The sequence below is a fragment of the Flavobacterium sp. RSB2_4_14 genome (assembly GCF_051547085.1).
GTDB lineage: Bacteria > Bacteroidota > Bacteroidia > Flavobacteriales > Flavobacteriaceae > Flavobacterium.
This window is the reverse complement of sequence record NZ_JBPTTL010000007.1, coordinates 115,344-157,659: the sequence shown is the minus strand read 5'-3', so window position 1 is coordinate 157,659 and position 42,316 is coordinate 115,344. Positions and strand designations below refer to the sequence as shown.

Genomic DNA, 42,316 nt, shown 5'->3' with positions numbered 1-42,316 from the left:
TACTTTAAATCTATACCCTAAGGTACCTACAACACCACTTGGAACGGAACAACCAATACCACTATTGATAAATGGTAACGTTTGTCCACAATAGTTGGTGATGCTAGTTAAAAAGGCACCCGTTACCGTATTGGTAATCGTGTTACTAGTAGCAGTGCTAGTAGTCAAACACGTACCACCAGTTACCGTAATAACTACGCTTACTTGATTGCCATTGGCTAAGTTGCTAACTGCATACGTATTGGAAACACCGTTTTGTATGGAAGTACCATTCACTCTGAAATCATAACTAACCGTACCACCTGCTATATTCGCTTCAGTAGCAGTAAACGTTACTGGAGTACCATAGGCAAAGGTGTTATCACCGTCGCTACTGGTTAAAGTGACTGTTGGGGTGGAGTTTGGATTAACCGTAACGGATAAATTTACTGCCGTACCAACACAAGTTGCTACATTAGTTTCTACAACACTAACACTTCCTGAACCTGCTGCACCCCAAGTAACAGTGATGCTACTCGTTGTACCTCCAGAAGCTTGTGTGCCACCTGTAATAGTCCATGCATAAGAACTACCCGCTGTGTCAGTAACACTATATGCACTAGTAGAACCAGAGCAAACACTGCCTGATCCTGTAATAGAAGAAGTCGTTGGATTAGCTTTAAAGGCATTCACCACTCTTGAACCATCTGTCGTACAACCATTCAAAGAAGCACGAATATAATAAGTTTGTGCCACCGTTACCGCTGTAGGCGTTGGAACAGAGGTTAAATAACCAGCATCACCAAAATAACTTACAGAACCATTAGAAGTGACACCTGCGGTTATATCAGCAGTCGTAACACCACAAGCTGGAGTGATGGCACTACCACTAGTTAAAGTAGGTTTTGCTTTTATCTCAAAATTAACCGGTGTTCTACAAGTTGAACTTAAAGAACAAGCTACATAGTAGGTAGTTGTTCCTGGAGTAGTAGTATCTACTAATCCAGAACCAGCAACGCCAACTGGATTGAATGGTGAACCACTTCCGATTGATGAACCACCAGAAGCTGAAGTATACCATTCAAGAGTACCTGAAACTGGCAACATAATCTGCCCACCACTTGGAGGGGTTATAGTCCATGTATAAGAAGCACCGACATTGGCAAAGACGCCAGAATATAAAGTATAGGTAACTCCAGCAGTAAGGGTCATTGACCCAGATCCACTGGAAGATCCAAGGATAGGTTCATCGTTAATACCGCCATCATCATCACCTCTTACCCATGTTCCAGTCGCACAACTCCCTGGTGTAAAAGCTCCAGTAGTAATATAGCCCATTCCGTCATAAGCGGAATTATCATTCATTTCAAAAACATAGGCACCTGTTACAGATACTTGGAATTGAGTAGCAGTATATCTTCTCACAGTAGTACTAAAACCACATGTAGTACTGTTATCCATGGAAGTAGTAATTCTATTGGCAGTTGGACTTGAACCAGACCACGAACCTGTTATTGAAGTTCCAGAGTTTACAAAACCAGAACAAGTGGCAGATGCAGTAAGGGTTCCTGTCCCACCAGCACAAATACTAGCTGCCGTAGTTGTAATTGTAACTGGTGCTTGTATAGTTACTACTACACTTCCTTCTGTTCCCCAACAACCGGCAGCCGATTGAGCTCTAAAATAATACGTTCCTGAAGCAGAAACTACTTGAGAAGCAGAAGCCGTTGCTGTTGAAGTACCACCCGAAGTTGTACCTTGAAAATACATAGTACCATCGCTACCGTTGGTAGCCGAAATTGTTGCACTTGTACAGAAAGTTCCAGCACCAGAAGCAGTGGTAACAGCTGGTAAAGCATTAACTGTTAAAACAGCTCCAGCACTAGTTACTGGGCTTCCACAGGTTGAAGAAACTCTAACGGCATAAGTGTCAGCATCTGCCAAAGTAACGTTAGTTAATGACAAGCTATTGGTCCCAGCACTTGCATTTCCTCCTATTGGAATATCAACACCATTTTTAGTCCATTGATAAGTTAAACCTACTCCTGTTGCAGTAACAGTAAAGGTAGCGGTTTGTCCAACACATCTAGCTATAGATGAAGGGTCAGCGGTAATGGCAGCCCCTGAAGAAACGGTAAACAATGCTGAAGTCCTCGCAGATGGACAAGAACCATTATTGGAAGCTTCTGCAAAGTAAGTAAAAGTTCCAGCAGTATTGGTATCGGCTAAACCTGAATTAGCCACACCTACTGGATTAAATGGTGTTCCTGAACCAATTGATGTACCTCCTGTTGAGGCAGTATACCAATTTATTGTAGCCGGATAGCTGAAATTAATGGTTAAAGTAGCCACATTAGTTCCTGTTGGGAATGTAGCTTCTGGTAAACCAAAGTTATCATCTAAACTATCCCAATACAATAAATTCACGGCACCACCTATATTTGTTGATGTTATACCAGTTGTTGTGGTGCGGGTATAATTAAATGAACCCGAAAAAGAAGGTGCCCCAGTTCCTGCTGCTGCTGTATTAACTATCGCGCCACTTAGCCCTAAGTTAATATCAGATCTGTATGAAGAGGAAAGCGCTGTAAGATTAGGATAACTCAATGTGATACTAGTTACCGTTGCTCCTGCTGGTAAAGCTGCCATAGTGGCGCTAGCGACAATATTTCCAGGCGCTGCGTTAGTCTCAATTGGTTGTGCCGAAACAGTAAAATTAACCGTTTGGCTTCCCGTTAGCGTAGACGCTGAACTAACAAGTCCTTGACCTCCAGGTACTGTTCCAGCAACACAAACCGAGTATGGAGTTGTTGTAGGAGCAGAAGGAGTTGCAGAAGGAGTAACTACAGCTGTTGCGGTATTAGTACAACCATTCCCATCAGTTCCGGTTACAGTAATTGTAGTAGCAGTTGTTGGACTTGCTGTAACTGAAGTTCCTACTGCAGCAGATAATACTGGCGTACCAGTACCTACCCATGTGTAGGTAGAAGCACCACTTGCCGTTAATGTAACTGGTGTACCACCTGTACAAAAAGTTGCTGTAGTTGGGCTGACACCTACGCTAGGGTTTGCAACAACTGTATAAGCAGCACTATTGGCACTACCTGCAGGGTTAGTAACCGTGATGATACCGGCACCCAAGGTTGCAGGAGTTACTGCCGTAATAGTAGTACTGTTAACCACCGAAAATGAAGCAGCATTTACACCATTAAAGGTAACAGCAGTTGTGCCTGTAAAATTAGCACCTGTGATAGTTACGGTTTGACCACCATTAATACATAAGTTTGCATTTGGTGTAAAACTTGAAACAATAGGCTGAATTGGTGGTGGATCAATATTTATGTTAAAACTGTTAATACATGCAGGTGCAGTAAAATTATCAACTACAAGATAATAGGTCACACCACTTGTAAGATTTTGTGAAAGTGTTCTTGTCAAACCCGCTGTACCTTGTGCATTGGCAACACAGGTTCCTCCACTAAGTGGACAGCCTTGGTATAACATAATTCCAGCATCATCATCAGTAGAAGTAGTAATAAGTATAGTATGTACTCCTGTTGAAGTCGGAGTAAAAACATAAGTTTTGTCTTCTGCTAAATAATAACTAGAAGAACCACAAACAACAGAAGCATTAAGAGAAGTAACATTGTTTCCGTTACCACAAGTAGTTTGAGCTGTTGCTGAGTAAGGTAAGCTACTAACAACTACTGTACCTGCACCAAGATTATTTATAATAGTATTGTTAGCGCCCGAAGTAGAAGTCCATGACATGTCCTCTATATATCGTTCTGCTGTACCGCTCGCACGTGTATCTCTTACACGTACAAAAACATTGGTAAGACCAAGTGCACCAATATCAAGGGTGAATTTTTGGTAGGTAGTAGTAAATGTACTTACAGTACCCCTACCTGTCCAAGCAATATTATCAGGAGAAGTTTCAATCGTAAATTGGGGTGTACCTGTAGATGTTGATGATCTTGAATACCAAAATGAAAAAACTCCAGGGTTTACAATTGATGGAGTTCTAATAACATCCCCAACTGCATTAAAAATTGCATAATGTGAACCCGTTCTTATCGTCGTAGCTGTAGTACCAAAGGTCAGTGAAGTAGAAGCCCATGTACCACCCTGGGTAGGCAATGAAGCACTAAAACTTTCAAAAACTTGATATGGACCTCCAGTTTGTGTACATTGTGCACCTCCCCTAAATCCTGTAAAAAGCATTCCAAATAAAAGAAAAATTCCAAAAAACCATTGGGCTGACGGCAAGCCAACACCACTAGTCTTTTCATTTCCAAGTTGAGCATCCCTACCCAACACCGAAGAATTGTAATTTTTAAACATAAGATTATTTTGTTAAAAAGTTAATCTTCAAATTTAAAAGATTTAATACTATATATCTACTGTTTTTTTAACATATTTTTTAACATTTTCACTTAAAAACCATTATTTAACTAAAAAATCGACAAACGTTAAAAAATTATAGATTAAATACACGTTTATCTAAAGTGAAAAAATACGCATAAAAAAGAAAATCTTACAACAAAAGAAAAACAACTAAATAAGTATAGCATTTTTTGGAAAACACATACAGCTACAATTCATCAAAGGGTATTTAAACAGAAAATTAAAACTAAAAAAAGGCACACAGTCTAACACAATTCCCTTTTACATAGTATGGAATAAATAAAAGACAGCCTACAAAAACTTCACTCTCCCTGCCTGCTGGTAGGTATGAAAAGCCACAATATAAAGTTGTGTAACCCTAAAAAAACTTGCGAACTTAAAATTAAAAAATCAGTCACATCAGCGTTAAAACCCAAAATCAATAGCCATACATCGCTCTACTCTCAATTAAAACTGTAAAAATTTCTCCAATTTCTCCAATCTGTGTTCCAAAAAGCAGAATAAAGAAAATACTATTAGAAAGACAACTTCTTAATTTATCTTACTCTCTTAATGGTTTAAAAAACTTCATATAATTAATTTGCAGTAAAATGAGTCACATCAGCGCTTGTAAATCCGCAACATCAGCGTTCAAACCCATTATTATCAACTGAACACTTCTCTACCGTCAAATAGATCCGTGAAAATTTCTCCAATTTCTCTAATCTGTGTTCCAAAAAGCAGAATAAAGAAAATACTATTAGAAAGACAACTTCTTAATTTATCTTACTCTCTTAATGGTTTAAAAAACTTCATATAATTAATTTGCAGTAAAATGAGTCACATCAGCGCTTGTAAATCCGCAACATCAGCGTTCAAACCCAAAATCAATAGCCGTACATCAATCTACTCTCAAATAAAACTGTAAAAATTTCTCCAATTTCTCTAATCTGTGTTCCAAAAACTAAAAAAAAGAAAATACTATTAGAAAGACAACCTCTTAATTTATCTTAATCCCTTAATGGTTTAAAAAACTTCATATAATTAATTTGCAGTAAAATCAGTCACATCAGCGCTTGTAAATCCGCAACATCAGCGTTCAAACCCATTATTAATCAACTAAACATTTCTCTGCCGTCAAATAGATCCGTGAAAATTTCTCCAATTTCTCTAATCTGTGTTCCAAAAACTAAAAAAAAAAATACTATTAGAAAGGCATCTTCTTAATGAATCTTAATCCCTTAATGGTTTAAAAAACTTAGTGCCTTCGTAGAAAAAAAACTTCGCGGACTTTGAGAGAAACTTTGCGGTCTTTGCGTGAAACCTTTATAAAACTTAGTGAACCCATCACAAAAAACTTCGAAGTCTTTGCGTGAAACCTTTGAGAAACTTATTTAAATCTTACAAAAAATATTCGAACCCAATCAAGGTTGAAATAAAAAATTCATACATTTACATCTACCTAAATCCTACAAATATGGCAAAAGTAATCGCACCCTTCAAAATCGTCGGAACCCTAAACGGCCTCAACTTCTTTATGGACCAAACGGATATAAATCGCGTTCGTGAAAAAGGAAAAACAGGGGTGTCCAGTGAAGAATTTAAAAGAAACCCCGTCTTCACCAAAGTGAAAAACCACGGAAAAGAATTTGGACGAGCAGCTAAAAAAGGACAAAGTTTCAGAGGAATCGCACTCTATTTCAACAAAAGGGCAAAAGACGGAAGCTATTCCGGTAGAGGAAACAAACTCATGTTTGAAATCATTGAGGAAGATACCACCAACCCACATGGCGAACGTACCTTTGAAACAGGAATAGAAACTCCAGAAACAAGAAGCTTCTTCATCGGTTTTGAGGGAAACATTCTGCGCCCTTTAAAAAAGGTACTGAAAACAAATTGGACATGGGAAGAAAACAAAAACACTTTAACATTTCCAGATTTAAACCCTAGCACGCACATCGATTGGCCAAACAAAGCAGACAATGTCCATATAGCTATAGCTCATGCCAATTGGAATTACATCGATAATAAATTTGAAACCTGCTACAGTCAGGAAGTGATAATGCACAAAGAAGAAGAACCACAAACATTAGTATTCACAACTGAAAGCGCAATACAAAACACTGCAGGCACTATTCAACTGCTATACCTATTCATCGGTTTCTCAATCCAAGAAAGAAAAAAAATAAAAGAACTCAAAAGAAGCAACAACACGGTCTCTATCATCTGGTCAAAATAAAAATTCCCCAATTTCTCTAACCTGCATACCGGTCTGTGTTCCAAAAAAAAAACATAACAAAAAAATGCTTTAAGAAAACCAACTTCTTAATGAATCTTAATCCCTTAATGGTTTAAAAAACTTAGTGCCTTCTTAGCAAAAAAAAACTTAGTGAGCATCATGGTTAAAAAAACATTGTGTAACGTAGTGAAACCTTTGTGATACTTAGAGAGCCCCTCTCAAAAACTTAGCAGTCTTTATTTGAAACTTGAACTTGAAACCCGAAACTCGAAACCCTCCAACTAAGAATACTGCTTCTCATAATACTTCGCATATTCCCCCGAAGTAACATTCCGCAACCAAGCATCATTAGCCAAAAACCAATCAATAGTTTGCTCCAAACCTTCTTCAAAAGTAACCGAAGGTTTCCAACCCAATTCCCTATTAATCTTAGTAGCATCAATAGCATAACGCAAATCGTGACCCGGTCGGTCTTTCACATAAGTAATCAACTGCTCCGACTCACCAGCTGCTCTACCCAATTTACCATCCATTTGACGGCAAAGCAATTTCACCAAATCAATATTCTGCCATTCATTAAACCCACCAATATTGTACGTTTCGTGATTTTGCCCTTTGTGGAAAACCAAATCAATAGCGATAGCATGATCAATCACATACAACCAATCACGAGTATATTTACCATCACCATAAACAGGCAATGGCTTTTTATGAATAATATTATTAATAAAAAGCGGAATTAATTTCTCAGGAAAATGGTTAGGTCCATAATTATTAGAACAATTCGTAAGAACATAAGGTAAGCCATACGTCTCACCATAGGCTCTCACAAAGTGATCAGAACTCGCTTTAGAAGCCGAATAAGGAGAATTAGGATCATAAGGTGTCGTTTCGGTAAACAACCCTGTAGCACCCAAACTACCATACACCTCATCCGTAGAAACATGATAAAAACGTTTACCTTCAAAATCGTTAGCCCAAGAAGCTTTAGCCGCATTTAACAAATTCATCGTCCCAATAACATTAGTCCTTACAAATGCCAACGGATCCGTAATAGAACGATCCACATGCGACTCGGCAGCCAAATGAATCACACCATCAAATAGATGTTTCTGAAATAATGCATTTATAAAATCAGCATCAACAATATCACCTTTAATAAAAGTATAATTAGGTTCATTTTCAATATCCGCAATATTTTCCAAATTCCCGGCATACGTCAACGCATCCAAATTAAAAATTTGATATTCTGGATAATTAGTCACAAATCGTCTCACCACATGCGAACCAATAAATCCCGCACCACCAGTAATTAATATCTTTTTCATTTTAAATAATCTTAAATCAAAAATCCTAACTCCTAAATCCTAAATCTTAAATCTTAAAGCCTCCCATCCGCTTGCTCATTCAAAACCCCTTTAACATCAAACAAAACACCATTTCCCTTTTTCAATTTTGATAAGTCAATAGAAGTAAATGCACTATGAGCCACACCCAATACAATAGCATCAAAAGTTTCACTAGGCAGTTCAGTAGTCGTTTCTAATTGGTACTCATGCTTCACTTCAGAAGGTTTTGCCCAAGGATCGAATATGGAAACTTTAATCCCATAATCTTCCAAAGCATGAACCACATCCACAATTTTGGTATTGCGCACATCAGGACAATTTTCTTTAAAAGTAATACCCAACATCAATAATTTTGCTCTGTTAATAGCGACTCCTTTTTTAATCATCAGTTTCACCACTTGCGAGGCCACATACTCACCCATACTATCATTCAAGCGTCTTCCAGCCAAAATAATCTCGGGGTGATATCCTTTCTCTTGCGCTTTCTGGGCCAAATAATAAGGATCAACCCCAATGCAGTGACCACCAACCAATCCCGGTTTAAACGGTAAAAAATTCCATTTAGTACCCGCAGCTTCTAATACCGCATGCGTATCAATTTCTAATAAATTAAAGATTTTGGCTAGTTCATTGACAAAAGCAATATTAATATCACGTTGCGAGTTCTCAATAACTTTGGCAGCTTCGGCTACTTTTATAGACGGTGCCAAATGCGTACCAGCAGTAATAACCGACTTATATAAATCATTAACTTTCTGACCAATTTCAGGAGTAGAACCCGAAGTCACTTTCAGAATTTTTTCAACGGTATGCTCTTTATCACCCGGATTAATTCGCTCTGGTGAATAGCCCGCAAAAAAATCAACATTGAATTTCAAACCGCTTACTCTTTCCAAAACAGGAATACACTCTTCCTCTGTCACACCGGGATACACTGTTGACTCATAAATAACAATATCTCCTTTTTTCAACACTTTTCCCACCGTTTCGCTCGATTTATAAAGTGGAGTTAAATCAGGGTGATTATTTTTATCAACTGGCGTTGGTACCGTAACGATATAATAATTACAATCGGAAATGTCATTTATATTGCTACTGCAATAAAGCCCATTGGAAGAACTCGGAGAAGTCAAAAGCACGTTTTTCAAAGTAGCTTCATCAATCTCCAAAGTAGAGTCCAACCCCGAATTCAGTTCATTAATTCTATTTTGATTAATATCAAAACCAACAACTGGGTATTTGGTAGCAAACAATCGCGCTAGTGGTAATCCAACATATCCCAAACCAATAATGGCTATTTTTATATTCATCATTCTGTATTTGTGGTATTTTTAAACTCTTAAACTATTTTATACATTTAAACAATTTCTAACTTCCAACCCATGAAATCTGAGCACTAAAAGCTGAACACTGAACACTCTCTAACTAACTCCCAATCGACTGATAAACAAACCCTATTGATTTCAACTTCTCACCATCCAATAAATTCCTACCATCAAAAACGAAAGCCGGCTTTAACATGCGGTCATAAATGGTTTGCCAATCGTAGTCTTTAAACTCATCCCATTCCGTAAGCACCGCAATAGCATGCGCATTTTCACAAGCTTCATAAGGATTACTATAACTTTTAATATGCTTTTCATTGTCAGCTGCTTCTCTGGTTGCTAAATAATCCAAATCGGATAGTACTTGTTTTTGTGATACTTTTGGATCAAATAAAGCAATATTGGCCTGCTCATTAATCAAATCATCTGCAACATAAATCGCCGCCGACTCTCTAGTATCATTAGTATCCTTCTTGAAAGCCCAACCTAAAAAAGTGATCTTTTTACCCGAAACAGTATTGTAAAGCGTTTGTACAATATTTTTGGAAAAACGTCTTTTTTGATGGTCATTCATAATAATAACTTGCTCCCAATAATCCGCCACTTCATTCAATCCAAATGCTTTGGATATATAAACCAAATTCAAAATATCTTTCTGAAAACAAGAACCGCCAAAACCTACAGACGCTTTTAAAAACTTAGACCCAATTCGGCTATCCATTCCTATAGCTTTAGCCACTTCATTCACATTTGCTTCTGTTTTTTCACACAACTCAGAAATTGCATTAATAGAAGAAACACGTTGCGCCAAAAAGGCATTCGCAACTAGTTTTGACAATTCAGACGACCAAACATTGGTTTTCAATATACGTTCTCTTGGAACCCAATTCGCATAAACTTCAACTAAGGCTTCAATAGCTTTTTGCCCTGCTGGAGTAGAGTCACCACCAATCAAAACGCGGTCTGGACTTAACAAATCTTCTACAGCAGTACCTTCAGCAAGAAACTCTGGGTTAGACAATATTTGAAATTGTGCCCCATTTCCTGTGTTATCCAAAATACTCTTCAAAGCTTCTGCTGTTCTAACAGGTAAGGTGGATTTCTCTACTATAATTTTATCGGTTTTTGCTACTTTGGCAATTTGTCGGGCACAAAGTTCAATATGTTTTAAATCGGCAGCCATTCCTTTACCAGTACCATAAGTTTTAGTAGGAGTATTTACTGAAATAAAAATTAAATCAGCTTCATCAATTGCCTTATCAACATCAGTAGAAAAAAATAAATTTTTCCCTCTAGTATTGGCAACAATCTCGTTCAATCCTGGTTCATATATCGGAATATTATTGACATCTTTATCGTTCCAAGCAGCAATTCTGGCTTCATTCAAATCGACAACAGTTACTTTAATATGAGGACATTTTTGAGCAATAACTGCCATAGTTGGTCCTCCAACATAACCCGCTCCAATACAACAAATAGTATTTACTTTCATTCTAATTTGTATTATATATTCTTATTTTAGGTTTTCCCAATACCAATTTACGGCTTCTTTCAAACCCTCTTGAAAAGAGTAGTTGGGATGATAGTTTAATAATTTTTTTGCCTTTTCAATACTCGCCAAGGAATGAGGGATATCACCTACTCTATTTGGTCCATAAATCACTTGAATATCGGCAATTTTTTTATCATAGTCTGACAAAAATAATTTCAAATAATGAACCATATCATTCAACGTAGTTCTATCGCCATAAGCGGTATTGTAAACCGTGTTTATCGCTTCCAAATTGTGAGTCAACATGGCCAACTCATTCATTTGAATCACATTATCAATATAGGTAAAATCCCTAGAATAATTACCATCACCATTAATAACAGGACTTTCATGACGCATCAACTGCATAACAAATTTTGGTATAACTGCCGCATAAGCTCCATTTGGATCTTGACGTCTTCCAAAAACATTGAAATAGCGCAACCCAATGGTTTCCAAACCATAAGTTTTACTAAAAATATCAGCATACAGCTCATTTACATATTTCGTAATAGCATAGGGCGAAAGAGGTTTTCCGATAGTATCCTCTACTTTAGGCAAGCGCTCAGAATCCCCATAAGTTGAGGAACTTGCTGCATAAATAAATCGTTTAACACCAGCATCTCTAGAGGCAACAAGCATGTTCAAAAATCCAGCAATATTCACATCGTTACTAGTTATCGGGTCATTAATTGACCGCGGCACCGAACCCAAAGCCGCTTGATGCAAAACATAATCTATACTTAGAACAGCTTCCTTACAAGTTTCAAGATTTCGAATATCGCCTTCTATTAATTTGAAATTAGCCTTATCAAGAAATGGTTTAATATTATGTCTATGTCCTGTAGCAAAATTGTCTAAACAAACTACAAAATAATCCTTTGACAAGAAATATTCACAAAGATTGGATCCTATAAATCCGGCACCACCGGTAATTAAGACTGCAGTTTTATTTTGGATCATTTTTTGAATAATTTAAATAATCTATATTGCCATTTTGCAAAAAAGCCAGTAGGTTCTTCATCTTCATGATAACCACTTCCATAACCATAACCATAGCTATATCCGTAGCCATAGCCATAACCATAACCAACTCCATATTTTGCTTTATTTTCATAACCATTAAAAATGATACTTATATTGTTAAGTTCACCTCTCTTATGTCTATTATTTAAAAGGGTTAACATTTCTTTCTTAGTGAAATTTTGACGAACAATATATAAAGTAACATCACAATATTGAACCAACTCCAAAGCATCAGAAACCAATCCAACTGGAGGTGTATCTAAGATAATATAATCATATTTTTGTTTTAATTCCTCTATCATTTCCCTCATGGAGTCACCTAGAATTAATTCTGATGGGTTTGGTGGAATTGGACCAGAAGTAATTACATCAAGATAAGGTATATGGGTATGTTGAATAACCTCATCTAATTTATTTTGACCAATTAAATAATTAACGGCGCCTAAATCATTCTGGATATTAAAATCGTCAAAAATCCTAGGCTTTCTTAAGTCTAAACCTACAATGATAGTCTTCTTTTCGCTTAATGCAAATACTGTAGCAATATTAAGTGAGCAAAATGTTTTTCCTTCTCCACTGACTGATGAAGTTAGCATTAATGTTTTTGTTCCTTCAATACTTTGTTTTTTGTATAAAAATTGTAGTGAAGAACGAATAGCCCTAAAAGATTCTGAAAGTGCTGATTTTGGCCTTTCAAATACCGAAAGATTTGTTTCAGAATGTTTTACACCTACAATACCTATAAGTGGCAACTGTGTTAGACTAACAATATCCTCAATATTTTGAATTGAATTACTAATAAAGAAAATAAAGAATACAATCACTAATGGCACTATTAATCCCATAAAGAATGCTAAAACATAATTTACTCCAGTCTTAGGTCCTAATAATCCTCCTCCAACATCTTTTGCAGGGTCAATAAATTTTATATCAGACAAATTGGCTGCTTGTACTATAGATGCCTCACTTCTTTTTTGAAGGAATGTATTATATATATTATCACTTAAATTATATTTTCGTGACAATTTTAACCATTCTTGTTTATTTTCTGGAAGCTTACTAATTTCACTTTCAAGTTTTTGAATTTTTTGATTGGCTAAATTTAAATCATAGTCTAAAGCGTTTCTATAAGAATTTGCGTTCTCAAGCAAAACTCTTTTAACTGACTGAATTTCGTTATCAATTCTTTCAAAATATACTTCCCCTTTTATAGAATAAACCAACTCTGACCTCTTAATTGATAGTTCAATCAATTTTGCTACATTAGTATTAATATTGGGTTCTTCAATACCCACTACAGTAGGTGCTGGTAGTTTGGAAAAGTCTACACTATTTTTTAAATATGTTTTTAATGTATTCAGATAGGCAATTTTTCGCTCTACTTCGTCTTTCTGTCTATCAAAATCTAGTAACTGACTTTTGAATGTTGAACCTCCTTCTTCTATATCAATAACATTATTATTTTTTCCAAACTCTTTTAAATCGTCGCCAGAATTTTTTAACTTTTCTTCCATGTCATGCAACGTTTCGTCAATGAAATTTATCGTGTTTTCGGCGAACTTATTTTTCTCATCGAGTTGTCTTTGAATTAACACTTCAACAGTGGCGTTAAGAAAATCAACCATTCTTTCTTTATTCGTTCCCTCCATTGCCAACTTAAGTATCGATCCTGCTTTTTCATCAATAGCAACTTTCAAAGATTTGTATGCCGAAACTGTGTTATCAAAAGAATTGAAACGTATAAGAATTTCTTCATCAAAAGTTTCATTTTCATAATTAACCACATCTAATTTCCAGTGTAGAAAAGGTAAATTTACATCTTGTCCTACTTTATATACTTTAGAAAACTCTTTATTTGGAGTTGAAATTGATGAAGCCTTATTGTCAGCATATCTTATAACTTGTGCGCTATTATTCTGAAAAGGTATGGTAATTCTATAAGTTGCATTAGAAAGCATTTTAACTTTAATAAACTGCCCATAAAGTTGGTTTTGAGATTTATCAATTGTTATCTTAAATGGAACTTGTCCATAAACGTCTTGGAGAAAATATTTGGTTTGCTTTAAGTAATCAGTGTAAAATTGCAATTTATCAACTACTAATTCGTTATGTGATCTAGATCTTAGAGTTGTTGAAATCATTTGAACTTTATCTGAAGTTCCGCCCCAATTAAACACTAAACTTGTATTTGCAGTAAACAAAGGATTATTTTCTTCTTGCACCGCAATGGTAGTCTCAATACCATAAATTTTTTGCTTTCTAACATTTACTTGATGTGCTATAGAAAAAGTAATTATTAGTCCAATTACAAACCATTTCCAATAACTTATTGTCTTGATTAAAAAACCTTTAAAATCAAAATTGTTTTGTTTATCAAAAAAAGTAAAATCTTTTGTATCTAACATGAAATGGAGTTATAGTTGAATTAACAATAAAGTTGTAGTAATTAGTGATAAAACAGTAATTATTGTTGTCAAGGATTGTATACCAGTTGTTCCCGTTCCCCATGATTTTTGTTTTAAGGGCTTTACATAAATATAATCATTTGGTTGTAAATAAAATGCAGTTGAATTAACAGCATTCTTATCCGTCAAATCTATACTAAATGTTTCACTTCCTTGAGGATACATTCGAATTATCTTTACATCTTTTCTATCACCTACTACAGTAATGTCGCCAGCATTTGCTATGGCTTCCATGATATTAACCTTTTCTTGGTAGATAATTTTTGTTCCTGTACTACCTACTTCTCCATTTATTGAATATCTGAATCCAGCTAACTTCACAACAACAAATATTCCTGCTTCTGTTTTAAAATATTTCTCATTAAGCATTTTCTCTATTGCAACCCTCACTTCTTCAGCTGTATATCCTAAAACATTAATTTCACCAAGTATTGGTAATCTAATATTGCCATGATCGTCAACAGTATAACCATTAAAATAATTGCTTTCAGCTGATGTATTTGCTGTTGTTTGACTTCCAGAACTGTTAAAAATATCAACTAATTTTGGGTCAATTGCTTTGATAGTAACACTCAATATATCATTAGTTTGAAGACGATAAGGCTTTTGATTTGATGAAGTTACCACTTCATTTTTTGTATTACCATTATCTTGTAGATAAATTAAATCTTTGGTAGGAACACAGGAAGCAAAAAGAATACTGATTAGAAAAATAAAATGTATTTTGGGATTCTTCATTATTTTTATAAAAAAATTAGCAAACAAAGATAGTTTTTCAAATCTAAATACAAAAATGTAGTTTACTATAATTTGATTATAAGTTTTTTAATGAATTCTCGAATGGAACTCTATTTAAAATACTTCTGCCCAAAGTCACTTCATCAGCATATTCTAATTCATCACCCACAGCTATTCCTCGAGCAATTGTAGATGTTTTGACATTAAAATCTTTAATCTGTTTGAAAATATAGAAATTGGTTGTATCACCTTCCATGGTTGAACTAAGAGCAAAAATCAACTCATCAACTTCTCCCAATTTTACCTTTTCTACCAATGAAATTATATTCAATTGGCTTGGACCTATGCCGTCAATAGGTGAAATTTTACCTCCCAAAACATGGTAAATTCCTTTGAACTGATTGGTGTTTTCGATAGCCATTACATCGCGAACATCTTCAACAACACAAATTATTTTATGATTTCTTGAATGATTATTACAAATTTCACAAATTTCTATATCGGAAATGTTATGACAACTAACACAAAATTTTATTTCTTCACGCATAGTTGTTAGCGCTTGCGATAAAAATTGTGTTCGTTCTGAAGGTTGTTTTAACAAATGCAATACCAATCGCAAAGCCGTTCGCTTTCCAATTCCTGGTAGTTGAGCCATTTCGTTTACTGCTTTCTCGAGAAGTTTTGAAGAAAATTCCATGGGACAAAAGTAATAAAAAGCGGGAAGTTGGAAGTTAGAAGTTAGAAGTAAATTATCTTCTGACTTCCATCTTCCAACTTCTAACTTTTTTTGTATTTTGGCTAACTGTAAAACCTAACTTATGTCACCAACAACCATACTTATTATCATTATTATTTATTTTGGATTATTGATATTGATTTCCAATATCGTTAGCAAAAAAAGTTCTGACAACGACACTTTTTTTAAAGCCAATAAAAATTCAAAATGGTACTTGGTAGCCTTCGGAATGATTGGCACTGCTTTGTCTGGCGTGACTTTTATTTCTGTTCCTGGTGAAGTAGGCAATCCCGATTTACAGTTCAAATATTTTCAATTTGTTTTGGGAAATGCTATAGGATTTTTAATCATTGCCAAAGTCTTGCTGCCACTTTATTACCGCATGAATTTAACTTCTATTTATAGTTATATAGAACAACGGTTGGGTGTTGTAAGCTACAAAACTGCCGCAAGTATCTTCTTGATTAGTCGAACTATTGGTTCTGCTTTTCGATTGTATTTAGTAGTTATTGTGTTGCAACGTTATGTTTTTGACGCATTTGATGTCCCGTTTGCTTTGACTGTTTTAATTTCACTGGGATTAATTTTCGCTTACACTTATCGTGGCGGATTAAAAACTATTATTATCACCGATAGTCTACAAACCTTCTTTTTAGTGTCTTCTGTTTTTTTAACCATTATTTTCATTTGTCAAAGTTTAGACTTATCATTTTTCCAAGCATTTGAAACTGTGAAGGAAAGTAATTATTCGAAGATTTTCTTTTTTGAAGATTATTTAAAAGGTAATTATTTTTGGAAACAAATCCTAGGCGGAATATTTGTAACCATAGCAATGGTAGGTCTTGACCAAGATTTAATGCAAAAGAATTTAAGTTGTAAAAACATTGGCGAAGCTCAAAAAAACATGTTCACCTTCACAGGAATATTTGTTGTTATCAATATTTTCTTTTTGAGTGTTGGTGCTTTGCTTTATATGTTTGCAGCAAAAAATGGGATAGAAATTCCCATGATTGATGGTGTTGCACGCACTGATTTTTTGTTTCCAGAAATCGCATTGAAATCATTAGGAATAGTTCCAGCAGTGGTTTTTTTGTTAGGATTGACAGCAGCAACTTTTGCCACCACAGACTCGGCTTTAACCGCATTGACTACTTCGTTTTGCGTAGATTTCCTCAGCATGGATAAATCCGAAAACAAAAGCAATACTACCAATGTTCGAACCAGACATTTTGTTCACATTGGGTTTTCATTGCTCATGTTCTTGGTAATAATTATTTTTAATGCCGTGAATGATGCTTCGGTGGTGAAGATGATTTTTAAAATTGCTTCTTATACATACGGACCATTATTAGGATTGTACGCTTTTGGTTTGTTTATGAAATCAAAAACAGTTCATGATAAATTAGTGCCATTCATTTGCTTGATTTCCCCTGCGATTTGTTTCTTTATAAGCAAATATTCGGTGGAGCTTTTGGGGAATTACACCTTGGATAATGAGTTAATCATTGTCAATGGATTTATCACATTTATTGGATTGCTATTAATTAGTAAACCTGCTACAGAAAATACTCGGTATTAGTATTGATTCGTAGCTAATAAAACTAATGTACAAGCAACCTCTACCTTTATTCCATTACTTTGCAATAATTGGTAAAATTCAGGATTTTCTGTTCCTGGATTGAATACAACTCGCTTGGGCTTAGTTTCTATAATGTAGTTATAGTATTCTCTTTGTCGCACTGGATTTAAATATAACGTAACAGTATCAATATTTTTTAGAGGAATGGCTTTTGTTCTAATGGTTATTCCTGCAACATCTCCAGTATTTGAGCCAATTGCTAGTACCGAATGTCCTTTTTCCACAAGCATTGAAATGGCTTTGAAAGCATATTTTTCAGGTTTTTTGGAAGCACCGAGTACTAAAGTTTTTTTGTTTTTCATTGTTTACATTTCTATTTTTCAAAGATAATGGTATCTTTATATTTCATTAGGTTTATTTAACTACAATTTAATATTTAAAGTTGAATTGAAAATTTACCTTTGCCAAAAAAACTATGGAGCTTTTTATTTTTCTATTGGCAGCACTTTTTTCAGTTCTAAATCCCATTGGAACAGTACCAATTTTTGTAGGTTTAACTCAAGATTATACTAAAAGTGAACGCTCAAAAGTATCTTTATTAACTGCTTTGAATGTTTTCATCATTTTAATCATATCTTTTTTTGTAGGTCAGTATGTTTTAGAATTTTTTGGGATAACGATAACTGCCCTTAGAATTGCCGGCGGAATTATTATTGCCAGTTCAGGTTTTGCTTTGCTTAACGGAAAATTCAGTAAAAATCGTGGTATTGATAAAAAAGTGGAAGAAGATATTCAAATGAGAAATTCTATAGCGCTTACACCACTTGCTATGCCTATGCTTGCTGGTCCAGGTTCTATTTCATTATTGATTGCTTTTTATCAAGATCATAACACAGCAATTGAGATTATGTATTCTTCAATAGCGATATTAGTAGTAAGTATTTTAATCTTTGTAATTTTAAGAAGTGCTCATTATTTAGCAAAAATTCTTGGTGCATCAGGAATAGTTGCTATTTCTAGAATTATTGGATTTTTAACTATTGCTATTGGTATACAGTATATTATTAGTTCGGTATTGGCAATTGTACGAGGAATATAGACTTGATTAAATTCCAAATTAAAAATTCCAAATTCCAATAGGTTAGTATTGGAATTTGGAATTTTTATTTTTTGAGATTATAAGTTTTGGAATTTAATCTTTTGGCAAAAAGATTTCCGCCATCATGCATCGAGCACTTCCACCACCACAAGCTTCTATAGTATCCAAACTAGAATGAATAATTTCGACATGTGCTTCTAATTGTCCAATTTGTTTTTTAGTCAAACTTTTATATGCCGACTCACTCATCACTACATATCGTTTGTCGTCTTTTCCTTTTACTTCTAGCATGTTGCCCGCAAAATTGTTTACTTGCTCTTCTGTAATTAAAATCACTTCTTTATCATCTCCACGAAGACTATCAAGCACCATTTTGCGTTCTTTTTTATCATCGATACAATCGGCACAAATCACGGCAAATGTATCTCCTAAACACATCATCACATTAGTATGATAAATCAATTTACGTTCTCCATTTACATTTTGAAATGCTTCAAATAGCACAGGAGTAAATTCCAAATCTTCACAAAATTCAATCATTAATTCTTCATCTGCACGAGGTGAAAGAGCACAATAGGCCTTTCCGTTTTCCCTATCCAAAAGTAAACTTCCTGTACCTTCAAGAAAAATACCATCTTCTTCTGCAGAGGTATAATCTATAATTTGATTAATTACAAAACCCTCATCTTCAAGAATATCTAGAATATCCTCTCTTCTTTCGTCACGACGATTTTCGGCAAACATGGGATATAAAACAACGTCTCCATTTTCATGAAATGAAATCCAGTTGTTTGGAAAAATACTATCGGGTGTGTTGGGTTCCAAAGTATCTTCAACTACCGTAACATTAACACCAACTTTTCTCAGCTTGGTTACAAAATTGTCAAACTCTGCTTGTGCTTTTGCATTAACAGTTTCTGGCGAAAGTCCGTCAAGCACTTTTTGGTAATAATTATTTACCGCGGTTTGTTCGTTCATGCGAAAAGCCACAGGACGAATCATCAATATGGAATTGGTAGTTTGTTTCATGTTTTTAGTCTCTTATTAAAGGTAAGGTCGAACAACGTAAAAGTCCTTCTTGTTTGGCAATTTCTGCATAGGGAATCTCCTCAACGACAAATCCATTATCGCGAAGCCATTTATTTAATCGGGTGAAATTTTGCTCTGAAACAACTACATTTTCATCAATTGAAAAAACATTGGAATTCATGTGATACATTTCGTCACGAGTAATATGAAAGAGATTTTCTTTACCAAAAAGTTTGACTAAGAAAACGTAATCTGCTTCTTCACGAAAGCCACTTTTATATATTATTCCCTTATTTTTTCCAACCGGTTGAAAACAACAATCAAGATGCAGTGCATTATCTCGAGCTTCTAATTTTGATTTTACTAAATCAAATTCTTTAACTTTTTTATGCGGAAATAATTCTTTGATGTACTTGACACCTTGCCAATTGGTTCGTGCTGTTATATAATCTTTATAGTCTGAACCATTATAGGTTCCAATGAAAATATAATCATTCCAAAGCATTACATCTCCACCTTCTATATGCACTTCTTCTGGAGGACGAACCACTTTTGCTGGATCAATTTGGTCAATTATATACTGAATTGCCTCTAATTCTCTTTCTCTATCGGGAAGAATATTGGCTTTAATAAAAATATCGTCAATAACAAAACCGATGTCGCGTGTAAAAATTTGATTGTAGTTTTCAATCATTTCAGGACGAAAAACTTTTACATCATATTTTTGAAACACTTGATTAAAAGCTTCCATTTCTTTAACCATATCTGACTCTATAGGATATGTTCCTGCTAGAATATGTTCTAAAGATTTTGGATCATAGGCTTCATCTGCTGTTGGTGTTGGTCCATTATTTACTGCTGAACCCAAAACGACAGCTCTTAATCTTGATGTTTCGTTTTTAATATTTAATTGTAGCATAAAATAGCTTTTGGCAAATATAAAAAAGCTCCGCTGATTAGCGAAGCTTTTGTTTATAAGTATTTATTAGTAAAAATTAATTCTTAATCAATTTTTCAGACAATAACTGTCCATCTTCAGAAATAACATTAATAATGTATATACCATTAGCATATCTGCTAACATCCAACTGAGTCTTATCTGTTTTTTCTATTGTTTTATTCAAGACCACTTTGCCATCAATAGTTGTTATACTCACTTTATTGAAGCTAGTACCTTTCATAACAATTTCAATAGTACTACTTGACGGATTTGGAATTATAGCAAATCCATTAGCTACTTTCACCAAATTAATAACCTCATCATCAATTACTGTTTGATTTATTGACGTACTTTGATTTTCATTTTTATAAACATAATTAGCCGAACATCCTTCTGGATAAGCTACAAATTGTGAACCGAGAATGGCTTCAAAACCTGGATTTAATTCAACGTAATTTGCTGCATGATAAACAACTCCATTTGATAAAGAATTATCTCCAACTGAAACTATGTTTGCCGCTTTTATCCAATCAGACCTTTCCCTCTGCTTTATTTCAGGAATAGCTAAATTACTGAGATCATCATTTGGCGATGTCAAAGTCAATATTGGATAGCAACAATTATTAAAAGTTACATCTGGACCTATACTTGCTGAAGTGTCTGTGATGTCATAAATAAATGTTCCCGCAGGACAATTGACATTAAATGTGGCATTTAAATTAAACTCAAAATCACCCGATGGCATTGCTCCAAATATACTTGGCAAAACAGCAAAACAAAAGGTATTGGATGTAAGTTGTGATGGAGTATTTATAGTTCCAATGATAATGTTATTCTGTAAAACATCTAATGTTAGTGTATTTAAAGTAGCATTTACAGGTGCTTGATAGGTACCACATACTTGAATTGGTAAATTATTAGACACATCAGGACAATTAATATTAGTTGGATCTAAACTCAATGCTCCAAGTTGAGGAACAGCACAAGTAAAACCACAAATATTATCAATATAAACGGTTCCAAAATGTGCCGAAGGTTGACAATCACTTACCGTAAATTCAATTCTACAAGGTTGATTTAATATATTAGATACATTTAACCGAGCACAAATCCAACCTGTATAAAGAACTCTTCTATTGGTACTAACCACTAAAGTATTAAACAAACAGTTATCAGGATTTGCAATAATACAAATTTCATCAACTATATTATTGAACTGGTCATAAGCTCTTACTCTAAAAAAAGGCTGTATGGGTTGACCATGTGCTGGTTTATTATCCATTATCAGCGAAAAATTAAAATCTATAGTAGATTGATTAATGCTAGGAAAGTAGCGCGACATGGTAGTTTGATCAGAAGAACCCATTCCAAAAGCATTATTCAACTTGATGGATTTATTGCCACCATTAGTATTCAAAGTTGGAACATTTATACTAAGTCCAGCTAGTGTTGGGTCAAATTGTTGGTATCCCGGACTTGTATTATCAATCATTGTAATTGTTGAATTAAAATCATTGACACCTGGAGTAACAACATTTGTTGCCGTTAAAGCAGTAGGTGTTGCACATGACAAAAAAAATGCGCTTCCACTTGCTGGTTGTGGATGTGGATCAGACCAAAATGAATAACCCGCAGTATTGCTTTCAAAATCTCCATTGACACATTGTTGCATTATACTAAGTGGCGGAGGTTTAGCCATGTAATGCTCCTTTTTATCTGGATTTTCATAAAAGAATAATTTTCTCAATTCAACTCTTTTTGCATCTAATAATGCATTTTCTAATTGAGCTTGAGTAAATTCTTCTTCGCTTTTAAGATGGTTTATTACATCCTCACTAATTTCTTGTGATAATTTATAATTTTTGAAATTATCAGTAACAAATTTTATTACTTCTTTTTCGGTCTCTTGAGCCAATGAAATTCTCCCATTTTCAGCTTCCAAATATTCATTGAGCTGTGCCGAAACTGCAGCTGAATTAAAACAAATACAGCTAACCAAAACTATTTTAAATATCTTATACATCTCATTTAGTTTTTTCGATTAAAGCTTTCATTTGAATTTTTAATTCTTCAATTTCATTATTTTGCTTTTCTATTTTTTTGTTTTGATCTATGATATATAATGTCAACTCTTCTATTTTTTCCATTTGTTTGGATTGCATTTCAGCCACATCAATTCCATTTTTTGCTAACACCTCAGCTGAATCAATTCCAGGTAAATGTTTGTTGGCGATTACATATTGCTCTACATCTTTCAATGGCATCAATTTATAATCATTTGCAAAAACATAATCCGCCCAATTTGCTGAACTTCTCAGAGCTACTTTAACTTTTTCTGTCAAAATTCCTCCTTCAACAAAAAGCTTATAGTTACCTGTTGTGCTAGGATAAGCTGAAGAAGAACCTAAATAAATTTTACCATTAGAAGTACTATTAGCTGTATTAAACCAAATATTACTATTATTCATATCCACTACTCTATTACCACTAGTTGTTGTAGCTTGATTTATTACACCATTATTAGCATATAGACTAGTATCGTTTGCACTTACCACAAAAGGCGATGCAGTTACACCAGTTCCTGTTACAGTTACATTTGTTCCTGCAACTACACTTGTCGATGGAAGTGTAAAAGATCCACCACCATTTGAAAGGGTAATGGTATTACCTGTTTGTGTTATTATCTGAGGAACATCTGTATATGTAGGTAACACAACTGAGTTTCCATTTGATATGGATAATGTATTTCCTGTTAATGACAAAGATTGAGCATCTGTATCTGTATCTATAAATGTTGGAAGTGTAAACGAACCGCCACCATTTGAAAGTGTTATTGTATTTTCTGATTGCGAGATAGTTTGAGGAACGTCTGTATAAATAGGTAACTCTACAGAGTTCCCATTAGAAATGGATAATGTATTACCAGTTAATGTTAAAGATTGCGCATCAACATCTGTATCTGTAAATATTGGAAGTGTGAATGATCCACCACCATTTGAAAGTGTAATTGTATTACCTGATTGAGTTATTGTTTGAGGAACTTGTGTAAATGTTGGAACAGGTAAATTCACTGGTGCACTAGCTACTCCATTTACTGAAGTTATTAATTGATTATTGGCATTAATAGTATTAGCTATAGAGTTAACAATATTGGCAGAAGAAATAATACTATTCACATTACTAGTCATCAAATTTGCATTTGAAGTGATTGCATTTGAGTTTACAGCATTGGGCATTTTTTGAAGCACAACATCTCCAGTTGCATTCACACTTAAAAATTTATTAGAACTATTTGCTGTCGTTGGATTAAATTCGCTTGTTAAATTTGTGAACCGAAGTCCTGAATTACCATTTGTTCCATGAGTAATTTCAACTTTGTTATTAGGCGATGTATTACCAATGCCAACTTTTCCTTCCACTAAAAGACCATTTGTTGGAGCAATTATACTTGACGCTTGATTTGTTGATGCATTAGGAGTATAATTTTTCCCAATAACAACTCCACCTTTAATATCTAATTTGTTAGCCGGAATTACATTGTTTCCTAAACCAATTCCTGTATTACCGTTTTTATGAATAAATAGTCTTTGATTTCCAGCACCATCAGCAATAATAATTGTCTTATCTGTATTATTTCCTGCTTTAAAAGCCGTTGAAGGAAGTTTTTCTAATGCTACATACCCAAGGAAAACATTAAAATTACCATTTAACAAATTAGCCGCTGTTTGAGTTCCAATAAAAATATTAGAATTACCAGACTTTAAATGTCTTGGAGTTATAGCACCAATAGCAATATTATCACTCCCAATATTGGTTAATAAAGCAGCATATCCTATAGCTGTATTATTATTTCCAGCAATATTTGCTTCTAATGTTCGATGTCCAAGGGCAATATTACTTGATCCAGAATTGTTATTATACAAACTTCTTGTACCAAAAGCACTATTCAGCCTTCCAATTCCATTATTGGAAAGCGCTTCATTACCAAAAGCAGAATTAAAACCTCCAGTAGAAAACTGTAACGTTCCTAATCCAAAAGCATTGTTACTGTTGCTCGTGTTAAATTGCAAAGCATTTTTACCAAAACCAGTATTAAAATCCCCTGTGTTGTTGGTTCCTGAACCGATACCAGAAAAAGTATTATCAGTTTGACCGTTTGTTTTAGAAATCACCCCAAAAAGAAGTAACGTTGCAAAGAAAAAGTAATTTTTTAATTTCATAACTAAAAGATTTTAAGGTTTTAAAAACCAATTAAAACATATTTTATTTATGATTATGCAGGGTGAGGGTTGACAGGTTGCTGCTTAATTATATTCTAATAAAACAACAATTCAAATGTAAAAGTAAATTTTAAAAATATCCATTAAAAACATATATATTCGATGAAATACATAATTTTTAAAATTATATATGTATTATTCTTATATTAAAAAACAAAAAAGTATTATTTGAAATAGGAAAGTAAAAACTAAAAAAAAACTCCATGCTATTGCAAGGAGTTTTTAAAAGTATTTTAAAAAAAATTATCTTTTATTCATAGGAACAAAATCTCTTAGAGGATGACCTACATAAACCTGTCTTGGTCTTCCTATAGGTTCTTTGTTGATGCGCATTTCTTTCCATTGTGCAATCCATCCTGGTAATCTACCGATGGCAAACATTACGGTAAACATTTCTGTTGGTATACCCAATGCACGATAAATAATTCCTGAATAAAAATCAACATTAGGATATAATTTTCTCGATACAAAGTAATCATCAACAAGAGCAGCAGCTTCTAATTTTTTAGCAATATCTAAAATTGGGTCATCAACTCCTAAAGTACTTAAAACCTCATCAGCAGCTTTCTTAATGATTTTTGCTCTTGGATCAAAGTTTTTATAAACTCTATGTCCAAATCCCATCAAACGGAATGGATCATCTTTGTCCTTCGCTTTTGCCATGTATTTGTCAGCATCACCACCATCTTTTTGAATTTCTTCCAACATTTCTAAAACCGCTTGATTAGCGCCACCATGTAATGGACCCCAAAGTGCCGAAACCCCTGAAGAAATAGAAGCAAATAAGCCCGCATGAGAAGAACCAACTATTCTTACTGTAGAAGTTGAACAGTTTTGCTCATGATCTGCATGCAAGATGAATAATTTATCCAAGGCATTGATTACAACAGGATTTGTTTTATAAGGTCCTGTTGGTAGTTCAAACATTAGGTGCAAAAAGTTTTCTACATAACCTTTAGTATTGTCATAATAGTTTAAAGGATAACCCATCATTTTTCTGTAAGTCCAAGTTGCAATAACCAAAAATTTACCCATGGTTTTGCAAACAGCTTCATACATTTCCTTTTCATTCTCTACATTAACTACTTTTGGATTAAATGCAGTTAAAGCACTTGTAAGCGAAGACAACACACCCATTGGATGAGCTGTTTTTGGAAAACCATCAATGATGTTTTTCATTTCTTCATTTACCAAAGTATATTTTCGAATGTCATTTTCGAAATGCTCTAATTGTTCTTTACTTGGTAATTCTCCAAAAATGACTAAATACGCTACTTCTAAAAAATCAGCTTTTTCAGCTAAATCTTCAATAGCATATCCTCTGTAACGAAGTATTCCTTCTTCGCCATCTAGAAAAGTAATTTCACTTTTGCATGAACCTGAATTTTTATACCCTGGATCAAGGGTAATAGCACCAGTCAAGGCGCGTAATTTTTCGATATCAATGGCTGCTTCATTTTCGCTTCCAACTATTACTGGAAACTCATACTTTTGCCCATCAAATTCTAATATTGCTGTTTTAGACATGATATAAATTAGGGAATTAAATCTTGATAAATTAATAATTTAACAAAATTAGGGAATTCAGAATGAAATAAAAAAGAATTATGACAACGTTTTCGTTAATTATTTGATAAATTTTCTGAAACTAAAAAAGGAGTTGAATTCTAAAAAAATAAATTTTAAAGTAAGTCAGATATAAAAAAAACGTGAGACTATTTATTAATTGCAAATTTTGAAATAAAATCCACTTTATTTTTAATCCATTTTATATTATACAATCCTGCAGCACTCATAATATATAATGCTACGCGTGAAGGAAACATGTATCTTGGTTCCATGTAAGTCAATCCGTGAAATAGTAAAAGTGCTATTATGACTGACCAAAAAAGCCAATACTGTATTAGGTTTTTTTCTTTGAATAAAAATAAAAAAGCACCCAATATAATAATGATGTTTATAGAATTGATAAGTAAAATTATAAACCAATAACCCAAAACACCATGAATTGGTCCAAGTTGAAACTTCTCTGGTTTTACGCTATTGATAAAATAAACGTGACCATAAAAACATTTGACAACAAATTGACGCGTAAACCAAAACGGATGTTCAAAAACATCATTGATTAAAAATTCTCTATAAACATCATTTGAAGTTCTATTCGTTTTAGCCATTATTATTCCTAAAGCTTCACCGCTTTTACCCCAGTTTTGATAATCCTTGCTGTCAGGTCTTATATCACTTTCCCAAAAGCGAAAATCAGTTGGTTCTTCTCTGAATTGAAATCTTCCTTGGTGAGCTACATAATATAAAAGTCCTTCTTGATTGTCATTCGATTTTGTTTTAGTGATTTCTTTGGCCAATTGCAATATTCCGAAACCTAAAAACCCAACACTTAATAAAGTAAGCATTATTTTTTTTCCATAGATTTTGAAAAATTCTTTATTCTTAAAAAAAGCATATCCTATAATTAAAAACCCCAATCCGAGTAGTAACATAGTATTGGGTCTGTTCAAAATTAAAAACCAAATACCTAGTGTTAACCAAATCCATCCAGTCATTTTATTTGGACTATGAAAAGCTTTTGACCAACCATAAAGCGCTAATGCCAATGAAAAAAAAGCTGGTGCTTCGGCAATTATTCCTAGTGAATAATAAATATGTATGGGGAAAATAAAAAACAATAAAACGCTTAACAAACCAACTTCTTTAGAAAAAAAAGAAGTGCCAATTCTAAAAATTAACAGCAAACTTATAGTAGTAATAATGAATGTAAAGACTACACCATACACCCAAAGTTGGTTGTCTGTTGCACCCGATGGTGCCATAAAGTATGCCGGTGTATAGAATAAAATGGGTCCAGGTGCTTTGGTAATCATTACTTTATCATAACCAACATCTCCTTTTAAAAAGAAAGCTAGATTTTTTGCTTCTTCATGAAAAGTAATATCCCCAAAAGGTTTTGCTTTAAAAGGTAAATTAAGAACGATTAACATCATTACTGATGAAATCAAAAGAATAATTAGGTCTATTCTCTTAACAGAAAAATTAATTTTGCTCATTTACAAATTTGACTTGATACTTTAATTCGTGCCGAAAAATAACAAAAAATCCCAAGCTTTCACTCAGGATTTTAATTCTATTTCGAAATTGATTTTTTATGATAAGGCAACCTTAACTTGGTCTGCTGCTTCTTGAAACTGCACCGCAGATAAAATTGGCATTCCAGAATTATCAATTAATTCTTTTGCAATCTCGGCATTTGTTCCTTGCAAACGAACAATGATTGGCACTTTAATAGCATCGCCCATGTTCTTGTATGCATCCACAACACCTTGTGCTACTCTATCGCAACGTACAATTCCACCAAAAATATTAATCAAAATAGCTTTTACGTTTGGATCTTTTAAGATAATTCTAAAAGCTAATTCCACACGTTTAGCATCTGCAGTTCCACCAACGTCCAAGAAATTGGCTGGTTCAAAACCTGCATATTTAATTAAGTCCATTGTTGCCATTGCTAATCCTGCACCGTTTACCATACAACCTACAGTTCCGTCAAGGTCAACGTAGTTCAATCCTGCTTCTTTAGCTTCAACTTCAATTGGGTTTTCTTCTCTAACGTCGCGCATTTCAGCATATTTAGCCTGACGGTATAATGCGTTATCATCAATATTTACTTTGGCATCCACTGCCATAATTTTATTATCCGATGTTTTTAAAACTGGATTAATTTCAAACATGGAAGCGTCAGAACCGATATAAGCGGCATACAAAGCTTCAATAAATTTCACCATTTCTTTAAAAGCATTTCCCGAAAGACCTAAGTTAAAAGCAACTCTTCTTGCTTGAAAACCTTGTAATCCCACTTGTGGATCTATTTCTTCGGTAAAAATTAAATGTGGTGTGTGTTCTGCTACTTCTTCAATATCCATTCCACCTTCAGTAGAATACATAATCATATTTCTTGCAGTAGCTCTGTTTAGTAAAACTGATACGTAAAATTCAGACGTTTCACTTTCACCAGGATAATATACATCTTCTGCAATCAAAACTTTGTGAACCGTTTTTCCTTCAGGAGGAGTTTGCGGAGTAATCAATTGCATTCCGATAATTTGTTCTGAAATTTCAGTTACTTGCTCTAAGTTTTTAGCCAACTTAACGCCGCCACCTTTTCCTCTTCCACCGGCGTGAATTTGGGCTTTAATAACATACCAGCTTGTGCCAGTTTCAGTAGTTAATTGTTTTGCAGCAGCCACAGCTTCTACAGGATTATTAGCAACAATTCCACGTTGTACGCGTACACCATATTTTGCTAAAATTTCTTTTCCTTGATATTCGTGTATATTCATAATGAGGTTTTTGACTTTTAAACCCATCCAAAGGGTGCACAAAAGTAACACATTTGAATGAAACTTTAAAGTGAAAATATACCAATTTAGCACATTTGTTAGTGTTTTTTTTAGGAGCATTTACTTTGACGGCTATATTCCTAATGAATAAACGAAGAATGCTACTTTCATCTAAGCGAAAAACTATAGAAATCGAAAAAATATACTTTAAATAATGACAATTTCACAGAAATGAAAATGGAGTTGGTTTTACTTATTCTATAAACTATCTTTGCAAAAAATTAAAATAAATAGTTTAACATCATGCAACCTAAAGAATTACTAGCACTTGCCGAAGAATTTGGCAATCCATTGTACGTTTATGACGCTGCAATAATCGAGCAACAGTACAACCGTTTGACGACTGCGTTTTCCAAGGTGGAAAAACTTCGTATTAATTATGCTATGAAGGCATTGTCAAATGTTACTGTCTTGAAGCTACTGAAGAATTTAGGTTCAGGTCTTGATACCGTTTCTTTTCAGGAAGTGCAATTGGGTTTACATGCTGGCTTTACTCCTGATAAAATAATTTTCACGCCCAATGGTGTTTCTTTTGAAGAGATTGAAGAAGTAGCTAAACTGGGTGTTCAAATCAATATTGACAACCTTTCGGTGTTGGAACATTTTGGTAGCAAATATCCTAAAATCCCTGTTTGCATTCGTATTAATCCTCATGTAATGGCAGGAGGAAATTCCAACATTTCGGTAGGTCATATTGATAGTAAATTTGGAATTTCGGTACATCAAATTCCGCTGATATTGCGTATTGTTGAAAACACCAAAATGCACATCAATGGCATTCACATGCACACGGGTTCGGACATTCTAGACATTGAAGTGTTCTTGTATGCTGCTGAAATTTTATTTGATGCTGCCAAAAACTTCAAAGAACTAGATTTCCTTGACTTCGGTTCCGGATTTAAAGTACCATATAAAAAAGGAGATATCGAAACTAATATTGAAGAGTTGGGTAAAAAACTAACCAAACGCTTTTTGGCTTTCGAAAAAGAATATGGTCGTGAATTGACCTTGGCTTTTGAACCTGGTAAATTCTTGGTGAGCGAAGCGGGTTATTTCTTGGCTAAAGTAAATGTGATAAAACAAACCACTTCTACCGTTTTTGCAGGTGTTGATACTGGTTTCAACCACTTGATACGCCCAATGTTGTATGGTTCGCAACACACAATAGAGAATATTTCCAACCCAAAAGGAAAGGAACGTTTTTACACTGTGGTAGGTTACATCTGTGAAACCGATACGTTTGCCAACAACCGTAGAATTTCGGAAATTCACGAAGGCGATGTATTGTGTTTCCGCAATGCTGGTGCTTATTGTTTTACCATGGCGTCTAATTATAACTCGCGTTTCAAACCTGCAGAAGTACTTTGGAAAGATGGTAAAGGCCATTTAATCCGTGAGCGCGAAACGATGGAAGATATTTTGAAAAATCAAATATTGATTGACCTATAATTGAAAAGTCCCAAGCAATTGGGACTTTTTTTATGCGACATCTTTTGTACTTAAAGCTTCTCAATACTAAGGTCACGTCAGTTCGAGTGTTTTTATATTTTAAAAATGCAATTTTTGAAATGTAAAAATGTATCGAGAACCATTGTCTTGTTATAGCTTCTCGATATTATTTTCAAAAGCAAAAACTGGCGTTTTCACTTTTAAAAATCACTTCCCGAAGTCTCGGGATAAACTAAAGTGACGAAAGTTAATACCGTCAGTTAAAGTGCAGTTCATCGATTTTCTATAAAAATATTTGGCTATGTAATGCTACCTTTTTAATTTTGGTAAATTCTTGTACATTGTCATAAGTTATCAAGAAGGTTTTTAATTAGATAATACGGGGGAAAACACCTGCTTCACGGCAGGTGTTTTTTTTTATGCAAAACCCTACTAGTGTAGTTCATCGATTTTCTATAAAAATGTTTGGATAGGTAATGCTACCTTTTTAAATTTGATTGTTTTCTTGTTTATATGTCCATAGCATATGAGTTTTAAGATTTAAATTTAATGGTTAATTACACCTGTCTCACAGCAGGTGTTTTTTTTTATGCCATAAAAAAAAGGTTCAAAAGTATCTTTACGAAACCTTAGAACCTTAACACCTTAGCACCTCAACAGCACTATGCTGCCATCAAATTTTTAGGGTCACTAATGGGTGACACACTAACGGTATTAGTAGCAAAAACATAAAAATAATAGACCGTTCCCGGAGTCAATCCGTTGAACACTTTGCGGCGCGATTTGTTGAAATCTTGTCTCACCTGTGGATCGCCTTGTTCTAATATAATTTGACCATTACTCAACTCAGGATTAGCGATAGGCACTCCTTCCGAGCAAACACAGCAGTAGTTCACCGTGCCTTTGTTACTAATTACTGGTATTTCAATAATTATTTGACCCGCTACATTAGTACGTTTCAACAAAAACGTTTCAATTTTATCGAGCGGTGTCGCTCTTTGATAGGTTTCCTTTGAAGGTTCAAAACCACTCAACGCAATAATGGAAACATCTCCATCAGCTGTTGTATCAACATAAGCAGCTAAGGAATCTAATTCCTCCAAAAGATTGTTTTTTGCATTTAAATACGCCGTTTTTTTAGTGATACCATAAGTCGTGTAATCCGCTGCAGCAGCATTGAATGTTTCTTGCGTTCTTGAAAAATCGCCTTCCGAAACAGGTGGCGTTACAAACACTGTTGGGTTGGTATAAATACCATTTTTAACCTGACTGGTAAAGGTATCCAGTCTTGAAGCTCCATACTTGTGGAACTCCAACTTGCAAAATTGATTTGCCATAAATGATTTTTTTAAATGATTATTAAAACATTAAATAAAAAAATGGTACCATTATTTTCAATAACGCAGATTGTGTACCAAATTGTATATTGAAAATGTTAAAATTTACTAAAAATCCTATTTTATATGCTTTTTGGGCTAATAAGTACAGGTCGTGTTCCTAAAAGTATAGGTCGTGCTAAAAAATGTACAGATCAAGCCAAAAAATCATGATTTCTGTTTTAAAAATTATAAGTTCTGTCCCAAAAATGTACAAGACAAAGTCAAAAATGTATAGGTCATACACAAAAATGTAAAACTCGAGCCCAAAAATGTACAGGTTGAACCAAAAAATCATGATTACTGTTTCAAAAATATACAGGTGGAACTCAAAAAAGTATAGGTCGCGGGTAAAAATCATGATGTTTTGAGTAGAACTTATGATTTATTCCGTAGAACTCATCTGCTTTTGGGTTGAAATCATGAATTTTTGAGTGAGAATGTTTTGCTTAGCTCTCTTGTTGATAATTTATTTAGGTAGGAAAATGATTAATGTGGAATATTTTTATATTTTAGTGGTGGAATAAACAAAGTGAAGTAAACATAAGTCTATACACTCAAATTTGGATAGATTGGGGAATGTTTGTTTTTCCAATATACAAGTTGTCAGTAATTTTATCTTTATAAGCAAAATAATATTAAATATAAAAGCATGAAAAACAATTGGTTAGTAACATCTGGAACTGCAAAAATAGAAGAAGAAAAAATCATCTACATACCAACTAGAGGATATGATGCCAATGGTGATGAATTTAATTTAACTGCTCATGTGAATAGTGATATTGAATTTGAAAATGGAACTATCGAATTTAGTTTCAAAGCAAATGATAAATCATCAATCTGTCAATTAGTATTAAATACTGAAAAGACTCCAAGTCTAAATATTGGAATGAACACAAGCGGTTCATTGTTTGGGATAACTAAATATGATTTTGAAGCGCAAAGATGGGAATGGCAAGCTGGTTTAGGTAATCCAGAAACTTTTGAAGTTGATAAAGAATATACTTGTAAAATAGTTGTTTTGGGCTCTAAAGTCACTTTGTATGTCAATAACATAAAAATAATTGATTCTACACAAGATATAAGAAAAGGACAAATTAAGTTTTATATTTCTTCGAGTAATGAAGTAATAATTTCAAAATTGAAAGTCCATAACATCAAACCAAAAGCATTTATTGTGATGCAATTTTCAGATGAATTTAATAACCTTTATACTGAAGTAATTAGACCAATTTGCGAAGATAATAATTTAGAATGTGAAAGAGCTGATGAATTTTACACTTCAACTCCTATAATAGCTGACATTGTTAAATCATTAAATGATTGTTCAATCATAATTGCAGAAATATCTCCAGATAATCCAAATGTATTTTATGAAGTTGGATATGCTCACGCAATTAACAAACCAACAATACTCTTATGTGATAGAAAAAAACGTGATAGGCTACCATTTGATATTTCGGGATTTAGAACACTTTTTTATGAAGATACAATAGCTGGTAAAACAGCTATTGAAAAAAATTTAAAAAAATTTTTAGAAACAATGTTGTAAAACTATTTCCAACTGAATTCCTTTGCAAAGCATCCATAAACAATAACTATAAAATATGATACTAAACAAAATAATTATTCATGAATTAAAAAAGGAAAGCGAAAGTAATCAAGTAGATTTAATACTTTCTGAAGAATTAATACCAAATAATCCAGAATCAACAGCATTAATTACAGCTCTTTCTGATAGTTATAAAAGTGATAGAATTTTATATGCTGTATTTGATGATTCTGAAGGTAAATATTTTCCGGAAAAATTTCATGAATATAGAGAAACGCATAGAAATAATGATGATTTCATTACGTTCACAAGATTAGTTATTGGCAATTTAGTTGGATTGATACAACCAATAACTTTTGCAACTGGTGGTTATTTTGTTTTTGCAGAGTATGTTGACAATGGTTATAATTTTGTTTCTGTTTTTTTAATTCGTGATGTTGAAGGAAAGATTTTGAGTAAAACAGCAAATTCTTTTTCTATACAAACCGTTGAATATGTTGATACCAAAAATTTGGCAATGGCTTGTCGAATAAATGAAAATAGAATAGATGTAGATGAAATAAATTATTTATCATTTACACAGTTAAGACAGCAAGAAGTTTCTGAATACTTTAAAAATTGGATTTCTATAGAGCAACTTGAATCAAGCAGTGATTATACAAAATCTCTTTACGAAATTGTTACACAAATTCAACCTCCTATTAATGCAGACACAAATATACCTTATGAGATTGATACGTTTAGAAGCTTAGTTTACAATTATACATCAAGCAGTCCAACTGATTCAGTAAACATAAGAGATTTAAGCATGCATTTTTATCAAAATGAAAATACAATTTCAGACTTTGCAAACAACAATAATATTTCTATTGACACAGAATTCAGATTTAACAAAAGACAATTAAAAAAATTCATTAAACTTGAAGTAAATAGAGATGGTATTAATTTAAAATTTAATCGTGGGGTTTTAAATGAAAAAATCAGATTATCACCAGATAACCCAAACCTTGTAATAATTGAATCTCAAAGTTTTGCGAATGCTCTAAGAAATGAAATTGAAAACAACTAATGTTAGAAATTCATAAAAAAATATTTGAACTTTTTAATCAAACTGGCTTTGAAATTAAGGCTGATAAGATTGATTTTCGATTTTCTGAGAAAGTTGAAAGTCAATTGCAAGATTTAGAAATAGAATACGAGAAAATTAGAGAGGAAATATTAAGTGTTGAAAAAGAAAATTTACCATTAAAAATTTATAATGATTTTACTTCATACTTAAAGCTCTCAGAAGTAAATGATAACTTGAATGTTTTAATTTTGAATCATGCAGGTTTGCCTTATTCTTTGATTAGTGAAACAACCTATATTAATTTTGAAGAAAACGCAGAAAATTATTTTTTTAAAAATACAATTTCATTTTTCACCTTTATAGATTTCTTGAAAACTCAAGAAATAGACACTGAAGAAGCTTTTCATTTTGTAGACTATCTAAATGATGTTTCTAGAAAAATTGTTTTTACAAGTTTAACTGATAAAGGCAGATTAATAATTAAGTATCATAATGAAATCAACCATTTCAACGAAAATTTTAATATAACCAAATCTCTAGAAAACTTTATGAATTGTTTTGCTGAGCAAAACAATCATTTACCAAAATTTTTAAAAAGTTCAATTATTGAATATGCATCAAGATATGAAGTAAATAACAGAATTTATAAAGTTTTTGAAGAATTAAATGATATTACAAATAGCGCAAAAATAAATTTTGAAATATATTTAAATAACTTATCCATTGATCAAATAAGAAAAGAATATGATGAGTATAAATCGAAATACTTCAAAGAAGTTTCAGAAATTCTAAATAATTTAACTCAAAAGATTATTGGATTTCCAATACTTATAGCAACCACTCTATTTGCAATTGAGAAAGTTAAAGAAAGCCCATTATTTCTTATACTTTTAATTATAGTAATTTTGATTACAAACGTATATTTGGTTCTATTACTTAAAATTAATTTTAATGACTTATCATACATTGATACAATATCAAATCAAGATTTTAAAACATTAAAAGAGAATAATTTCTTTACAAAGCATCCAACTGAATTAGAAATTTTTACAAAAATTAAATCACGGATAATATCGAGAATTAAACACCTAGCAATTATTACCGAATCTTATTTTTGGATTTTAGGCATAACAAATATTGCGATTATTGGTTTAATATTATTGTATCTGAAATTAAACTACACACAAATATTTATGATTTCAATTGTTTTGCTTTTCACTTTAGCAATGTCTAGAAATTATATTTTGAACGATATTGAAAACAAAAGTGTATCATAAGTAATATTCCCCGCTAACGCAAACATCATGATGGTGCCGATAATGTTATAAATTACAAAATGTGATGCTTGTACAAGCGTAGTAGTAAGACTTGGATTTCCACACCTGACAGGTTTTTAAAACCTGTCAGGTGTGGAAAATAAATTAATATGAAATAAATTAATCTCCCAGCTAATGCGAGCGTCTTGCTGGTAGCAGTAACGGGTTATTTTAACTGAACTAAAAATAAACTATATATTATGATTGGAGCAGCATTACTATTTATAGTACTAGGAATTTTAATTAAATATGGCAAAATGTATTTTTTAATTGCCGGTTACAACACGCTTTCCAAAGAAGAAAAAGAAAAATTTGACATCAAAGGCATAGCCACTGTTTTTCGGAATACGATGTTTGGCATGGCGGGATGTATTATATTGGGGTACTTTATGGCTCAAAAATTTGAAAATCAAGATATAGATTTCATTATGTTTATAGTAGCCATGGTAGTAGGAATTCCTTATTTGCTTATAACGACAAATTCAAAAAAGTATAAGGTATAAAAATACACTTGATAGGTTTTAAAAAGCTGTATAACAAAACACCTGACAGGTGTGGAAAACCTGTCAGGTGTGGAAAATGAATTAATATGCAACACATTATCCCTCTAGAAAATGGAAAGTATTATCACATTTACAATCGTGGTATCAATAGCGACATTCTTTTTAAGGAAAATGACAACTACAATTATTTCCTAAAATTATATGAAACACACATTGACCCGATTGGTGAAACTTTTGCTTGGTGCTTAATGAAAAACCATTTTCATTTTTTGATACGTATCAAAGAAATTGAAGAAATTAATACAGAAATTAAAATTCAACCCTCGCAATCTTTTTCAAATTTATTTAACGCATATACCAAAGCATATAATAAAAAGTATAATCGACATGGTGCCCTTTTTGAGAGACCATTCAGAAGAAAATGTGTAAATTATGATACCTATTTTCAAAATCTTATCGTCTATATACATAATAATCCTGTACATCATGCTATCTGTGAACATCCATTAGAATATGCATGGAGTTCTTATTCGAGTTGCCTTTCGGATAAACCAACAAAGTTAAAACGTCAAGAAATAATTGAAATGTTTGATGATGTAGAAAATTTTAAATATGCGCATCAATCGCAAAAATTTACTACGACGGAGTCGTTTTTAGGAGAATAACTACACCTGACAGGTTTTCAAAACCTGTCAGGTGTGAAAACCATTATTTTTCCAAAAGCACTTCCCCGTTTCACGAGAAATAAAATTTGAAGGAGTTAATCTTTCGCATCTTAATTGTGACTAGAAATAAACACCTGACAGGTTATTAAAACCTGTCAGGTGTGAAAACCATTATTTTTCCAAAAGCACTTCCCCGTTTCACGAGAAATGAAATTTGAAGGAGTTAATCTTTCGCGTCTTAGTTGTGACTAGATATAAACACCTGTCAGGTTTTCAAAACCTGTCAGGTGTGGAACTAGATGTAAAACCATTACTTATCCAACACTTCCAAAAGCACTTCGCTTTCCGTAGCGTTAGGCATGGTGATTTTTAGTTTCTGTGCCAGCGTTGGGGCTATTTGTGTGATTTCTTTTTTAGCGTGGGTTTCGCCTTTGTTGATATTCCAACCGTAGAAAATAAGCGGCACATGAGTATCATAACTATAAGTTGTCCCGTGGGATGTTCCCGTTGGGCCATATTCTATATAACCGGGTTTATCAAGAATAATCAAATCGCCGTTTTGGGTTACATCATATCCTTTGGCTATAAAATTCAAATAGTAATCACTGCCTGAACTGGTCAGAATTTCTTCTTCAGTATAAACTCTCTTTACATAGTTTTGTGTCATCAAGAAGTCTTTGAACGACTGTTTTACTTTGGCTAACTCCAACCCTTTTGTCTTGATAATTTCTTTGTTGAAGAATAGGTTAAAACTTCCGTAATTGAGCACCAAATCTTCCCCAAAAGTATCAGTAGAGAATTTTTTTAAAGAGGCTCTGATTTCCTTAGGTTCAATATTAGTCACTTCATATTTGTTGTCTTTTAAATATTGTGCATTTTCCGCACCAGCATGATCGGCAGTTAAGAAAACCAAATAATTTCCTTTGCCTACAGTTTTATCCAAATAGTTTAGAAAGTCGGCAATGGTATTATCCAAACGGAGGTACGTGTCTTGCAATTCCATAGAACGTGGCCCAAGGATGTGCCCAACATAATCAGGTGAAGAGAAACTAACCGCTAGAAAATCAGTGATATTGTCTTTTCCTAGTTGTTCTTTTTCGATGGCTAGTTTGGCAAAATCGTTTATATAATCGTTGCCAAAAGGTGTTACTCGTAAAACTCCGGCATCGTTTTTATTATACATCGCTTTCAAGTCATACGGAAAAACAGGTTTGTCCACTTTATACAACTTGCCTTCATACTTGTTGTCATCGGGCATGCTTTCGTTGTAGGTAGCCAAAGGTTTTGATAAATCCCAACCTTGGCTGATGTATTTCATATACCCTTTTTGGGCATTAAATTCGGTTACCCAACTTGGCAAAGCATCGCCATAAAAAGTACTGGAAATAAAACTGCCTGTTTTGCTATACCAAAAAGCCCAATTGGCAAAATGTCCCGCAGGAAGAATTGCTCCTCTATCTTTGATACTGATGCCAATTACTTTTCCTTTGAAATTGGTAGACAATCGTAATTCGTCGGTAATGGTAGTGGTTTGTAAATTTTTGGGAGACATTTCACCTTCGTCTTTTTTGCCATCGCCTATGGTTTGTACTGAAGCATCGTCGGTGCAATACACTTCTTTCCCAGCGGTTCTGCTAAACCATTCATTGCTCACAATGCCGTGCATAGATGGCGTTGTTCCGGTATAAATGGATGCATGTCCTGGCGCGGTGTAGGTTGGCATATAATTATAATGCATGTTGTGAAACGTGTACCCTTCATTCATCAATCGCTTGAATCCGTTTTCGGAGAAATCGTCGTGAAAACGGTATAGGTATTCCATTTTCATTTGATCGACTACAATGCCGACAACCAGTTTTGGGCGTTGCTGGGCTACTAAAGATAAAGTAAAGAATAAGAAAAATAAAGGAAGAGACTTTTTCATAACAAATGATTTTGAATATTTGTTTGGTTGGATTTTTTTTAAACACATAGAGACATAGTTTTTTTGATATTGTGAAGGCGTTACACTTTAGTATAGAAATCATAAGCTATATGAACCATAAATGGTCTATATAATCCTATTTTTCTATGTTTCTATGTGTTTATTTTTTTAAATTGTAATTTGAATACAAAAGTACTAATTCAAATCAAATGTTCTTATAAAAAACAAATGCATACCAACTACTGTATGCATTTGAAAAAAATCACAACTATTAAACAACTCTCATAAAAAACTATTTCAAAATCATAAACGTACATCTACGGTTAGTGGCATGCTCTTGCTCGGTACAATCGTTTTTAGGACAAATAATTAATGGTTTCGACTCACCATAACCAACAGAGGTTAATCGTTTTCTAGGAATTCCATTTTGCACTAAATATTCTAAGGCAGAAGCAGCTCTTTTATTGGACAATCTCAAATTATACATTTCAGAGGCACGAGTATCGGTGTGCGACCCAATTTGAATTTCCATGTATGGGTATTTTTTCAAAAGACCAACTAATACATCCAACACTTGAGCGGCTTGTGGTTTGATATTCCATTTATCCAAATCGAAATAAATATTTTCTAATTCAATAAGTACGGTTCCATCCTCTTTCTTATTAATGATATCTTCAGCATCATAATAAGACTCTACTTTCATTTGTAAATCGATGTATACTTTTCCTTTTACGCTGGTATCAAACTCGGCTTCGGCAGGAATGTAAAAATCTTTGAAAGCCATTATTTTGTATTTCTTGTTAGGTTCGGTATTGAAAACAAAGTCTCCATCTTTGCCTACTAAAACTTCTTCAAGTAATTCGCCTTTATCATTATACAATTTTACGGTTGCGCCAGGTAAAAGCTCTAAAGATTTCATATCTCTTACTTCGCCTTCTACTAAGTATTGTAGTTTGTTATCTTCTTTAATAAAAGTGTATAAGTTATCATCACCCGTTCTGTTGGAAGCAAAATATCCTTTATCATTTTTTTCATCAAGAATAAAATTAAAGTCATCCATTTCGCTATTGATAGTGGAACCTAAATTCAATGGTTTATCAAATTCATTTTCACTTAATTTCAAACTCATGAAAATATCTAAATTCCCATTGCCTTGGTGTCCATCAGAGGCAAAATAAAGCGTTCCATCTTCTGTTAGAAAAGGGAATTGTTCGCGGTGAATAGTGTTTATAGTTTCACCTAAATTTCGTGGTTGACTAAAAGTTCCGTCTTGCAAAATATCGACAACAAAAATATCCATAGAACCAAGAGTTCCTTTCATATCGCTGGCAAAATAAAGTTTCTTACCGTCTTTGGTCAAGAATGGATGTTCTACAGAATATTCATCGCTAGAAAAAGGAAGCATGGTAACATTTGTCCATTTGCCTTCTTTGAATTCTGCTTTAAATATTTTAACAGTAGCTATTCTTTCTTCACCAATTTTTACTTGTTTATCGCCAGTTCTGTTGAAATACATAGTTTTCCCGTCGGCACTAAACGTAGCGTTACTTTCGTGATTTTTGGTATTTATAATTTCTGGAAATGGTTCGACTTTTTCTAATTGTCCTTTATCATTTACCGTGGCAGAAAACAAGTCGAGATAAGGTCTTTCATTCCAACCATAGGCTTTGCTTTCGGCATTTCGAACAGAGGCAAAAACTACTTTATCGCCAAAGAAAGAAATACCAAAATCGCCGTTGGTTTTATTCTTGGACATCATTTCTAATTTGAAACTGTCTGGGATATTTCGAGTAACGTTTTTCATGAATTTAGGTGTGTTCTGTTCAAAACCTAAATACTCAGACATAATAGCATCGCCTTTATCAAAATCTTTAATTCCTTTCAATGCGCTGGCATATCTATAATAAACTTCTTTATCAAGACTGTCTTTGTAGGTAAAAAATAATTGCCCATAGGCACGAACTGCATTATTCATTTGAAAGTTGTAATAATAACAATCGCCAAGATTTTGTAAAACTTCTTTCGATTGTCCCAGTTGCTCATAACCAGCTGCCGCTTTGACATATGCTTTTTTTGCAAACAAACCATTGGCTTGTTTTACCGTTACCTTTTTTTGGGCAAAAAGAGTGGTGATACTACAAAAAATAAAAAGTATGTATAGAATTTTTTTCATCATTTCCATTTTAAAAGAATCGTGGTGATTTATCATACCCTTTTCCAGAAAGTCGACCTAAATCTAAATCGAACAAAATAAATAACTCATGCGAACCCGTGTTAAAATTTCTTAGGTTGGTGAGTGTGTAATCATAGGCATATCCTATTCTCAGTGATGGTGTCACATATAAACTAGCCAAACCACTCACTGAATCTCCAATTCTGTATCCAATACCTGCTTCGAATTTGTTGTTAAATAAAACATTGGCGGTTACATCTAACGAAATTGGCGCTCCAGAAACTCCTTTGGCCATAAAAGCAGGTTTGACTTTTAAATTATCATTTCCATTAATGGTAAAAACATAACCACTTGTTAGGAAAAAATGAACTGCCTCTACACCTGTTGTTGTAATTCCGTTAGTATTTTCAATGTGCTTAGTCGTTAATAAATTTGGCGCAGAGAAACCAACATAATAATTGGGACCAAACAAATAAGTTCCTGCTCCAATGTTTGGAAAAACTTGACTTAAATTATTTTGAAATGCAGGATCGGGTAATGGATCAGTATATTGGAATCCGTTAAAATTGGTATCAAAAAGTGTAACACCACCTTTTACTCCAAATGATAATCGTGTCTCTTCGGAAAGTTGTAATACATAAGCAAAATCAACATAAATGTTATTTTCATTCACCACATCTCCAATCTCATCATGAACGAATGAAATTCCCATTTCTACTTTTTTGGATAAGGGTTTGTGGGCAAAAAAGGACTGCGTAGTTGGTGCTCCTGTTACCCCAACCCATTGTGCTCTATAAAAACCACCCATATTAATAATATCTGGAGTTTCAGTAGCATATGCAGGATTAATAACACTCATATTATACATATAATGTGTGAACTGCGGATCTTGTTGAGCATGCAACAAGAAAGAGCAGAATACAAGAAGTATTGCTGAAAAATATTTTATTTTATGTTTCATAAATGTACCCATTTCTGCTTTATCTATTTAGATATACTCTACCTTGAACGTCTTTTCTTGTTCCATCATTGAAATACAGAATATAGAAATAAACTCCTGTAGGTAATAAATTGTTACCTAAAGTAACTCCACCTGCGGTAGCTGTTCCATCCCAATTTGGTTTGTTTTTATTTCCTGTATAAATTAAACTTCCATAACGGTTATAGATTTCTAAT

The 42,316-nt window shown here is 33.5% G+C and carries 30 protein-coding genes (1 of these 30 running past the window's edge); 9 read left to right on the top strand and 21 right to left on the bottom strand.

Annotation, left to right across the window (positions count from 1 at the left end):
• Positions 1-4,323, bottom strand: a 4,323-nt coding sequence (locus tag ACSVH2_RS12315) for a beta strand repeat-containing protein (protein WP_438093474.1), incomplete at its 3' end; no start/stop codon positions are given.
• 1,519 nt (positions 4,324-5,842) lie between these two features.
• Between ACSVH2_RS12315 and ACSVH2_RS12310 the strand changes: the two genes are divergently transcribed.
• Complete coding sequence (locus tag ACSVH2_RS12310; protein WP_438093473.1) at positions 5,843-6,604, top strand: hypothetical protein; 762 nt, start codon at positions 5,843-5,845, stop codon at positions 6,602-6,604.
• A gap of 281 nt (positions 6,605-6,885) precedes the next feature.
• Here the strand turns inward: ACSVH2_RS12310 and rfbB are convergent, their stop codons facing one another.
• The 7 genes from rfbB to recR all read right to left on the bottom strand — a co-directional run bounded on the left by rfbB (position 6,886) and on the right by recR (position 15,735).
• Positions 6,886-7,932, bottom strand: a complete 1,047-nt coding sequence (gene rfbB, locus ACSVH2_RS12305; protein ID WP_438093472.1) for a dTDP-glucose 4,6-dehydratase — start codon at positions 7,930-7,932, stop codon at positions 6,886-6,888.
• Between the two features lie 53 nt (positions 7,933-7,985).
• Complete coding sequence (locus ACSVH2_RS12300) at positions 7,986-9,266, bottom strand: nucleotide sugar dehydrogenase (protein ID WP_438093471.1); 1,281 nt, start codon at positions 9,264-9,266, stop codon at positions 7,986-7,988.
• Positions 9,267-9,378: 112 nt separating this feature from the next.
• Positions 9,379-10,770 carry a nucleotide sugar dehydrogenase gene (locus ACSVH2_RS12295; RefSeq protein WP_438093470.1) on the bottom strand — a complete coding sequence of 464 codons (1,392 nt, stop codon included), beginning with the start codon at positions 10,768-10,770 and terminating at the stop codon, positions 9,379-9,381.
• A gap of 21 nt (positions 10,771-10,791) precedes the next feature.
• A complete protein-coding gene (locus tag ACSVH2_RS12290) occupies positions 10,792-11,772 on the bottom strand; it encodes an SDR family oxidoreductase (RefSeq protein WP_438093469.1) in 981 nt (326 codons plus the stop codon).
• A complete protein-coding gene (locus tag ACSVH2_RS12285) occupies positions 11,769-14,240 on the bottom strand; it encodes a polysaccharide biosynthesis tyrosine autokinase (RefSeq protein WP_438093468.1) in 2,472 nt (823 codons plus the stop codon). Before ACSVH2_RS12285 ends, ACSVH2_RS12290 begins: the two co-directional genes overlap by 4 nt.
• A gap of 9 nt (positions 14,241-14,249) precedes the next feature.
• Positions 14,250-15,038, bottom strand: a complete 789-nt coding sequence (locus ACSVH2_RS12280; RefSeq protein ID WP_438093467.1) for a polysaccharide biosynthesis/export family protein — start codon at positions 15,036-15,038, stop codon at positions 14,250-14,252.
• 76 nt (positions 15,039-15,114) lie between these two features.
• Positions 15,115-15,735 carry a recombination mediator RecR gene (gene recR / locus ACSVH2_RS12275; RefSeq protein WP_438093466.1) on the bottom strand — a complete coding sequence of 207 codons (621 nt, stop codon included), beginning with the start codon at positions 15,733-15,735 and terminating at the stop codon, positions 15,115-15,117.
• A gap of 121 nt (positions 15,736-15,856) precedes the next feature.
• Between recR and ACSVH2_RS12270 the strand changes: the two genes are divergently transcribed.
• On the top strand, positions 15,857-17,353 hold the full coding sequence (locus ACSVH2_RS12270) for a sodium:solute symporter (RefSeq protein ID WP_438093465.1): 1,497 nt from the start codon (positions 15,857-15,859) through the stop codon (positions 17,351-17,353).
• On the opposite strand, the gene ACSVH2_RS12265 is transcribed toward ACSVH2_RS12270, so the two are convergent.
• Entirely contained in the window at positions 17,350-17,715 is a 366-nt protein-coding gene (locus ACSVH2_RS12265; RefSeq protein WP_438093464.1) for a CoA-binding protein, read from the bottom strand. The two genes, ACSVH2_RS12270 and ACSVH2_RS12265, sit on opposite strands and share 4 nt — an antisense overlap.
• Before the next feature lie 113 nt (positions 17,716-17,828).
• Here ACSVH2_RS12265 and ACSVH2_RS12260 point away from each other — a divergent pair, with 113 nt between their 5' ends.
• Positions 17,829-18,452 (top strand): MarC family NAAT transporter, encoded by a 624-nt coding sequence (locus ACSVH2_RS12260; RefSeq protein WP_438093463.1) that lies wholly within the window; start codon positions 17,829-17,831, stop codon positions 18,450-18,452.
• Between the two features lie 93 nt (positions 18,453-18,545).
• Here ACSVH2_RS12260 and ctlX read toward each other — a convergent pair whose 3' ends face one another.
• From ctlX to sucC, 7 genes are all read right to left on the bottom strand, one after another.
• On the bottom strand, positions 18,546-19,481 hold the full coding sequence (gene ctlX / locus ACSVH2_RS12255; protein WP_438093462.1) for a citrulline utilization hydrolase CtlX: 936 nt from the start codon (positions 19,479-19,481) through the stop codon (positions 18,546-18,548).
• A 4-nt stretch (positions 19,482-19,485) separates the two neighbouring features.
• Positions 19,486-20,400, bottom strand: coding sequence for a dimethylarginine dimethylaminohydrolase family protein (locus ACSVH2_RS12250; protein ID WP_438093461.1), 915 nt, complete (start codon positions 20,398-20,400; stop codon positions 19,486-19,488).
• A 76-nt stretch (positions 20,401-20,476) separates the two neighbouring features.
• Complete coding sequence (locus ACSVH2_RS12245; protein WP_438093460.1) at positions 20,477-22,444, bottom strand: T9SS type A sorting domain-containing protein; 1,968 nt, start codon at positions 22,442-22,444, stop codon at positions 20,477-20,479.
• A 1-nt stretch (position 22,445) separates the two neighbouring features.
• Positions 22,446-24,641 (bottom strand): beta strand repeat-containing protein, encoded by a 2,196-nt coding sequence (locus ACSVH2_RS12240; protein WP_438093459.1) that lies wholly within the window; start codon positions 24,639-24,641, stop codon positions 22,446-22,448.
• A gap of 303 nt (positions 24,642-24,944) precedes the next feature.
• Positions 24,945-26,228, bottom strand: coding sequence for a citrate synthase (locus ACSVH2_RS12235; RefSeq protein WP_438093458.1), 1,284 nt, complete (start codon positions 26,226-26,228; stop codon positions 24,945-24,947).
• Between the two features lie 188 nt (positions 26,229-26,416).
• Positions 26,417-27,763: a phospholipid carrier-dependent glycosyltransferase gene (locus ACSVH2_RS12230; protein WP_438093457.1), complete on the bottom strand. Its 1,347-nt coding sequence runs from the start codon at positions 27,761-27,763 to the stop codon at positions 26,417-26,419.
• Positions 27,764-27,859: 96 nt separating this feature from the next.
• Entirely contained in the window at positions 27,860-29,053 is a 1,194-nt protein-coding gene (sucC, locus tag ACSVH2_RS12225; RefSeq protein ID WP_438093456.1) for an ADP-forming succinate--CoA ligase subunit beta, read from the bottom strand.
• Between the two features lie 303 nt (positions 29,054-29,356).
• Here sucC and lysA point away from each other — a divergent pair, with 303 nt between their 5' ends.
• Positions 29,357-30,562, top strand: coding sequence for a diaminopimelate decarboxylase (gene lysA / locus ACSVH2_RS12220; protein WP_438093455.1), 1,206 nt, complete (start codon positions 29,357-29,359; stop codon positions 30,560-30,562).
• 662 nt (positions 30,563-31,224) lie between these two features.
• Here the strand turns inward: lysA and ACSVH2_RS12215 are convergent.
• Positions 31,225-31,899 carry a fibronectin type III domain-containing protein gene (locus ACSVH2_RS12215; protein WP_438093454.1) on the bottom strand — a complete coding sequence of 225 codons (675 nt, stop codon included), beginning with the start codon at positions 31,897-31,899 and terminating at the stop codon, positions 31,225-31,227.
• A 691-nt stretch (positions 31,900-32,590) separates the two neighbouring features.
• Here ACSVH2_RS12215 and ACSVH2_RS12210 point away from each other — a divergent pair.
• The 5 genes from ACSVH2_RS12210 to ACSVH2_RS12190 all read left to right on the top strand — a co-directional run bounded on the left by ACSVH2_RS12210 (position 32,591) and on the right by ACSVH2_RS12190 (position 37,043).
• Positions 32,591-33,490 (top strand): hypothetical protein, encoded by a 900-nt coding sequence (locus ACSVH2_RS12210; protein ID WP_438093453.1) that lies wholly within the window; start codon positions 32,591-32,593, stop codon positions 33,488-33,490.
• A 55-nt stretch (positions 33,491-33,545) separates the two neighbouring features.
• Positions 33,546-34,559, top strand: a complete 1,014-nt coding sequence (locus ACSVH2_RS12205; RefSeq protein WP_438093452.1) for a nucleoid-associated protein — start codon at positions 33,546-33,548, stop codon at positions 34,557-34,559.
• On the top strand, positions 34,559-35,836 hold the full coding sequence (locus ACSVH2_RS12200; RefSeq protein WP_438093451.1) for a hypothetical protein: 1,278 nt from the start codon (positions 34,559-34,561) through the stop codon (positions 35,834-35,836). Before ACSVH2_RS12205 ends, ACSVH2_RS12200 begins: the two co-directional genes overlap by 1 nt.
• A gap of 239 nt (positions 35,837-36,075) precedes the next feature.
• Positions 36,076-36,378, top strand: a complete 303-nt coding sequence (locus tag ACSVH2_RS12195) for a DUF3784 domain-containing protein (RefSeq protein ID WP_438093450.1) — start codon at positions 36,076-36,078, stop codon at positions 36,376-36,378.
• A gap of 86 nt (positions 36,379-36,464) precedes the next feature.
• On the top strand, positions 36,465-37,043 hold the full coding sequence (locus ACSVH2_RS12190; protein WP_438093449.1) for a transposase: 579 nt from the start codon (positions 36,465-36,467) through the stop codon (positions 37,041-37,043).
• Between the two features lie 310 nt (positions 37,044-37,353).
• Here ACSVH2_RS12190 and pafA read toward each other — a convergent pair whose 3' ends face one another.
• The 4 genes from pafA to ACSVH2_RS12170 all read right to left on the bottom strand — a co-directional run.
• Positions 37,354-38,967, bottom strand: a complete 1,614-nt coding sequence (gene pafA, locus ACSVH2_RS12185) for an alkaline phosphatase PafA (RefSeq protein WP_438093448.1) — start codon at positions 38,965-38,967, stop codon at positions 37,354-37,356.
• 292 nt (positions 38,968-39,259) lie between these two features.
• Positions 39,260-41,140, bottom strand: coding sequence for an OmpA family protein (locus ACSVH2_RS12180; RefSeq protein ID WP_438093447.1), 1,881 nt, complete (start codon positions 41,138-41,140; stop codon positions 39,260-39,262).
• A gap of 10 nt (positions 41,141-41,150) precedes the next feature.
• Entirely contained in the window at positions 41,151-42,101 is a 951-nt protein-coding gene (locus ACSVH2_RS12175) for a PorP/SprF family type IX secretion system membrane protein (RefSeq protein WP_438093446.1), read from the bottom strand.
• A 19-nt stretch (positions 42,102-42,120) separates the two neighbouring features.
• Positions 42,121-42,316: the final stretch of a gliding motility-associated C-terminal domain-containing protein gene (locus ACSVH2_RS12170; protein ID WP_438093445.1), read on the bottom strand. Its footprint extends 9,560 nt past the window's final position; 196 of the gene's 9,756 nt are visible here — the last part of the coding sequence; its start codon lies off the right edge, out of view; its stop codon occupies positions 42,121-42,123.

Bases quoted from the DNA above. Each gene is read 5' to 3' on its own strand.
- ACSVH2_RS12240 (WP_438093459.1), bottom strand. From the start codon at position 24,641: ATGAAATTAAAAAATTACTTTTTCTTTGCAACGTTACTTCTTTTTGGG.
- ACSVH2_RS12205 (WP_438093452.1), top strand. From the start codon at position 33,546: ATGATACTAAACAAAATAATTATTCATGAATTAAAAAAGGAAAGCGAA.
- recR (WP_438093466.1), bottom strand. From the start codon at position 15,735: ATGGAATTTTCTTCAAAACTTCTCGAGAAAGCAGTAAACGAAATGGCT.
- ACSVH2_RS12215 (WP_438093454.1), bottom strand. From the start codon at position 31,899: ATGGCAAATCAATTTTGCAAGTTGGAGTTCCACAAGTATGGAGCTTCA.
- ACSVH2_RS12180 (WP_438093447.1), bottom strand. From the start codon at position 41,140: ATGAAAAAAATTCTATACATACTTTTTATTTTTTGTAGTATCACCACT.
- sucC (WP_438093456.1), bottom strand. From the start codon at position 29,053: ATGAATATACACGAATATCAAGGAAAAGAAATTTTAGCAAAATATGGT.
- ACSVH2_RS12280 (WP_438093467.1), bottom strand. From the start codon at position 15,038: ATGAAGAATCCCAAAATACATTTTATTTTTCTAATCAGTATTCTTTTT.
- ctlX (WP_438093462.1), bottom strand. From the start codon at position 19,481: ATGAAACAAACTACCAATTCCATATTGATGATTCGTCCTGTGGCTTTT.
- rfbB (WP_438093472.1), bottom strand. From the start codon at position 7,932: ATGAAAAAGATATTAATTACTGGTGGTGCGGGATTTATTGGTTCGCAT.
- ACSVH2_RS12270 (WP_438093465.1), top strand. From the start codon at position 15,857: ATGTCACCAACAACCATACTTATTATCATTATTATTTATTTTGGATTA.
- ACSVH2_RS12245 (WP_438093460.1), bottom strand. From the start codon at position 22,444: ATGTATAAGATATTTAAAATAGTTTTGGTTAGCTGTATTTGTTTTAAT.
- lysA (WP_438093455.1), top strand. From the start codon at position 29,357: ATGCAACCTAAAGAATTACTAGCACTTGCCGAAGAATTTGGCAATCCA.
- ACSVH2_RS12265 (WP_438093464.1), bottom strand. From the start codon at position 17,715: ATGAAAAACAAAAAAACTTTAGTACTCGGTGCTTCCAAAAAACCTGAA.
- pafA (WP_438093448.1), bottom strand. From the start codon at position 38,967: ATGAAAAAGTCTCTTCCTTTATTTTTCTTATTCTTTACTTTATCTTTA.
- ACSVH2_RS12190 (WP_438093449.1), top strand. From the start codon at position 36,465: ATGCAACACATTATCCCTCTAGAAAATGGAAAGTATTATCACATTTAC.
- ACSVH2_RS12175 (WP_438093446.1), bottom strand. From the start codon at position 42,101: ATGAAACATAAAATAAAATATTTTTCAGCAATACTTCTTGTATTCTGC.
- ACSVH2_RS12250 (WP_438093461.1), bottom strand. From the start codon at position 20,400: ATGCTACAATTAAATATTAAAAACGAAACATCAAGATTAAGAGCTGTC.
- ACSVH2_RS12235 (WP_438093458.1), bottom strand. From the start codon at position 26,228: ATGTCTAAAACAGCAATATTAGAATTTGATGGGCAAAAGTATGAGTTT.
- ACSVH2_RS12195 (WP_438093450.1), top strand. From the start codon at position 36,076: ATGATTGGAGCAGCATTACTATTTATAGTACTAGGAATTTTAATTAAA.
- ACSVH2_RS12285 (WP_438093468.1), bottom strand. From the start codon at position 14,240: ATGTTAGATACAAAAGATTTTACTTTTTTTGATAAACAAAACAATTTT.
- ACSVH2_RS12230 (WP_438093457.1), bottom strand. From the start codon at position 27,763: ATGAGCAAAATTAATTTTTCTGTTAAGAGAATAGACCTAATTATTCTT.
- ACSVH2_RS12200 (WP_438093451.1), top strand. From the start codon at position 34,559: ATGTTAGAAATTCATAAAAAAATATTTGAACTTTTTAATCAAACTGGC.
- ACSVH2_RS12310 (WP_438093473.1), top strand. From the start codon at position 5,843: ATGGCAAAAGTAATCGCACCCTTCAAAATCGTCGGAACCCTAAACGGC.
- ACSVH2_RS12210 (WP_438093453.1), top strand. From the start codon at position 32,591: ATGAAAAACAATTGGTTAGTAACATCTGGAACTGCAAAAATAGAAGAA.
- ACSVH2_RS12290 (WP_438093469.1), bottom strand. From the start codon at position 11,772: ATGATCCAAAATAAAACTGCAGTCTTAATTACCGGTGGTGCCGGATTT.
- ACSVH2_RS12295 (WP_438093470.1), bottom strand. From the start codon at position 10,770: ATGAAAGTAAATACTATTTGTTGTATTGGAGCGGGTTATGTTGGAGGA.
- ACSVH2_RS12260 (WP_438093463.1), top strand. From the start codon at position 17,829: ATGGAGCTTTTTATTTTTCTATTGGCAGCACTTTTTTCAGTTCTAAAT.
- ACSVH2_RS12300 (WP_438093471.1), bottom strand. From the start codon at position 9,266: ATGATGAATATAAAAATAGCCATTATTGGTTTGGGATATGTTGGATTA.